The sequence below is a fragment of the Ruegeria sp. BJ5 genome (genome assembly GCF_056537865.1).
In genome coordinates, this window is sequence record NZ_JBQFSH010000005.1 from 274,022 (window position 1) to 330,146 (window position 56,125).

General features: G+C 62.0%; 55 protein-coding genes (2 of these 55 cut by a window edge). 21 read left to right on the forward strand and 34 right to left on the reverse strand.

Annotated features, from left to right (window positions below; all coding sequences use genetic code 11):
- The 10 genes from ACR0NY_RS16885 to ACR0NY_RS16930 form a co-directional block, all read right to left on the reverse strand.
- Positions 1-396, reverse strand: the 5' portion of a protein-coding gene (locus ACR0NY_RS16885) for an ABC transporter permease (protein WP_170342161.1). It extends 699 nt beyond the left edge of the window; the window shows 396 of its 1,095 coding nt (coding positions 1-396); it begins with the start codon at positions 394-396; the stop codon falls past the left edge of the window.
- Between the two features lies 1 nt (position 397).
- Positions 398-1,927 (reverse strand): ABC transporter ATP-binding protein, encoded by a 1,530-nt coding sequence (locus tag ACR0NY_RS16890; protein WP_093963455.1) that lies wholly within the window; start codon positions 1,925-1,927, stop codon positions 398-400.
- Between the two features lie 112 nt (positions 1,928-2,039).
- Entirely contained in the window at positions 2,040-3,038 is a 999-nt protein-coding gene (locus tag ACR0NY_RS16895) for a BMP family lipoprotein (protein WP_093963454.1), read from the reverse strand.
- Positions 3,039-3,197: 159 nt separating this feature from the next.
- Positions 3,198-3,611 (reverse strand): ribosomal protein S18-alanine N-acetyltransferase, encoded by a 414-nt coding sequence (gene rimI / locus ACR0NY_RS16900; RefSeq protein ID WP_170342159.1) that lies wholly within the window; start codon positions 3,609-3,611, stop codon positions 3,198-3,200.
- Complete coding sequence (tsaB, locus tag ACR0NY_RS16905; RefSeq protein WP_170369749.1) at positions 3,608-4,198, reverse strand: tRNA (adenosine(37)-N6)-threonylcarbamoyltransferase complex dimerization subunit type 1 TsaB; 591 nt, start codon at positions 4,196-4,198, stop codon at positions 3,608-3,610. Before tsaB ends, rimI begins: the two co-directional genes overlap by 4 nt.
- Positions 4,188-4,751: a NifU family protein gene (locus ACR0NY_RS16910; protein ID WP_093963451.1), complete on the reverse strand. Its 564-nt coding sequence runs from the start codon at positions 4,749-4,751 to the stop codon at positions 4,188-4,190. The genes tsaB and ACR0NY_RS16910 overlap by 11 nt, the downstream gene beginning before the upstream one ends.
- A 68-nt stretch (positions 4,752-4,819) precedes the next feature.
- A complete protein-coding gene (locus tag ACR0NY_RS16915; RefSeq protein WP_170342155.1) occupies positions 4,820-5,413 on the reverse strand; it encodes a 2-hydroxychromene-2-carboxylate isomerase in 594 nt (197 codons plus the stop codon).
- A complete protein-coding gene (locus ACR0NY_RS16920; RefSeq protein ID WP_170342153.1) occupies positions 5,413-5,868 on the reverse strand; it encodes a universal stress protein in 456 nt (151 codons plus the stop codon). Before ACR0NY_RS16920 ends, ACR0NY_RS16915 begins: the two co-directional genes overlap by 1 nt.
- 75 nt (positions 5,869-5,943) lie before the next feature.
- Positions 5,944-6,807: a branched-chain amino acid aminotransferase gene (locus tag ACR0NY_RS16925; protein WP_170369747.1), complete on the reverse strand. Its 864-nt coding sequence runs from the start codon at positions 6,805-6,807 to the stop codon at positions 5,944-5,946.
- A gap of 58 nt (positions 6,808-6,865) precedes the next feature.
- A complete protein-coding gene (locus tag ACR0NY_RS16930) occupies positions 6,866-7,327 on the reverse strand; it encodes an Lrp/AsnC family transcriptional regulator (protein ID WP_170369745.1) in 462 nt (153 codons plus the stop codon).
- Between the two features lie 129 nt (positions 7,328-7,456).
- Here ACR0NY_RS16930 and ACR0NY_RS16935 point away from each other — a divergent pair, with 129 nt between their 5' ends.
- Positions 7,457-8,506, forward strand: a complete 1,050-nt coding sequence (locus ACR0NY_RS16935) for a Glu/Leu/Phe/Val family dehydrogenase (RefSeq protein WP_170369743.1) — start codon at positions 7,457-7,459, stop codon at positions 8,504-8,506.
- Positions 8,507-8,564: 58 nt separating this feature from the next.
- On the opposite strand, the gene trpS is transcribed toward ACR0NY_RS16935, so the two are convergent.
- Positions 8,565-9,593 (reverse strand): tryptophan--tRNA ligase, encoded by a 1,029-nt coding sequence (trpS, locus tag ACR0NY_RS16940; RefSeq protein ID WP_170369741.1) that lies wholly within the window; start codon positions 9,591-9,593, stop codon positions 8,565-8,567.
- Between the two features lie 86 nt (positions 9,594-9,679).
- Between trpS and ACR0NY_RS16945 the strand changes: the two genes are divergently transcribed.
- Positions 9,680-10,366 (forward strand): rhomboid family intramembrane serine protease, encoded by a 687-nt coding sequence (locus ACR0NY_RS16945; RefSeq protein WP_170342144.1) that lies wholly within the window; start codon positions 9,680-9,682, stop codon positions 10,364-10,366.
- 5 nt (positions 10,367-10,371) lie between these two features.
- On the opposite strand, the gene murJ is transcribed toward ACR0NY_RS16945, so the two are convergent.
- Genes murJ through ACR0NY_RS16960 form a run of 3 tightly spaced genes read right to left on the reverse strand, consistent with a single transcriptional unit; the run spans position 10,372 to position 15,849 of the window.
- Positions 10,372-11,913 carry a murein biosynthesis integral membrane protein MurJ gene (murJ, locus tag ACR0NY_RS16950; RefSeq protein WP_170369739.1) on the reverse strand — a complete coding sequence of 514 codons (1,542 nt, stop codon included), beginning with the start codon at positions 11,911-11,913 and terminating at the stop codon, positions 10,372-10,374.
- A complete protein-coding gene (locus ACR0NY_RS16955) occupies positions 11,910-14,729 on the reverse strand; it encodes a [protein-PII] uridylyltransferase (RefSeq protein ID WP_170369738.1) in 2,820 nt (939 codons plus the stop codon). Before ACR0NY_RS16955 ends, murJ begins: the two co-directional genes overlap by 4 nt.
- On the reverse strand, positions 14,689-15,849 hold the full coding sequence (locus tag ACR0NY_RS16960; RefSeq protein ID WP_093963441.1) for a penicillin-binding protein activator: 1,161 nt from the start codon (positions 15,847-15,849) through the stop codon (positions 14,689-14,691). Before ACR0NY_RS16960 ends, ACR0NY_RS16955 begins: the two co-directional genes overlap by 41 nt.
- Before the next feature lie 88 nt (positions 15,850-15,937).
- Between ACR0NY_RS16960 and rsmI the strand changes: the two genes are divergently transcribed.
- The 3 genes from rsmI (at position 15,938) to gshB (ending at position 18,162) form a co-directional block, all read left to right on the forward strand.
- On the forward strand, positions 15,938-16,795 hold the full coding sequence (rsmI, locus tag ACR0NY_RS16965) for a 16S rRNA (cytidine(1402)-2'-O)-methyltransferase (RefSeq protein WP_170369736.1): 858 nt from the start codon (positions 15,938-15,940) through the stop codon (positions 16,793-16,795).
- Position 16,796: 1 nt separating this feature from the next.
- Positions 16,797-17,168: a YraN family protein gene (locus ACR0NY_RS16970; protein ID WP_170369734.1), complete on the forward strand. Its 372-nt coding sequence runs from the start codon at positions 16,797-16,799 to the stop codon at positions 17,166-17,168.
- 61 nt (positions 17,169-17,229) lie between these two features.
- Positions 17,230-18,162 (forward strand): glutathione synthase, encoded by a 933-nt coding sequence (gene gshB / locus ACR0NY_RS16975; RefSeq protein WP_170343293.1) that lies wholly within the window; start codon positions 17,230-17,232, stop codon positions 18,160-18,162.
- Here gshB and ACR0NY_RS16980 read toward each other — a convergent pair.
- The 4 genes from ACR0NY_RS16980 to cobU form a co-directional block, all read right to left on the reverse strand.
- Positions 18,159-19,673, reverse strand: a complete 1,515-nt coding sequence (locus tag ACR0NY_RS16980; protein ID WP_170369732.1) for a YifB family Mg chelatase-like AAA ATPase — start codon at positions 19,671-19,673, stop codon at positions 18,159-18,161. The genes gshB and ACR0NY_RS16980 overlap by 4 nt on opposite strands.
- A gap of 64 nt (positions 19,674-19,737) precedes the next feature.
- Positions 19,738-20,616, reverse strand: coding sequence for a glutathione S-transferase (locus ACR0NY_RS16985; protein ID WP_170369730.1), 879 nt, complete (start codon positions 20,614-20,616; stop codon positions 19,738-19,740).
- A gap of 58 nt (positions 20,617-20,674) precedes the next feature.
- Positions 20,675-21,253, reverse strand: a complete 579-nt coding sequence (locus ACR0NY_RS16990; protein WP_170369728.1) for a histidine phosphatase family protein — start codon at positions 21,251-21,253, stop codon at positions 20,675-20,677.
- Positions 21,250-21,771, reverse strand: a complete 522-nt coding sequence (gene cobU / locus ACR0NY_RS16995; RefSeq protein WP_170369726.1) for a bifunctional adenosylcobinamide kinase/adenosylcobinamide-phosphate guanylyltransferase — start codon at positions 21,769-21,771, stop codon at positions 21,250-21,252. The genes ACR0NY_RS16990 and cobU overlap by 4 nt, the downstream gene beginning before the upstream one ends.
- Before the next feature lie 101 nt (positions 21,772-21,872).
- On the opposite strand from cobU, the gene ACR0NY_RS17000 reads away from it, so the two are divergent.
- From ACR0NY_RS17000 to ACR0NY_RS17025, 6 genes are all read left to right on the forward strand, one after another.
- Positions 21,873-22,751 carry an RNA polymerase factor sigma-32 gene (locus ACR0NY_RS17000; RefSeq protein WP_093963433.1) on the forward strand — a complete coding sequence of 293 codons (879 nt, stop codon included), beginning with the start codon at positions 21,873-21,875 and terminating at the stop codon, positions 22,749-22,751.
- Positions 22,748-23,572 carry a ChaN family lipoprotein gene (locus ACR0NY_RS17005; protein WP_170369724.1) on the forward strand — a complete coding sequence of 275 codons (825 nt, stop codon included), beginning with the start codon at positions 22,748-22,750 and terminating at the stop codon, positions 23,570-23,572. The genes ACR0NY_RS17000 and ACR0NY_RS17005 overlap by 4 nt, the downstream gene beginning before the upstream one ends.
- 64 nt (positions 23,573-23,636) lie before the next feature.
- Positions 23,637-24,833, forward strand: a complete 1,197-nt coding sequence (coaBC, locus tag ACR0NY_RS17010; protein ID WP_170342599.1) for a bifunctional phosphopantothenoylcysteine decarboxylase/phosphopantothenate--cysteine ligase CoaBC — start codon at positions 23,637-23,639, stop codon at positions 24,831-24,833.
- Positions 24,834-24,872: 39 nt separating this feature from the next.
- Entirely contained in the window at positions 24,873-25,328 is a 456-nt protein-coding gene (gene dut / locus ACR0NY_RS17015; protein ID WP_170342597.1) for a dUTP diphosphatase, read from the forward strand.
- The gene (locus ACR0NY_RS17020; protein WP_170369722.1) at positions 25,328-26,374 is read left to right on the forward strand and encodes a HesA/MoeB/ThiF family protein; all 1,047 of its coding nucleotides are present in this window, start codon (positions 25,328-25,330) and stop codon (positions 26,372-26,374) included. Before dut ends, ACR0NY_RS17020 begins: the two co-directional genes overlap by 1 nt.
- Positions 26,375-26,433: 59 nt before the next feature.
- Entirely contained in the window at positions 26,434-28,449 is a 2,016-nt protein-coding gene (locus tag ACR0NY_RS17025; RefSeq protein ID WP_170369720.1) for a M3 family metallopeptidase, read from the forward strand.
- 36 nt (positions 28,450-28,485) lie between these two features.
- Here ACR0NY_RS17025 and ACR0NY_RS17030 read toward each other — a convergent pair whose 3' ends face one another.
- The 6 genes from ACR0NY_RS17030 to ACR0NY_RS17055 all read right to left on the reverse strand — a co-directional run bounded on the left by ACR0NY_RS17030 (position 28,486) and on the right by ACR0NY_RS17055 (position 35,052).
- On the reverse strand, positions 28,486-29,418 hold the full coding sequence (locus ACR0NY_RS17030) for a 2-hydroxyacid dehydrogenase (RefSeq protein ID WP_170369718.1): 933 nt from the start codon (positions 29,416-29,418) through the stop codon (positions 28,486-28,488).
- A 15-nt stretch (positions 29,419-29,433) separates the two neighbouring features.
- Positions 29,434-30,573, reverse strand: coding sequence for a rod shape-determining protein RodA (gene rodA / locus ACR0NY_RS17035; RefSeq protein ID WP_170342118.1), 1,140 nt, complete (start codon positions 30,571-30,573; stop codon positions 29,434-29,436).
- Positions 30,570-32,516 carry a penicillin-binding protein 2 gene (gene mrdA / locus ACR0NY_RS17040; RefSeq protein ID WP_170369717.1) on the reverse strand — a complete coding sequence of 649 codons (1,947 nt, stop codon included), beginning with the start codon at positions 32,514-32,516 and terminating at the stop codon, positions 30,570-30,572. The genes rodA and mrdA overlap by 4 nt, the downstream gene beginning before the upstream one ends.
- The gene (locus ACR0NY_RS17045; RefSeq protein WP_170369715.1) at positions 32,513-33,049 is read right to left on the reverse strand and encodes a rod shape-determining protein MreD; all 537 of its coding nucleotides are present in this window, start codon (positions 33,047-33,049) and stop codon (positions 32,513-32,515) included. Before ACR0NY_RS17045 ends, mrdA begins: the two co-directional genes overlap by 4 nt.
- Positions 33,042-33,944 (reverse strand): rod shape-determining protein MreC, encoded by a 903-nt coding sequence (gene mreC / locus ACR0NY_RS17050; protein WP_170369713.1) that lies wholly within the window; start codon positions 33,942-33,944, stop codon positions 33,042-33,044. Before mreC ends, ACR0NY_RS17045 begins: the two co-directional genes overlap by 8 nt.
- A gap of 61 nt (positions 33,945-34,005) precedes the next feature.
- The gene (locus ACR0NY_RS17055; protein WP_093963423.1) at positions 34,006-35,052 is read right to left on the reverse strand and encodes a rod shape-determining protein; all 1,047 of its coding nucleotides are present in this window, start codon (positions 35,050-35,052) and stop codon (positions 34,006-34,008) included.
- A gap of 156 nt (positions 35,053-35,208) precedes the next feature.
- On the opposite strand from ACR0NY_RS17055, the gene ACR0NY_RS17060 reads away from it, so the two are divergent.
- On the forward strand, positions 35,209-35,994 hold the full coding sequence (locus ACR0NY_RS17060) for a 23S rRNA (adenine(2030)-N(6))-methyltransferase RlmJ (protein ID WP_170369711.1): 786 nt from the start codon (positions 35,209-35,211) through the stop codon (positions 35,992-35,994).
- A 169-nt stretch (positions 35,995-36,163) separates the two neighbouring features.
- Here ACR0NY_RS17060 and ACR0NY_RS17065 read toward each other — a convergent pair whose 3' ends face one another.
- Complete coding sequence (locus ACR0NY_RS17065; protein ID WP_170342111.1) at positions 36,164-37,735, reverse strand: 2-isopropylmalate synthase; 1,572 nt, start codon at positions 37,733-37,735, stop codon at positions 36,164-36,166.
- 287 nt (positions 37,736-38,022) lie between these two features.
- Between ACR0NY_RS17065 and ACR0NY_RS17070 the strand changes: the two genes are divergently transcribed.
- Positions 38,023-38,688 carry an SDR family NAD(P)-dependent oxidoreductase gene (locus ACR0NY_RS17070; RefSeq protein WP_170369709.1) on the forward strand — a complete coding sequence of 222 codons (666 nt, stop codon included), beginning with the start codon at positions 38,023-38,025 and terminating at the stop codon, positions 38,686-38,688.
- A gap of 4 nt (positions 38,689-38,692) precedes the next feature.
- Here ACR0NY_RS17070 and ACR0NY_RS17075 read toward each other — a convergent pair whose 3' ends face one another.
- The gene (locus tag ACR0NY_RS17075) at positions 38,693-40,165 is read right to left on the reverse strand and encodes an MORN repeat-containing protein (protein ID WP_170342107.1); all 1,473 of its coding nucleotides are present in this window, start codon (positions 40,163-40,165) and stop codon (positions 38,693-38,695) included.
- A gap of 156 nt (positions 40,166-40,321) precedes the next feature.
- Here ACR0NY_RS17075 and ACR0NY_RS17080 point away from each other — a divergent pair, with 156 nt between their 5' ends.
- The 3 genes from ACR0NY_RS17080 (at position 40,322) to ACR0NY_RS17090 (ending at position 44,032) form a co-directional block, all read left to right on the forward strand.
- Entirely contained in the window at positions 40,322-41,980 is a 1,659-nt protein-coding gene (locus tag ACR0NY_RS17080; RefSeq protein WP_170369707.1) for an NAD+ synthase, read from the forward strand.
- Positions 41,981-42,280: 300 nt separating this feature from the next.
- Complete coding sequence (locus tag ACR0NY_RS17085; protein ID WP_170369705.1) at positions 42,281-42,556, forward strand: hypothetical protein; 276 nt, start codon at positions 42,281-42,283, stop codon at positions 42,554-42,556.
- A 144-nt stretch (positions 42,557-42,700) separates the two neighbouring features.
- The gene (locus ACR0NY_RS17090; protein ID WP_170369703.1) at positions 42,701-44,032 is read left to right on the forward strand and encodes an NAD(P)/FAD-dependent oxidoreductase; all 1,332 of its coding nucleotides are present in this window, start codon (positions 42,701-42,703) and stop codon (positions 44,030-44,032) included.
- Here ACR0NY_RS17090 and ACR0NY_RS17095 read toward each other — a convergent pair whose 3' ends face one another.
- Positions 44,033-44,965 (reverse strand): MBL fold metallo-hydrolase, encoded by a 933-nt coding sequence (locus tag ACR0NY_RS17095; RefSeq protein ID WP_170369701.1) that lies wholly within the window; start codon positions 44,963-44,965, stop codon positions 44,033-44,035.
- 116 nt (positions 44,966-45,081) lie between these two features.
- Here ACR0NY_RS17095 and ACR0NY_RS17100 point away from each other — a divergent pair, with 116 nt between their 5' ends.
- Together ACR0NY_RS17100 and gltX are read left to right on the forward strand one after the other, a co-directional pair.
- The gene (locus ACR0NY_RS17100) at positions 45,082-45,516 is read left to right on the forward strand and encodes a DUF1801 domain-containing protein (protein WP_170369699.1); all 435 of its coding nucleotides are present in this window, start codon (positions 45,082-45,084) and stop codon (positions 45,514-45,516) included.
- A 74-nt stretch (positions 45,517-45,590) separates the two neighbouring features.
- Positions 45,591-46,916, forward strand: coding sequence for a glutamate--tRNA ligase (gene gltX / locus ACR0NY_RS17105; protein ID WP_170369697.1), 1,326 nt, complete (start codon positions 45,591-45,593; stop codon positions 46,914-46,916).
- A 71-nt stretch (positions 46,917-46,987) separates the two neighbouring features.
- Here gltX and ACR0NY_RS17110 read toward each other — a convergent pair whose 3' ends face one another.
- Positions 46,988-47,557 carry a gamma-glutamylcyclotransferase family protein gene (locus ACR0NY_RS17110; RefSeq protein WP_170360229.1) on the reverse strand — a complete coding sequence of 190 codons (570 nt, stop codon included), beginning with the start codon at positions 47,555-47,557 and terminating at the stop codon, positions 46,988-46,990.
- Positions 47,558-47,653: 96 nt separating this feature from the next.
- On the opposite strand from ACR0NY_RS17110, the gene ACR0NY_RS17115 reads away from it, so the two are divergent.
- The gene (locus ACR0NY_RS17115) at positions 47,654-48,100 is read left to right on the forward strand and encodes an RrF2 family transcriptional regulator (protein ID WP_093963764.1); all 447 of its coding nucleotides are present in this window, start codon (positions 47,654-47,656) and stop codon (positions 48,098-48,100) included.
- 2 nt (positions 48,101-48,102) lie between these two features.
- Here the strand turns inward: ACR0NY_RS17115 and ACR0NY_RS17120 are convergent, their stop codons facing one another.
- The gene (locus ACR0NY_RS17120; RefSeq protein ID WP_170369695.1) at positions 48,103-50,628 is read right to left on the reverse strand and encodes an ABC transporter permease; all 2,526 of its coding nucleotides are present in this window, start codon (positions 50,626-50,628) and stop codon (positions 48,103-48,105) included.
- Positions 50,625-51,320, reverse strand: a complete 696-nt coding sequence (locus ACR0NY_RS17125; RefSeq protein ID WP_170369693.1) for an ABC transporter ATP-binding protein — start codon at positions 51,318-51,320, stop codon at positions 50,625-50,627. The genes ACR0NY_RS17120 and ACR0NY_RS17125 overlap by 4 nt, the downstream gene beginning before the upstream one ends.
- 49 nt (positions 51,321-51,369) lie before the next feature.
- Between ACR0NY_RS17125 and ACR0NY_RS17130 the strand changes: the two genes are divergently transcribed.
- Complete coding sequence (locus ACR0NY_RS17130; RefSeq protein WP_254432978.1) at positions 51,370-52,011, forward strand: arylesterase; 642 nt, start codon at positions 51,370-51,372, stop codon at positions 52,009-52,011.
- A gap of 3 nt (positions 52,012-52,014) precedes the next feature.
- Positions 52,015-52,629: an SOS response-associated peptidase gene (locus ACR0NY_RS17135; RefSeq protein WP_170342086.1), complete on the forward strand. Its 615-nt coding sequence runs from the start codon at positions 52,015-52,017 to the stop codon at positions 52,627-52,629.
- 8 nt (positions 52,630-52,637) lie between these two features.
- On the opposite strand, the gene ACR0NY_RS17140 is transcribed toward ACR0NY_RS17135, so the two are convergent.
- From ACR0NY_RS17140 to ettA, 4 genes are all read right to left on the reverse strand, one after another.
- Positions 52,638-53,198, reverse strand: coding sequence for a L,D-transpeptidase (locus tag ACR0NY_RS17140; RefSeq protein ID WP_170342085.1), 561 nt, complete (start codon positions 53,196-53,198; stop codon positions 52,638-52,640).
- Between the two features lie 190 nt (positions 53,199-53,388).
- A complete protein-coding gene (locus ACR0NY_RS17145; RefSeq protein ID WP_093963409.1) occupies positions 53,389-53,595 on the reverse strand; it encodes a cold-shock protein in 207 nt (68 codons plus the stop codon).
- Positions 53,596-54,015: 420 nt separating this feature from the next.
- Positions 54,016-54,381, reverse strand: a complete 366-nt coding sequence (locus tag ACR0NY_RS17150; RefSeq protein WP_170369689.1) for a hypothetical protein — start codon at positions 54,379-54,381, stop codon at positions 54,016-54,018.
- Between the two features lie 84 nt (positions 54,382-54,465).
- Positions 54,466-56,125, reverse strand: partial view of an energy-dependent translational throttle protein EttA gene (ettA, locus tag ACR0NY_RS17155; protein WP_170369687.1) — the 3' portion only. The gene runs 8 nt beyond the window's last position; only the last 1,660 of its 1,668 coding nucleotides appear in the window; its start codon lies off the right edge, out of view; it ends in the stop codon at positions 54,466-54,468.

Consider the following 56,125-nt stretch of genomic DNA (forward strand, 5'->3'; position numbering starts at 1 on the left):
TAGATAGGCCGGTATCGCAGCCCAAGCCGCGCCGAACAGCATGCCGGCGGCCATCGCAGCCAGCAGAGCGATGCTCCAATGCGGCCACGGCACATAGAGGCACACCATGGCTACGCCCAGTCCGCCCAACATGGCCTGACCCTCGCCACCTATGTTGAACAAACGCGCGTGAAAGGCCACTGCAACCGCAAGACCGGTGAACATGAAGTTGGTGGCATAATACAGGGTATAACCCCAGCCATAGGTCGACCCCAGCGCGCCGGTGACCATCAGGTTCACCGCCTCGACCGGGTTTTCGCCAATGGCCAGAATGACCAGTGTCGACAGGATTGCGGCCAGGATCAGACTGATGAGCGGGATCAGAATGACGTCGGCCCATTTGGGCATCTTATCCATGTTACGCGGCCTCCCCCGCAACACCGGCCATCAACAGGCCCAGTTCTTTTTCATCCGTTTCATGGGGCAGACGCTCGCCCATGATATGTCCGTCGAACATCACTGCAATCCGGTCGGACAGAGAGAAGATCTCTTCCAACTCGACCGAGACCAGCAGGATCGCCTTGCCCTGATCGCGCAGGGCGACGATCTGCTTGTGAATGAACTCGATCGCGCCGATGTCCACGCCGCGGGTCGGCTGGCCCACCAACAGCAAATCGGGGTTCCGCTCGATTTCGCGTGCAACCACGATCTTCTGCTGGTTTCCACCCGAAAAGTTCTTGGCCGACAGCCAGCCATTAGGCGGACGCACGTCGAATTTCTCGATCTTGCGTTCTGTGTCGGCGCGCAGTGCGGCGTTGTTCATGAAAATCCCGCGCTGATAGGCGGGGTCGCGGTGATAGCCGAAGGCCACGTTTTCCCAGGCGTGGAAGTCCATGATCAGACCTTCGCGTTGCCGGTCTTCGGGCACATGGGCGATGCCTTGGGCGCGCCGGGCCTGACCGTCGGCCTCGGGTCCGCTGAGCGCCAGAGGCGTACCATTCAGTTTGATCACGCCTGATCCCGGGCGCATCCCGCCCAACACTTCGAGCAGCTCGGACTGCCCGTTGCCGGCGACGCCTGCGATGCCCACGATCTCGCCCGCGCGGACGGTCAGGTCGATACCTTTGACGCGCTCGACGCCCGCCGAATCCGTCACCCGCAGGTTCTCGATTTCCAATATGGGCTTGCCGGGTTTGGCCGGCACCTTGTCGACGCGCAACAGAACCTTGCGCCCGACCATCAGCTCGGCCAACTCCTCGGGGTTGGTCTCGGCGGTCTTGACCGTGGCAGTCATCTGGCCGCGGCGCATCACCGACACGGTGTCGGTGGCTTCCATGATCTCGCGCAGCTTGTGGGTGATCAGGATGATGGTCTTCCCTTCGGCGCGCAGCCGGTCGAGGATGCGGAACAGCTGGTCGGCCTCGGCCGGGGTCAGCACCCCGGTGGGTTCGTCCAAAATCAGTATCTCCGCCTTGCGATACAGCGCCTTGAGGATTTCGACCCGCTGCTGCATTCCCACGCCGATCTCGTCGATGCGCTTGTCGGGGTCCACGAACAGCTCGTATTCTTCCTCGAGCTCTTTCAGCTCTTTCCGAGCCTTGGCCAGCGAGGGGGCCAGCAGCCCGCCATCTTCCGCGCCCAGAACGATGTTTTCCAGAACGGTGAAATTCTCGACCAACTTGAAATGCTGAAAGACCATGCCGATGCCCGCGGCGATCGCGGCCTGGCTGTCGGGGATGTCGGTCTTTTTACCGTTGATCCAGATTTCACCTTTGTCGGCCTTGTAGAAGCCGTACAGAATGCTCATCAGCGTGGACTTGCCCGCACCGTTTTCACCGATGATCCCGTGGATCGTGCCAGGGGCGACGCTGATCGAGATGTCCTTGTTCGCTTGGACTGGCCCAAAGGCTTTGGAAATCCCTTTGAGCTCGATGGCGGGGACTGTCATGTCTTGTCCTCGATTGCCGTAGAAGCTGCGCTGATTTCGCAATCATTCGGTCGTGGCGAAACAGCGGCATGAGTGGATGCGGGACGGGAGGTTTCCCCCGCCCCGCGCGATATCAGAACTGCAGTGCCGGGCAGCTGTCGTTCTCGTAGTAGCTGACGACGGTGACATTGCCGTCGATGATGTCGCGGCGCGCCTTTTCGACGGCGGCTTTCATCTCGTCGCTTACCAGCGAGGCGTTGTTTTCATCCATGGCAACGCCGACACCGTCCTGTGCCAGACCCATGGTGAACTTGCCGGTCTCGACATCTTCGCCTGCTTTCATGGCGTCATAAACGGCCACATCCACGCGCTTGAGCATCGAGGTCAGGACCTTGCCCGGGTGCAGGTGGTTCTGGTTGCTGTCCACGCCGATCGACAGGATGCCTTCGTCGGCCGCGGTCTGCAGAACACCGACGCCGGTACCGCCTGCGGCGGCGTAGATCACGTCAGCGCCTTGGCTGATCTGAGCTTTGGTCAGCTCAGAGCCCTTCACCGGGTCGTTCCATGCGGCCGGGGTGGTGCCGGTCATGTTGGCGACGACGTTGATGTCAGGGTTTACGGCCTTTGCGCCCTGGGCGTAGCCGCAACCAAAGTGCCGGATCAGCGGAATGTCCATGCCGCCGATGAAGCCGACGGTACCCGACTTGGATGCCATCGCGGCCATCATGCCGACCAGGTACGAGCCTTCATGCTCGGCGAACGAGACCTGGCGGATGTTCGGCGCGTCCAGCCAGCTGACGTCGACGGCGACGAACTTGGTGTCGGGATAGTCAGGTGCGACGGCGGCCAGCGGATCAGCCATGGCAAAGCCCATGGTGATGATCGGGTTTGCACCGGCTTCAGCGAAACGACGCAGGGCTTGTTCGCGCTGCGCTTCCGACTGCAGCTCGATTTCGCGATAAGACTTGCCGGTCTGGTCGGCCCAGCGCTTGGCGCCGTTATGGGCTGCTTCGTTGAACGATTTGTCGAACTTGCCGCCCAGATCAAAGATGATCGCTGGTTCGGCCAGCGCCGCTCCTGCGGTCAGTGCAAACGCGGCGGCCGCGCCCATCAAGGATTTCATCAGGGTCATCATATACTCCCGTTGTTTTTTATGGCTTCGGGGCAGGGACTTTTGCCCAGCCCCGCTCAGAGCGAGCAGAACTGCTGTGATAGCGGCAATTAAGGCCGTCTGAAACAGCCATGGTCAACCGCTTTTTGACCATTTGGTCTCAGAAATGCCCGGCTTTCGTCAGGGTAGCGCGCGCTCCATCAAGATTGCATCTACTTTGTCAGCCTTGCCGCGCCGGTAATATCCCGGCCGAAGACCGCAGCGCGCATAGCCGCAACTTTGGTAGAGTGCAATGGCGGCCGCGTTGTCCGATGCCACCTCAAGAAACGCCCGGCGCGCACCCAGATCGCGAGCCCGGTCGTGCCATGCCTGCATGCAGACGCGGCCAAGACCCTGCCGCTGGTGATCGGGGTGCGTCGCGATGGTCAGCAGCTCGGCCTCGTCGCCGATGACTTGGATCAGGGCAAATGCTGTTTTGTTTCCAACGACATGGGTGAAGCGGTTGGCAAGAAGCTCAGCAAATTCATCGGCGGTCCATGGGCGGGACTGGGTGAAAGCCGCGCCGTGGGTCTCGGCCATTTCCTGTGGGGTCATGGGTCCAGCAAAGGCGGCGGCGTATCGCGCGACGGGGCGGCGTCTGCTGCACGAACGTACAGGGGGGCAGGGGGATCTGACACAAGGTCAACACGTCCAGAAGCAATCCGGGCGATGGCCCGGACGACTGCATTCGCATCGTCGCACAAAAACAGGGCGCCAAGTGATTCTGCCTCTTCCTGCGTCATCAGTTGCGGCGTCCCGTCGGGCGCTTGCACATAAACTTGGTCGCGGGGGGCTGGAATGGCTGGGATCCGCCCTTCGGGTGCCAAGGCCGCCAAGGCTTCAAGGCCCGAAACGCCGATTGCCGGCTTGTTCAATCCAAGCGCCAGCCCTCGGGCGGCAGAGACCGAGATGCGAATTCCTGTGAAATTGCCCGGACCCGTCCCGACACCGATCGCGTCGATATCCGCCCAAGAAACCCCGCCTTCTGCCAGGATGTCCTGAAGCAGAGGCATCAGGCGTTCTGCCTGGCCTCGGGTCATGGTTTCGGCGCGGCTCAAGACGATGTCTGGCCCGCGCAGCAAAGCGGCCGCGCAATGCGCGGCCGATGTGTCAAATGCCAGAATTGTCTGATCAGACGGCAACAGGGCGAACCTCGGTCACCTCGGGGATGTAATGACGCAGCAGGTTCTCGATCCCCATCTTCAGGGTCAGCGTCGAGGACGGGCAGCCTGCGCAGGCCCCTTGCATATGCAGGTAGACGACGCCGCGGTCAAAGCCGTGGAAGGTGATGTCACCGCCGTCCTGCGCCACGGCGGGGCGCACGCGGCTGTCCAGCAATTCCTTGATCTGGTTTACGATTTCCGAGTCCTCACCCGAATGTTCAGCATGGCCGGACGCGGTTTCCACCCCGGCTCCCATCACCGGCTGGCCGGATTGGTAGTGCTCCATCACGGCGCCCAGGATGGCGGGTTTGATGTGGTCCCACTGCACGCCGTCGTCTTTGGTGACGGTCACGAAGTCATTGCCGAAGAAAACTCCGGTCACACCGCTGACCGCAAAGATGCGCTGCGCCAGCGGCGAGTTCTGCGCGGCTTCGGCAGTCGGGAAATCCGCTGTACCGGCCTCGAGCACGGTCTGACCGGGCAGGAATTTCAGCGTGGCCGGGTTGGGCGTGGATTCGGTCTGGATGAACATGGCGCGCTCCGTATCAGTTGGCTCTGATATGCGCGTCAGTGGCCGGGAAGTCAAGATTTGGAACGGTTCTAAATAGCTGCGGCCTGTCGGATTGCCATGTCCAGCCGGTCATCGCCCCAATAAAGCTCCTCATCCACGACAAAACTGGGGGCGCCGAAGATCCCCAGCGATTTGGCGCGGGCAACCTGTTCAAACAGAGAACTCTTGATGTCAGCGTCCGCGGTCCGGTCGATCATGTCCTCGGGGAGGCCGGCGGCGGACAGGGCGCTGCGAAGAACAGGCTCTTCGGAAATGTTCAGGCCTTGGCCAAACTGCGCGGCGAAAACGGCGCGGGAAAACGCAGCGCGCGCTTCACCCTGAGGGATGGCGAGCGCAAGGCGTGCGGCCTTCAGGCCGTTTTGCGGAAACTCGGCAGGTCGGGTCAGGGGCAGGTCACGCTGCCGGCAAAGCCGTTCCATGTCGCGCCACATGTACAGCCCCTTGGCCGGATAGATGTTGAACGGCGAGGTTATCCACCCCTGCTCGGCAAAAATGGGACCCAGAAGGAATGGCTGCCAGTCCACCTGCACGCCGCAGGCTGCCGCGTCCCGTTCGACCCGCATGGCGCTGAGGTAGGAATAGGTCGAGGCGAAATCGAACCAGAAGTGCAGGGTGGCGGGCATCAGGTGATCTCTTCGAGCTTCTCCTTGCTCAGGTCGCCCGGAACGATGGTGATCGGAATCGGCAAGCTGCCGGAATTCCGCGTCAACTGAGTGACCAGTGGACCCGGGCCCTTCTTGTCGGTACCCGCACCCAGAACAAGGACGCCGATCTCGGGATCCGAGCGGACATGCTCGATGATCTGCGGAACGGGCTCACCCTCGCGGATCGCCAGTTCCGGCTCGATCCCCTGCTTGTCGCGCATCCACTTTGCAAATACCTCGAAATGCGCATGGATACGCTCGCGGGCTTCTTCCCGCATCACTTCGGCCACGCCGATCCAGTGATTGAACTCGTCCGGAGGAATGACCGAGAGGATGGTCACCCCCCCGCCCGTATGCGCAGCACGCATCGCGGCGAAACGCATGGCGTTCAGGCACTCGCGGCTATCGTCAAGAACTACAAGGAACTTGCGCATGAATGTCCTCTCCGGTTTTCGGGATCATGCCCGAGCATTCGGTGTCTGGCAACTCGGGCCGCGACGGGCCTTCGCTTATTGGTTGCTGGCCGCCCAGTCCCAGTAGAGCGCGCGCGTGCGGCGCGTGATAGGGCCAATCTGATATTGCGTGTCGTCCAGTGCGGTCACGGGCGTGACCTTGTTCATGTTGCCGGACATGAACACTTCGTCGGCGTCGTGGAAATCGTCGAAGGTCAGAACAGTTTCGTGAACCGTCACACCGTCGCGCCGCAGATTGTCGATGTGCCGCGCACGGGTGATGCCTGCAAGGAAGGTGCCGTTCGGTGCCGGAGTAAACACCTCACCATCCTTGGCCATGAAGATGTTGGCCGTTGCGGTTTCTGCCACGTTGCCCATGGCATCGGTCACCAATGCGTTTGAGAACCCCTTGGATCGTGCTTCCGCCAGCATTCGGGCGTTGTTTGGATAAAGGCACCCGGCCTTGGCGTTGACAACCGCGCTTTCCAGAACCGGGCGGCGGAAGCGGGTGGTCGTCAGCGTGACCGAGGCCGCCTCGGGCGCCATCGGGATTTCTTCGAGGCAGATGGCAAAGCCTGTGCTGTCACCCTGCGGCACGATCGCCGTCGCGTCTCCGTCGATCCCCCAGTACATCGGGCGAATGTAGACGGCGGCCTCGGTCGGGTAAGCTTCAAGACCTTCGCTGATCAGTTCGACCATCTGTTCGGTGGTCACGGTCGGAGTGAGCATCAGCGCCTCGGCCGAGCGGTTCACCCGGTCGCAATGCGCGGCCAGATCGGGCGCCATTCCGTCAAAATAGCGCGCGCCGTCAAACACCGATGATCCCAGCCAGGCCCCGTGGTCAGCGGCCCGCATGATCGGGGCATCGCTATCGTGCCATTTGCCATCGAAATAAGTGCGGATATTCTTGCCGACTGCCATTTTCCCCTCCGTCAATTCCGCCGAACCGTAGGAGCGCGCGCGCCTGAGGTCCAGCAGATTATCCCGTCGCCATAGGCAACACGTCGCGCTTGACCATTGCGCGCAGGGCGAAGTTGGAGCGCAGGTTGCGGATGCTGGGAATCTGCATCAGCCGGTTTTCCAGAAACGCGTCAAAGGCGGTCAGGTCACGCGCCACGACACGCAGCAGGATGTCGCGCGAGCCGGTCATTAGGTAACACTCCATCACCTCATCGCATCGCAGGATGGCGCGTTCGAAGGCGTCGATGGCGTTGCGGTCCTGTTTCTCAAGTTCGACAGACACGAAAATCGTGACGCCAAAGCCCAGCTTCTCGGGGTCGACCTGCGCCGAATACCCGGTGATCACCCTGTCGCGACGCAGTCGGTCCAGGCGTCGCGCGCAGGGTGTGGGCGACAGGCCCACCTTTTCGGCCAAGTCCAGAACGGTCATGCGCCCGTCCTGCTGCAAAGCGCGCACGATCTTACGGTCGATCTGGTCCATGGAGAAAATCCCTAAAATAGCCGGCTCAGATTATTATTATCGCCAAGAAGAATGAGTTGGCCAGCACGTATTGGCGAAAATCGCTCGGTCAGATGTGGCAGACTTGATCTGTCATTCCGGAGGAGCAAAATGGAAATAACCACGATTGACGCGCCAGATCACGAGCGTGTGGTCGAATTCAAAGACGCCGCCAGCGGGCTTTCGGGCTTTGTGGCGATCCACTCCACGCAATTGGGGCCGGCAGCGGGTGGCGTGCGGATGCGCACCTATGGCCACCCGTCCGAGGCGCTGGACGATGCGCTGCGCCTGTCGCGGGGCATGACCTACAAGAACGCCGCGGCCGATCTGCCGCTGGGCGGGGGCAAGGCCGTGATCATCGGCGACCCGAGCGCGGACAAGACGCCCCGGTTGCTGCAGGCCTTTGGCTGCGTGGTCCAAAGCCTTGGCGGCCAATACTGGACGGCCGAGGACATGGGGATGACCCCGGCCGACATGGCCCAGATCGGCACCGAAACCGAATATGTCGCCGGTCTGCCCGATGGCCCGTTCGCCAGCGGCGACCCGTCGCCCATCACCGCCCGCGGGATCTTCAACGCCATCCGCGTCACTGCGCGGCATCGCTTCGGGTCCGCGGACCTGTGCGGCAAGACCGTTTCGGTGCAGGGGCTGGGCCATGTGGGCGAACATCTGTGCGCGCTGCTGAATGACGCCGGGGCGAAACTGGTGATCACCGACATCGATACGGGCCAGACCGCCCGGCTGGCGGACCGGTTCGCGGCGCAGGCCGTCGCTCCCGATGCGATCTATGCGGCCGAGGCGGATATTTTCGCGCCCTGCGCGATCGGCGGCATTCTGAACGAAACCAGCATTCCGTTGCTGAAGGTCGGCGCGGTGGCCGGTGGAGCCAACAACCAGTTGGCGACCGATGCCGACGCGCGGCGCCTGCATGACCGCGGTATCCTCTACGCCCCGGATTTCGTGGCCAATGGCGGCGGGATCGTGAACGTCGCGACTGAGATCCTGAAGATCAAGGACCGCGAGGCCTGGGTCGGTCAGCGGCTCGAGGCGCTGGAGCGGACGATGGACCGCATCCTAACCCGCGCCAAGGTGGATGGCGTCAGCCCTCATGCGGTGGCCGAATCCATCGTCGAGGAAAAACTGCACCCGCAGGCCGCCTGACCTTCAACGAAAAACGCCGCCCCGGATAAGGGGCGGCGCTGCAGTTTCTGTCTGGGTCTCAGGCGCGGCCGGCGCCCACCATCCCCACGATCTCGTAGGTGCGGCTGAGGATCGGAGCCGCGATCTCCCGTGCCCGTTCCGCGCCACGGTCCAGGATCCTATCGATCTCGGCCTGATCGCCCATCAGCCGCGCCATCTCGGTCGAGATCGGCGACAGCCTTGCAACCGCCAGATCGGCCAGCATCGGCTTGAATTCACCGAACTGCTTGCCACCGACCTCGGCCAGAACCTGCGCGACCGTCTGATCGCTGAGCGCGGCATAGATGTTGACCAGGTTGCGCGCCTCGGGGCGGCCTTCCAGCCCGTCCACCTCCGAGGGCAGGGCATCGGGGTCGGTCTTTGCCTTGCGGATCTTCTTGGAGATGGTGTCGGCATCGTCGGTCATGTTGATCCGGCTCATGTCGGACGGGTCCGACTTGGACATCTTCCTGGCCCCGTCGCGCAGGCTCATCACGCGCGTCGCCGCGCCCTCGATCACCGGCTCGGTGATCGGGAAGAAATCGACGCCATAGTCGTGGTTGAACTTGGTGGCGATGTCGCGGGTCAACTCAAGATGCTGTTTCTGGTCGTCGCCCACCGGCACATGGGTCGCGTGATAGACCAGAATGTCGGCGGCCATCAGCGAGGGATAGGCGAACAGGCCCAGTGAGGCGTTCTGCTGGTTCTTGCCGGCCTTGTCCTTCCACTGGGTCATGCGCTGCATCCAGCCCATGCGCGCGACACAGTTGAAGATCCAGGCCAGTTGCGCGTGCTCGGGCACCTGGGACTGGTTGAACAGGATCGACTGTTCCGGGTCGATGCCGGCGGCGATGAAACCTGCGCACAGCTCGCGCGTGGAATGCGCCAGTTCCTTGGGGTCCTGCCAGACGGTGATCGCGTGAAGATCGACCATGCAGTACACGGTCTCCATCTCCGGCCCTTGCATATCCACAAAACGCTTGAGCGCACCAAGGTAGTTGCCAAGATGCAGGTTTCCCGAGGGCTGAATGCCGGAAAACACGCGCGGCGTGAACTTGGTCTCGGTCATGGAAGGGAACTCCCGTCTGGAAAAATAAGCCTCCGTCGCTTACCCATGAGGCAAAGGGACGTCAACAGCCGCGAAAGGCCCGCCCAATGAGCAGCGAGCATTACACACCCCCCGTGAACCCCCTGCCACCCGTGGTGGTGGCGCTGGTCTTGTTCATCATGGGGATCGAACTTGCCTTCACCCTCGGCACGCGCGGCCTGGTCGGCGGACCGGGCGCGGTGGGCTGGCGGCTGGAGGCGATCCAGCGCTATTCCTTTTCGGCCGACATCTTCGACTGGATGGTTATGAACGGGCGTTGGCCGGTCGAGCATGTGATCCGGTTTTTCACCTACCCCTTCGTGTCAGGCAGCTTTACCCAGGCGCTTTTTGTCTGCGTCTTTGTTTTGGCGATGGGCAAGATGGTGGGTGAGGTCTTTGGCGGTTTTGCGATGCTGGTGATCTTTGTGCTGTCCGGCGTGGGCGGGGCGCTGGCCTATGCGGTGCTGCTGGACCCGCGCTATCCGCTGGTCGGGGGCTTCCCGCCGGTCTACGGCCTGATCGGCGCGTTCACCTGGCTGCTATGGCGCAGGCTGTCGCTGGTCGGAGAGAACCAGGCGCGGGCGTTCCAGTTGATCGCGGTGCTGATGGGTATCCAACTGTTGTTCGGGCTGATCTTCGGCGGCACCTCGGATTGGGTGGCCGATCTGGGTGGGTTCGCGACCGGGTTCGGGCTGTCGTTTTTCGTGGCGCCGGGCGGATGGGCGCGGCTGGTGGGGCGTATTCGGCGGGACTGAGGTGGTCAGGACCTTCGCAGGGCGGACCGGAACTCGGACAGGCGGAATGCGCCCAGCAGGTGGCCCAGAAGGAAGTAAGATACCGCGGCGACCACGATCAGGCCCAGCAAGGCCAGATAGCGCCAGCCCGGAACCTCGAACGTCCAACCGAACAGCTGCATCGCCGCGATCAGCAACACGCCCATTCCTATTGAGGCGGCCAATATCCTGGGCGCGCGGCGCTTGAAACGGTCGTCGAAACGGGCTTCGTCGCCCATGCGCCGGGCGCCCAGTGCCAATTGCGCCACCATGCCCCACCCGGCGGCCGAGGCCGCGATGGCCGGGGCGATCCAGCCGACGATCGGGTACAGCCCAAAGGCCAGAACAGCGTTGATGACCATCGCCACCACGGCATACCGGAAGGGCGAGCGGGTATCCTCACGCGCGAAGAACAGCGGTTGCAGCAGCTTTTGCAGCATGAAAGCCGGCAGTCCGATGCCATAGACCGCCACGGCCAGAGCGGTGGCAGCCGTGTCTTCGGGTGTGAACTGTCCACGCTCGAACAGGACCGAGACCAGTGGCGCGGGGATAAGCACGAAGGCCACGGTTGCCGGAATAGTCAGCAGTAGGGTGAACTCTCCGGCGCGGGAAAAGGCGTTGCGCGCGCCATCGCCGTCCCCCGCGCGCAGGCGGCGCGACAGGTCGGGCAACAGCACGATGCCAACGGCGATGCCGACCACGCCCAGCGGCAGCTGATACAGCCGGTCGGCGGCAAAGAGCCAGCTGATGGCCTTTTCGGTCTTTGACGCGACCAGTTGCCCAACAACGAGATTGACCTGCGTCACACCCATGGCAAGTGCCGCCGGTACCGCGATCCGAACCATGTTGCGCATTTCAGGGCTGAGCTTCGGCCGGCCGAACCGGATGCGAATTCCGGCGCGTTCGGTGGCGACCCAAACCAGCGCCAGTTGAGCGACCCCGGCAATGGGTATGACGGCGATGAGCCAACGGATGACCTCGCCACCGGTTGCCGCGCCTACGATCAGTGCCGTGCAGGCGAAGATGTTCAGCAGGACCGGCGCCGCCGCCGCGGCGGCAAAGCGGCCTGTGGCATTGAGAACCCCGGAAAACAGCGCGGCCAGGGACATGAACAGAATGTAGGGAAAGACGACATATCCGTAGTCGACCGCCAGATCGAAACGTTCGTCGCCATAAAACCCCTCGGCAGTCAGCCAGACCAGCCCCGGCATGAAGACCATGGCCAGCCCGACCAGCGCCAGAACGGCCGCCGCCAGCAGGTTGAACGCGTCCTGCGCAAACCCCTGCGCGTCTTCGCCCCCTTCCAACCGTTTCGAGAACATCGGAACGAAGGCCGCATTGAAAGCGCCCTCGGCGAAGAACCGGCGGAACATGTTGGGCAGGCGGAAGGCTGCGACAAAAGCATCCATGACCGGCCCCGGCCCGATATAGGCTGTCAGCAGAATTTCCCGCAGAAAGCCTAGAATACGGCTGGCAAGGGTCCAGAACCCGACCGTGAACAGGCCCGAGAACAGGCGGATCTGCTTCATGAGGCCGCCCGCTCGGCGCCTTCGGTGATCGCGGTGCGCAGCTTGGCTTCCAGCGTTCTCTGCTTGGCCTCCGAGTGGTATTTGAGCCCGAACATGTCCTTGACGTAGAACGTATCCACCACCTGCTCGCCATAGGTCGCGATCACGGCATTGGCGATATAGACATTGGCGGCGGCAAGGGTCCGGGCCAGATCATAGAGCAGGCCCGGCCGGTCGCGGGTATCGACTTCGATGATCGTGTAGATCTCGGACCCTTCATTGTCGAAGGTGATGTGCGTCGGGACGTTGAAGGCCTTTTCCCGCTTCTTGATCTTGTCGCGGGACCTGAGCGCCTCGCGGGCCACCACTTCGCCCTTGAGGGTGCGGTGGATCATCTGGGTCAGGCGCGGCAGACGCGACAACTCGAACGGGTGTCCGTCAGCGTCCTGAATCCAGAACGCGTCAGTCACGTAGCCGTCCTTGGTGGTATAGCTGCGGGCATCGACCACGTTTGCGCCCACGAGCGCCAGCGCGCCGGCGATGCGCGCAAAGATACCTGGGTGGTCGGCCATCGCGAAGCAGGCGCGGGTGGCGTCGCGATCCTCGTCTGGTTGCAGGCGGATCTCCATCGCGCCGGGGTCACCGTCGGCTTCCAGTGCGCGCAACATCTCAGCGAATTCGACTTGGGTCGAGAGGTTAAGCCCCTGCCAATACGGATCATAGTGCCGCCCGGTTTCCGTCTTGAGATCGGCCTTGGACCAGGCAGACAACGCGTCACGCAGCGCTTTCTTGGCCTCGGCGCCACGATTGGCACGGTTGAGGTCCTCCATGCCGGTTTCCAGCGCGCGCTTGGTTTCCGCGTGCAAGGCCCGTAGCAGGGTGGCCTTCCAGTTGTTCCAGGTGTTCGGCCCAACGCCGCGGATGTCGCAGACTGTCAGGACAGTCAGCAGATCCAGCCGTTTGACGGTCTGAACCGCCTTGGCAAAGTCGCGCACCGTGCGTGGGTCCGAGATGTCGCGCTTCTGTGCCATGTCCGACATCAGCAGGTGATAGCGCACCAGCCATTCGACGGTTTCGCACTCTTTCTTGTTCAGCCCCAGCCGAGGCGCGACCGTCCGTGCGATCTTGGCCCCCAGTATCGAGTGATCCTCGGGGCGGCCCTTGGCGATGTCGTGCAACAGCAAAGCGACGTAAAGCACACGCCGGTTCACTCCGCCCTCGAGGATCGACGAAGCCAGCGGCAGCGCTTCGACAAGTTCGCCCCGTTCGATCTGCGCCAGGTTGATGATGCACTGGATCGTGTGCTCGTCCACCGTGTAGCTGTGGTACATGTTGAACTGCATCATCGCCACGATGGGCTCGAATTCGGGGATGAAGGCCGACAGAACGCCCAACTCGTTCATGCGGCGCAGCGCGCGTTCGGGATTGCCGTGTTTCAGCATCAGATCCAGAAAGATGCGCCTCGCCTCTTTGTCGTTGCGCATTTCGTCATCGATCAGGTGCAGGTTGGCCGTGACCAGCCGCATCGCATCGGGATGGATCAGCATACCCGTGCGCAGGCCTTCCTCGAACAGACGCAGTAGATTCAGCTTGTCGCACAGAAAGCTTTTGGGGTCGGCCACATCCAGCCGGCCATGAACAACCCTGTAGCCCGCCTTGACCCGTGGCTTGCGGCTGAAGATGCGTTCCAGCAACGGCGCGTTTTTCATATGTGCCGCTTCAAGCTTGGTCAGGAAGATCCGTGTCAGCTCGCCCACTTGAGTGGCTTCTCGGAAATAGCGCTGCATGAAGATTTCGACGGCCCGGCGGCCTGCTCGGTCTTCGTATCCCATGCGGTCGGCCACCTCGACCTGCAGATCAAAGGTCAGCTGTTCGGTTGCGCGCCGTGTCACCAGATGAAGATGCGAACGTACGGCCCAAAGGAAGTCTTCGGCCTGCACGAACGTGTTGAATTCGTCCTGGGTGAAAAGCCCCAGCGGGACAAGTTCAGCCACGTCGTGAACGCCGTAGATGTATTTGGCGATCCAATACAGCGACTGCAGGTCGCGAAGGCCGCCCTTGCCCTCTTTCACGTTCGGTTCGACCATGTAACGCTCGCCCTGCTTATGGTGGCGTTCGTCGCGTTCATGCAGTTTGGCTTCGATGAACTCGCGTTCGGTTCCTTTGAACAGCTCGGATTTCAGCCGGTTTTCCAGCTCATCGGCCAGGTCCCGATCACCGGCCAGATAGCGCTGTTCCAGCATCGCTGTCCGGATCGTAAAATCCTCGTCTCCCAGACGCAGGCAATCACGGATCGTGCGCGAGGAATGCCCGACTTTCAGCCGCAGATCCCAGAGAATGTACAGCATCGACTCGATCACGCTCTCGGCCCAGGCTGTGATCTTGTAGGGAGTCAGAAACAGCAGATCGACATCCGAAAACGGCGCCATCTCGCCGCGCCCATAGCCGCCCACCGCCAAAACCGCCATCTTCTCGCCCTGGGTCGGGTTGGCCAATGGATGCAGATGCTGTCCGGCCACAGTCATCGCGGCGCAGACCAGCCCATCGGTCAGATAGGTGTAGGACCGCGTTAACGGCCGGGCGTCGAAGGGCCGGGCGGCGAACGCCTCCTCGATGGCCTGACGCCCAGATTTCTGAGCATCCCGCAGAATCCGGACGGCCTCGTTTCGGGCTGCGGCCGTTTCCGGAATGTCTTTCAGGGCCTTCGACAGCAGCGCGTTGACCTTTTCGCCATCGAAGATTTCGCTGGCGTCGCAGATCAATGCGCCAGCCGGCGCGGGGATCGTCACAAGCTGATCAGAAACCGGCGCCAGAGAAGCTTTGCGGGGCAGGGTCAATCACAACTACCTGTTTGTTCTGGATCGTGGCCACGGCCAGACCTCGTTCATTCGTACCGTTCGGGCGCAGACGGAAAATTCCGCCAACACCTTGGAACCCGGCATTCTGGGTCAGGGCCGCAGCGGAAAGGGCATTGGACTTGCCTTGGCTGGCCAGAGCGCCGATGGCAGCGATGCCGTCATAGGCCAGGCCGCTGATCGGATGCGGTGCCTCGCCATAGGTCGCGTTGTAGCGCACGCGATAGGCCTGGGCCTTGGCGGGGTCGGGCAAGGCAAACCACCCGCCCTGCACGCCCGGTAGTTCCAGCGTCTGGGCCGGAATATCCCAGCGGGTCAGGCCAATATATTGCACGGTTGCCGGAGAGACACCGGTCTCGGGCAGCAACTGGCTGAAGAGCGGCAGCGCACCGGCGGTCGTGGCGGTCAAAAAGAGTGAATCCGCCCCCGTCGAGTCCACAGTTGCCTTGATTGCAGGGATGGCGTCGATCACACCCTGCTGAGATCGATCAAAACCGACCACACCCGCATTCGCCACTCGGCTGTTGCCAAGGGCGTTCGAGATTGCCGCCTGGCCCAATTGGCCTGCCGCATCATTGCTGTGCACGATGACTGTGCTTTTCTTTCCCTGTTTGCCGGCGTAGCTGACAAGCCGGTTGGCCGTGTTGTCGAAGGTCGGGCCAAGGACAAACACGTTTCCGCCGGCAATGCTTGTATTGTTCGAGAAGGACAGAACGTTCACGTTCTTGCTCAGAACCGCAAGGCCCGCAGCATTTGCAGCCTGCGCGTAGACCGGCCCCAGAATGACCTTTGCGCCGTCGGCAACGGCCTGCTGCGCAACTGCGGCTGCCGTGTTCGGATTGCCGGCAGTGTCATAGACGCGAAGATCGATCTTGACGTTGTTCAGATCGGCCATGGCCAGCCGGGCAGCGTTCTCAAGGCTTTGCGCCAACGCGGCGTCGCCCGATTTGGGCACCAGCAGGGCTACGGGGATCGGCTCTGATGTATCTATCGACGGTCCGCGCCCGGTGGCGCCGGGTTCGCAGGCGGCCAAAAATGCCGCCGCGGTCAGGCCGATGGCGATTTTCGCCAGTTTGCGAACGGGCTTGCAAACGGTAAACATCTAAATGAAAACTCCCTGATCCGGCGGCAAAGAACGCTGCTGTTCTATCACGCCGCGATAATAAACGTCACGCTGCGAGGGTCCAGCTTTGAATTTCCAAAAGGTAAGATTGGCTGGGGGGCTGTACTTTGTTGCCACTCCGATCGGAACGGCGCGCGACATTACGCTCAGGGCGCTGGACGTTCTGGCCTCGGCGGATGTGATCGCGGCGGAAGATACACGCAGCCTGCGCAGACTGATGGAGATTCACGGTGTACCCCTCGAAGGGCGGCGCATCCAGGCCTATCACGACCACAGCGGCACGGCTGCGCGTGAAAAACTGATTGCCGAACTGTCAAGGGGCAAGTCCGTGGCCTACGCGTCCGAGGCCGGCATGCCCCTGATCGCCGATCCGGGATACGACCTGGGCAAACAGGCGGCCGAGGCCGGGTTCACCGTGACCTGCGCGCCCGGTGCGTCAGCCGTGGTGACGGCGCTGACCCTGGCGGGCCTTCCGACGGACGCCTTCTTTTTCGCCGGCTTCCTGCCGAATGCGTCAGGCGCCCGCCGAGCTCGAATCGAGGCCCTGCGGGATGTTCCCGGGACGCTGGTGTTCTACGAATCCCCCAAGCGTTTGGGGGCATGCCTGTCGGATCTGGCGCAGGTTCTGGGTGACGAGCGACAGGCCGCGATCTGTCGTGAACTGACCAAGAAGTTCGAGGAAGTCCGGCGGGGTAGCCTGGCAGAGCTGTCCGAGCAGTATCGAGATGCCGCCGTGAAGGGCGAGATCGTCTTGCTGGTGGACCGGGCCCATTCACAAGCCGTTAACGATTCAGATGTAGAAGAGGCGTTGCGTCAGGCTCTGGAAACGCACTCGGTGCGGGATGCGGCAGATCTGGTGTCCAGGATGTATGATTTGCCAAGGCGGCCGATTTATCAGAAGGCCTTGCAACTGGGAAAGGGATGACATGGCGCGACGGTCGGTCCAAGGCTCGGTTTCCTATCACGCCGGGCAGGCGGCCGAGCACAGCGTCGCTGCCGATTACGAAAGCCGAGGGTTCAAGGTCTGTCAAAGGCGTTGGCGCGGCGCGGGGGGCGAGATCGACCTGATCGTCCGGGATGCGCAGGGCCTTGTGTTCATCGAGGTCAAGAAAAGCCAAAGCTTTGACACCGCCGCCGCGCGGATCAGCAAACGGCAGATCGACCGGATATGCGCCTCGGCGGCGCAGTATTTGGCGCAGGAACCGGGCGGGCAGCTGACCAATGTTCGGTTCGATGCGGCGCTGGTGGATGCAACAGGCGCAGTGCAAATCGTCGAAAACGCCTTTGGGCAGGACTGATCGCCATTGAACACCCGTCCCCGCTGGGCCATGTATCTGGCGTGACTACGAGGGACACGCCATGAAAATCGCCTTTCAGATGGACCCGATCGGGGCCGTGGACATCAATGCCGACAGCTCGTTCCGGCTGGCCGAAGAAGCCCAGGCCCGTGGGCACCAGCTGTTTTACTACGGACCTGATCAACTGGCCTATCAAGAGGGGCGCATCACCGCCCGCGGTCACGACATGACGGTGCAGCGGGTTGCGGACCAGCCGGCGGTTCTGGGGCCTGAGCGCGAGGTTGATCTGGCGGATTTCGATGTCGTCTGGCTGCGGCAGGACCCGCCGTTTGATATGCACTATATCACGTCCACGCACCTGCTGGATCGGTTGCGTGGGCAGGCTCTTGTGGTGAATGATCCGTTCTGGGTGCGCAACTATCCGGAAAAACTGCTGGTTCTGGATTTTCCCGACCTGACGCCGCCCACCACGATCGCCCGCGATCTGCAGACCATCAAGGCGTTCAAGGAAAAGCACGGCGACATCATCCTCAAGCCGCTCTATGGCAATGGCGGGGCCGGCGTGTTCCGGCTGGACGCCGATGACCGCAACCTGACTTCGTTGCATGAGTTGTTCACCGGTTTCTCGCGAGAGCCGCTGATCGTTCAGAAATTCCTGCCGGATGTGCGCAACGGCGACAAGCGGGTGATCCTGGTCGATGGCGAACCGGTCGGCGCGATCAACCGCGTTCCGGCCGAGGGTGAGACCCGGTCGAACATGCATGTGGGCGGCCGCCCCGAAAAGATCGGGCTGACCGACCGCGATCTTGAGATCTGCGCGGCCATCGGTCCGCTGCTGAGGGAAAAGGGCCAAATCTTTGTGGGTATCGACGTGATCGGCGACTATCTGACCGAAATCAACGTGACCTCGCCCACCGGAATCCAGGAATTGGAGCGGTTCAACGGCACAAATATTGCCGAAAAGATCTGGCAGGCGATCGAGGCCAAGGTCTAAGCCGCAACCCGCGCGCTGATCCTGTAGCTCAGCGCCTCGGCCACATGCGGGCGGCGCACATCGGGCGCGCCCTCGAGATCGGCAATGGTGCGGGCCACGCGCAGGATGCGGTGGTAAGCCCGTGCCGACAGGCCGAACCGCTCGGCCGCCTTGACCAGCAGGTCCTTGCCCTCCGCGTCTGGTGCGGCGACCTCCTCCAGCAGATTGCCTTCGATATCGGCGTTCTGGCGAATCCCGGGCGTGTCCTGAAAACGCCGGGCCTGAACAACGCGCGCCTGCTGCACCCGCGCGGCGACGGTGGCCGAGCTGTCTCCGGATGGCGGCAGGTCAAGGTCGGTAAAGCCCACGGGCGGCACTTCGATCCGCAGGTCGAACCGGTCCATCAGCGGCCCCGAGATGCGGCCCAGATAGTCCTCGCCGCAGACGGGTGCGCGCGAGCAGGCGCGTGACGGATCGCTGAGATATCCGCATTTGCACGGGTTCGCCGCCGCCACCAGCATGAACCGGCAGGGGTATTTCACATGGGCGTTGGCGCGGGCGACCATGACTTCGCCGGTCTCGATGGGCTGGCGCAGGGTTTCCAGAACCGTGCGTGGAAATTCGGGGAATTCGTCCATGAACAGGACGCCATTGTGGGCCAGGGAAATCTCGCCGGGTTTCGCGCCTTTTCCGCCGCCCACGATCGCCGCCATCGACGCCGTATGATGCGGTTCGCGGAACGGGCGGGTCCGGCTGATGCCGCCTTCGTCCAGCATGCCGCACAGCGATTGGATCATCGAGGTCTCGAGCGCTTCGGTGGGCGTCAGCGGCGGCAGAATGCCGGGCAAGCGGGCGGCGAGCATGGATTTGCCCGATCCCGGCGTGCCGATCATGATCATGTGGTGACAGCCGGCCGCTGCGATTTCCAGTGCGCGTTTTGCCCGTTCCTGCCCTTTGACGTCGCGCAGGTCGCGGGTCGAGGGTTCCAACCTGACCTCGCCGGGCTGGGCGACCGGCAGGGCCGACTGGCCGGTAAAATGGCGCACGACGTCGGCCAGGGACGCGGCTCCGATCACTTGGGTCGCGTCGACCCAGGCCGCCTCGGCACCTGACGCGCGCGGACACAGCAGCGTGCGGCCCTCGGCCGCGGCGGTCATCGCGGCGGGCAGTGCGCCGGCCACGGGTACCAATGAGCCGTCCAGCGAAAGCTCGCCCAGAGCCATGGTGCCTTCTGCGGCGTCGGCGGGCAGGATGTCGATGGCACAGAGCAGGGCCAGCGCGATCGGCAGGTCGAAATGGCTGCCTTCCTTGGGCAGGTCAGCGGGCGACAGGTTGATCGTGATGCGTTTGGAGGGCAGCGCGATGGCCATTGCGCTAAGCGCGCTGCGCACGCGTTCGCGGGCCTCGGACACGGCCTTGTCCGGCAGACCGACGATTGAAAAGGCGGGCAGCCCGGGGGAGACGGCGCATTGCACCTCGACCGGGCGGGCCTCGACCCCCTGAAAGGCAACGGTATGAGCGCGGGCGACCATGGCGATCCTGTTCGTGGTTAACAGGGCCTTGCTGCCATGGCGCCGGTTTAGGAATGGTTAACGATCACACCGCTTGCCGGATCATTTGCGTGAATTTCGGCCACGCTCCGGGGTCGGCCACGGTTTTGTCGCGGCAGAAGGTGTTGCAGAAGCCCCATCGTTTGCCATCCAACTCCAGAAAAGCGGTCACCGGCTTGCCGGAATAGGGGCAGAGGTCATTGACCGAAGGCCCCGCCTCAACTGCGCGGGCTGTCGAGGCCCCGCCGATCGGCCATGGCTCGGCGTCGAGCGGCTGGTCATAGGGGAACGAGTCGTAGTCGACCGTCAGACCCATCGCGCGCCATTGCCGAACCGCCGGGTCCGACAACAATTCCATGCAGTAGTCGTGGTTCTGCACGGACACGGGCAGACCGTAGCCGATGATCCGGGCCGCGACCGGCGTATAGAACACATCGGCCAGGGAATAGCTGCCGAACAATGGGCCGGACGTCGTGCCCGAGGTCTTGCGCGCATGCGCCCACAGGGTCTCGATCCGGGTCAGATCGGCGCGGGTTTCGCCGGACGGCTCGAACCCTTTCCAGCGGTGCTTGAGTTGCATGGGGCAGGCAGACCGCAGCGCCTGGAACCCGGCGACCATCTCGGCACACAGCCAACGGGCGGTTGCGCGGGCGGCAGCGTCTTGCGGCCACAGCCCGGCATCGGGGTGGCGTTCGGCGAGCGTCTCGGCCATGGCGAGGCTTTCGCCGACCACCGTGCCGTCGGGCAGGCGCAGCGCAGGGACCAGACGGGCCGGGGCCAGCGGCTGCATATCCCGGGCCATCGTGCCCGAATACAGGCCGATCATGTGGGTCGTGTGGGGCAGACCGGATTTTTCCAGCATCAGCCAGCCGCGCATGGACCAGCTTGAAAACAGGCGGTCCCCGATGAAAAGGTCATATGTCATGGCCCGAGGATGGTCGAACGCCCGATATCAGTAAAACGCTGAATTGTGCGCGCCGTGTTCACGGAAGATGATTGATCCGGCCAGCCGACCAGGTTTTGCCGTCAAAGGCCAACTCGGTCACCGAGAGGTTGTCGATGCGATGGGCGAAGGTCTGTTGCGCGTCTAGGTCAAGAGCGCGCTGTACCTGAGTCAGGATCACGCCGAAATGGGCCACGATGACCAGATCGGCGCCTGTATGCAAACCGATCAACCCGTCGATCGCCGTGTCGACCCGGGCGCGGACCGCGTTCCAGCTTTCGCCGTTGGGCGGGCGTACGTCGCCGGGGCTGTCCCAATAGGCAAAGGCCAGTTCGGGGTCTTCGGCCTCGATCTCGGCGAATGCGCGCATTTCCCAGGTGCCGAAATGGATCTCGCGCAGGTCGGGATGGTGCGGCAGCCGGCGGCGCGTGCCCTGAATGGCCGTGGCCGTATCCGCGGCGCGCGACAGGTCCGACGAAATGACCAGCGCATCCCGCGGCAGGTGGGCGTGCAGGCGCGCGAGGGCCGCGTGGTCGCTCAGGTCGGCGGGAATATCGGACCAGCCCACCATCGTCTTGGCATGGGTCGGGCCGTGGCGGACAAGATGCAGCCGGGTCACGGCAACTGACCTTTCAAAACCTGCGGTAGTCCCGCGATGACCTGAACCACAAGGTCGGCTTGGGCGGCGAGGGCGATGTTCAACCGCCCCTGCGCCTCGCGGAATTTGCGGGCCAGCGCATTGTCGGGAACGATACCGTGCCCCACCTCGTTCGAGACGATCACGATCTGCGCGGGGCAGGCCCGTAGCGCGGCCAAAAGGGCGGCCTGTTCCTGTTCAAGATCGCTGTCGGCCAGCAGGTGATTGCTGAGCCACATCGTTGCGCAATCGATCAGACAGACCTGATCCGGGCTCATCCCCGCCAGCGCCGGGCGCAGGTCCATCGGGGCTTCGATCGTGGCCCAGCCGTCGCCTCTTTGGTCCACATGGCGCCTGATTTTTAGGCGCATCTCATCATCAAACACTTGTGATGTTGCCAAGTATATGCGGGTTTTTTCTGTTGAAACAACGATTTGCTCGGCAAATGCAGATTTTCCCGATGCCGCGCCACCCAGGACAAAGGTTAAATCGGGATGCATTTTTTACTACCTTTACAGTGATCCACCCGGTGCGCCCTTGCGTATCGACCATACGTCGGCAAGGCAAGACCGGCGGCGCCTACGACAGATGGGAGAGCTGCATGGCACTGGATAACCCGAACGACTTCTCGATGTCCCGGCAGGCTATGAAAGCCGAATTGCTGGATGCGGAAACCGAATTGCGCCTGGCGTATGCTTGGCGCGACGAACGCGACGAACAGGCCCTTCACCGGTTGATAACGGCTTATATGCGGCTGGCAATTTCAATGGCGGCCAAGTTCAAACGCTATGGCGCGCCGATGAATGACCTGATCCAAGAGGCCGGGCTGGGCCTGATGAAGGCCGCTGACAAGTTCGACCCGGATCGCGGGGTCCGCTTTTCGACCTATGCGGTGTGGTGGATCAAGGCCAGCATTCAGGACTACGTGATGCGCAACTGGTCGATGGTACGGACCGGTTCCACATCGTCCCAGAAATCCCTTTTCTTCAACATGCGTCGCGTTCAGGCCCGGCTGGAGCGCGAAGCCGCGACCGATGGCGTAGAATTGGACCGTCATCAGCTGCACCAGATGATCGCGGCCGAGATCGGTGTTCCGCTGCGCGATGTGGAAATGATGCACGGCCGGCTGGCCGGCTCAGACTTTTCCCTGAACGCCGTTCAATCGGCTGACGAGGATGGTCGCGAGTGGATCGACGCGTTGGAGGATGATCGCGAGCAGGCTGCTGAAACTGTAGAGAACAGCCACGATACCCGCCAATTGCGGGAATGGTTGATCACGGCGATGCAGGCGCTCAACGATCGGGAGCGGTTCATTGTGCGCGAGCGCAAGCTGCGCGAGCCGGCGCGCACATTGGAAAGCCTGGGTCAGGAACTGGGTTTGTCCAAGGAACGCGTGCGACAGCTTGAGGCAGCGGCGTTCGTGAAGATGCGCAAGAACCTTGAAGCTCAATCGCGCGAGGTGCAACACTTCTTCGCATGAGACATCTTGCGATTCTGACGGCGGCCGTGCTGTCGCTGACTCTTTTGACCCGGCCAGTTCTGGCCGGGGACCTTATCCCCGACGATATTTTGGCACAGATGAAGGATGCCGATGTCGTGATCCTTGGCGAAGTTCACGACAACCCGCTGCATCACTTGGTCCAGACCGAAGCGATTGCGGACATCGACCCGTCTGCGATGGTCTGGGAAATGGTGACCGAGGAAGGGGCTCAGAGACTGGCGCAGACTGCCGCCTCGAATCCCGAGGAGCTGTCACGCATCCTGAGATGGGCCGAAACGGGATGGCCTCCGCTCAGCATGTATTACCCTGTTTTCCAAGCATCAGAGGCTCCGGTATACGGAGCGATGGTGCCGCGCGCGGCTGCGCGGGCGGCGATGGAACGCGGTGCCGCAACGACTCTGGGCGCGGATGCGGCGCGGTACGGGTTGAACATTCCGTTGGCTCCCGAGGATCAAGCGGCGCGCGAGGCCGAGCAATTGGCAGCGCATTGCAACGCACTTCCCGCCGAGGCCTTGCCGCAACTGGTGGCGATCCAGCGTCTGCGCGATGCTGTTCTGACCCGGGCCATTCTGCGTGCAATTGATGAAACCGGCGGTCCGGTGGCGGTGATTACCGGAAACGGGCATGCGCGCAAGGATCAGGGCATTCCGACCTTTCTGTCGCGCCTGCGTCCGGGCCTGAAGGTCTTTGTTCTCGGTCAGGCCGAAGACGGTGTCGTGACCGGTGAATTTGACGCGGTGATTGACAGCCCCGCGGCCGAACGCGAAGACCCTTGCAAGGCCTTCAAGTCCCAGAATTAAGCGCTGGAACTCGGCGCATGGGTTGCATAGTGTCGAGGCCGAGCACGACCGGGAAGGGCTGAACATGCTGGCATCCAAACGGATCCTCCTGATCCTTGGCGGTGGGATCGCGGCCTACAAATCGCTGGATCTGATCCGAAGGTTGAAGGAGCGCGGGGCGGCAGTGACCCCGGTCCTGACCCGCGCTGCCGAAGAATTCGTGACCCCTTTGTCCGTGTCTGCACTTGCCGGTGAAAAAGCTTATCGTGATCTGTTCGACCTGACGGACGAGGCCGAGATGGGACATATCCAGCTGTCACGTTCGGCTGATCTGATCGTCGTGGCCCCGGCGACTGCGGATTTGATGGGAAAGATGGCCGGGGGTCTGGCCAATGATCTGGCATCGACCCTGTTGATGGCCACGGATACCCCTGTTTTATGTGCGCCGGCGATGAACGTGCGGATGTGGAACCATCCGGCAACTCGCCGGAACCACAAGCAGTTGATCGCGGACGGCGTCCGGTTTGTCGGACCCAATGACGGTGACATGGCTTGTGGCGAGTTCGGCCCCGGCCGCATGTCAGAACCTCTCGAAATCGTGGCGGCGGTCGAGTCTGCCTTGTCGGATGGCCCACTGAAGGGTAAGCGGATTCTCGTGACGTCGGGGCCGACGCATGAGCCGATTGATCCGGTTCGGTACATCGCAAACCGATCCTCGGGGGCGCAGGGGACGGCGATTGCCAACGCTTTGGCGGCCCTGGGGGCCGAAGTCGTTTTCGTAACCGGCCCCGCGGATGTGCCACCACCCCAGGGCGTCCAGGTTGTGCAGGTTGAGACTGCGCAACAAATGTCGGATGCGGTGGACGCGGCTCTGCCGGTGGATGCGGGCGTGTTTGCCGCAGCCGTGGCCGATTGGCGGGTAGACGGGGCATCAGACCGCAAGTTGAAGAAAAGCCGCGACGGAATGCCTGCACTGCAATTTGCCGAAAACCCGGACATCCTCAAACGGATTTCGCATCTGGAGACCGGCCGACCTAGCTTGGTCGTGGGTTTCGCCGCCGAGACGGATGATGTGATCGCCCACGCAACCGCCAAGCGGGCGCGCAAAGGGTGCGATTGGATTCTGGCCAATGATGTCAGTCCGGTGACCGGCATCATGGGTGGGGCCGAAAATGCGGTCGTGCTGATATCGGATGCGGGTGCCGAGGAGTGGCCGCGCATGGGCAAGGACGCAGTGGCCGTACGGCTGGCGGAAAAGATCGCGGCCGCGCTGGCGCTGTGATGCGGTTGTTTGACAGAAGATGAAGGTTGGGATGCGCTGATGGTGGCAATCCGGGTGATCCGAGAAGACGGGGCCGATCCGGCCATTGCATTGCCGTCCTATGAAACGGCCGGGGCAGCCGGCGCGGATGTGCGGGCCAACCTGCCTGATCGAGGATCGATCACCCTTCAACCCGGTGAGCGCGCCTTGGTTCCGACCGGCCTGCGGGTAGAGATTCCGGATGGATATGAGATCCAGGTGCGTCCGCGCTCGGGACTTGCGTTGAAACACGGGATCACGCTGCCGAACGCACCGGGCACGATCGACAGCGACTATCGCGGTCCCTTGGGGGTGATCGTGCTGAATGCGGGTCAGGAAGCCTTTGAAATCGGACATGGCGACAGAATTGCGCAGCTTGTCGTGGCCCCGGTGATCCAGGCGCGGTTCGAGATGGCGGACAGCCTGCAGGAATCGCAGCGCGGTTCCGGTGGGTTCGGATCCACGGGGCGCGCCTGATGGTTCTGGTACTGGCACTGGCAGCGGGGCTGTGGGGGCTTGGCTACCTCGCTGGTGCCTCGCGTACTGCCCGTTGGGTGTCGGTTCTGGTTTTGCTGGCAGGGGTGGTTCTGTCTCATCTGGTTTTGCCCGACGGGAACCCACTGCGCGAGGCCACAGGCGGCTCGGCCGCGATGTGGCTGATCCTGGGTGGTTTCGTTTTGCTGGCCATGGGTTATGGCGCTGTGGTGAAAGCCCTGCGGCGCCGGGCCAATCCATCGTCGGATGTTCGTCCGAACAGCCCATCTGACCAGTTCAGAAAAGCCGAACTGGAGCGCTATGCCCGTCACATCGTCCTGCGCGAGCTTGGTGGACCCGGGCAAAAACGGATGAAGGCCGCTCGTGTATTGGTGATCGGGGCAGGTGGATTGGGCGCACCGGCGCTGCAGTACCTTGCAGCCGCCGGTGTGGGCACGATTGGCGTCATTGACGATGACGTCGTCGAGAATGCCAATCTGCAGCGGCAGGTCATCCATCGGGATGCAGACATCGGTATGCCCAAAGTCTTTTCTGCGCAGCAAGCAATGGAGGCGCAGAACCCCAATGTCATCGTTCGCCCCTATCACCGCCGCCTGACGGACGACATCGCGGCCGACCTGTTCGCGGATTATGACCTGATCCTCGACGGTACCGACAATTTCGAAACCCGGTATCTGGCCAACCGCACCGCGGTGGCTTTGGGCAAGCCCCTGATCTCAGGCGCGCTGTCCCAATGGGAAGGCCAACTGAGCGTGTTTGACCCCGGCAGGAACGCGCCCTGCTACCAATGCATTTTTCCCGAAGCGCCTGCTCCGGGGCTGGCGCCCTCATGTGCCGAGGCTGGGGTGCTCGGGCCACTGCCGGGCGTGGTGGGGGCGATGATGGCGGTCGAGGCGGTCAAGGTAGTCACGGGTGCAGGTCAGGCCTTGCGTGGCGAGATGCTGATCTATGACGCGCTTTATGGCGAAAGCCGCAAGATCACCCTGTCCCGGCGGGACGATTGCCCTGTTTGCGGGCAACCCGTTTGATCGCGGCCACTGGACGATCTTGCCTAGCATTCCTAGCTTGACGCTTGAAGGAGACCCCAATGACCAATCCGATCCTGTCCAACTGGACGACCCCGTTCGAAATCGCGCCCTTTTCCGAAATCTCGGATGACGATTTTGCCCCCGCACTGGAAGCTGCTCTGCAGGCCCATGCCGACGAGATCAACACCATCGCGACGAATACCCAGCCCGCGAGTTTTGCCAACACGATCGAAGCGCTGGAGGCGGCGGGCGAGGCCTTGAACAAGGTCCTGTCGGTTTTCTTCACGGTCGCTGGCGCAGACAGCAACCCTGAGCGCGAAGCGTTGCAACGGGAATTTTCGCCCAAGCTTGCAGCCCATTTTGCTGCGATTTCCTCGAACAAGGCGCTGTTCCAGCGTGTGGACGACCTTTGGGCGAAACGAGATACGCTGGATTTGACCGAGGAACAGGATCGGGTTTTGATGCTCACCCATCGCGGGTTCGTCCGCTCGGGTGCAGCGCTGCACGGGGCAGAGGATGCCCGGATGCAGGAGATCAAGGCGCGTCTGGCGTCATTGGGCACCGCGTTCACGCAAAACCTGCTGGCGGACGAGCGTGGCTGGTTCATGGAGCTGACCGAAGATGATCTGGCGGGACTGCCGGGTTTCGTTGTCGATGCGGCTCACGCGGCCGGTCGGGAAAAAGGGGCCAAGGGGCCGGTTGTCACGCTGTCGCGGTCTCTGATCGTGCCGTTCCTGCAGTTCTCGCCACGTCGTGACCTGCGGGAAAAGGCTTACCGTGCCTGGGCGTCACGCGGGGCAAACGGAGGCGAGACCGACAACCGAGCGATTGCCGCCGAAATCCTTCAGCTACGCGAGGAACGGGCCAAACTGCTGGGCTATGACAGCTTTGCGGCCTTCAAGCTCGAGACCGAGATGGCCCGAACCCCCGAACGGGTGCGCGACTTGCTGATGCAGGTCTGGGCACCCGCCAAGGCCCGGGCCGAGGCCGACGCGGAGATCCTGACGCGGATGATGCAGGAGGACGGCGCCAACGGTCCGCTCGAACCTTGGGACTGGCGGTACTATGCCGCAAAACGGCGCAAGGCCGAGCATAATCTGGATGAGGCAGAACTCAAACCCTACCTGCAGCTGGAGCGCATGATCGAGGCTGCCTTTACCTGCGCCAACCGCTTGTTCGGGTTGGAGTTCGCGCCGTTGGACGTGCCGCTGTACCATCCGGATTGCCGAGCCTGGGAGGTGACCCGGCGTGGCAAACACGTTGCCGTATTCATCGGAGACTATTTTGCGCGTGGATCGAAACGGTCGGGTGCGTGGTGCAGCGCGATGCGGGCGCAGGCCAAGTTTCCCAAGGTCCAGACGCCAATCGTCATCAATGTTTGCAACTTCGCCAAGGGCGATCCGGCGCTGCTGTCATATGACGACGCACGGACCCTGTTTCATGAATTCGGGCACGCACTGCACCAGATGCTGTCGGATGTGACCTATGACAGCATCTCGGGGACCAGCGTTGCGCGGGATTTCGTGGAGCTGCCTAGCCAACTGTATGAGCATTGGCTGGAAGTACCGGAGGTTCTGGCCGAGTTCGCAACTCATGCCGAAACCGGAGCTCCGATGCCTCCGCAACTGCTGGACAAAGTTCTGGGTGCCGCCAATTTCGATCAGGGTTTTCAGACGGTCGAATACGTCGCCTCGGCACTGGTCGACCTGGCCTTCCACGACGGTCCGGCCCCGGCTGACCCCATGGCGAAGCAGGCTGAGGTTCTGGCCGAGATCGGGATGCCGCATGCCATTGGTATGCGCCACGCAACGCCGCATTTCGCCCATGTATTTGCGGGTGATGGCTACAGCTCGGGTTACTACAGTTACATGTGGTCCGAAGTGATGGATGCCGACGCATTTGCTGCCTTCGAAGAGGCAGGAGGCGCGTTTGATCCCGAGCGGGCGCAGGCTCTGGAGGACAACATTCTGTCCAAAGGAGGCTCGAAGGAGGCCGAAGATCTCTATCTGGCGTTCCGGGGCCGGTTGCCGGGTGTCGAAGCCCTGCTGAAAGGTCGGGGACTGGTGGACGCATAGCGCTCGGCAAGACGGGGGCGGCGGTCCCCGATGGCCCTAGTACCCGAGTGCGCGGTCGACGAGATGCAGCAGCGGCCGTCCGGATTCGCTGCGTTGGATGTTTTCGCAGATCACCTGCGCAGCCGTTTCGGGCCGGGTTTCCGACGCGATATGCGGCGTGACGGTCACATTTGGATGCGCCCAGTACGGATGATCGGGGGGCAGCGGCTCGGCGCGGAACACATCCAGCGTGGCATGCCCCACTTGGCCGGTGTTCAGTGCCCGCAACAGCGCTTCGTCGTCAATCAGTGGGCCGCGGCCGGGGTTCAGAATGCGCGCACCTTTTGGCAGAAGTGCCAGAGTGTCCGCGTTCAGAGTGTTTTCCGTGGCTGCCGTTTCAGGCAGCAGCAGGACGAGTAACTCAGCCTGGCTCAAGGCCACGCGCAGCCCGTCCGGTCCGTGCAGGCACGTGACACCAGACACGTCCTTGGCCAAACGGCTCCACCCTGTCACGTTGAAGTTTAACGCGGCCAGCGCCTGTGCCGCAGCCTGACCCAGGGCGCCAAGTCCCAGAACGCAGACCGATCGCTGTGTGGCGAGCGGAGGCGGATCCGGGGCCCATACCCCATCCTGGACCGTGATGTGTTGATCCATGCCCAGATGGTAGCGCAGAACGTGCCCCACGACCCATTCGGTCATGCCCTGGGTCAGACCGTGATCGACCATCCGGGCCAGCGGCACGGTCAGCGTGTCGTTCGAGGCTATCTTTTCGACACCGGCCCATAGGCTGAGCACGGCCTTTGCGCGCGTGAAGGGCGTGAAATCAAGCAGCCCGCCATTGGGTGCATAGACGATGTAATCCACCTGATCGGGCGGCAGGTCGGTGGCGATAGTGGCTTTGATCCCTGCATCGGCCAGCCCGGTGTTCAGCAAGGGCTCGTAAACCGGCCAAAGTGCCGGGCGAGCGGAAAACAGGACGTTCACGGACATGGTCGGCCTTTCGGATCAACGAGGACGGTGAATATGAGCGCTTTGCACGATGCCGAAGGCGGCCATCAGAACCAACATGGCCGAGCCCCCATAGCTGACCATCGGCAACGGAACACCGACCACCGGCGCCAGCCCCATGACCATCGACATATTGACGGCGAAGAACAGGAAGAAGTTCAGCGAAATGCCCAGTGTCACCAACGATGAGTACCTGTCCTTGGTCGACAGCGCCGTGACGAGGCAGAAGATCAGGATCAGTCCGTAAAGCAGCAACAAGGTTGTGCCCCCGACAAAACCGAACTCTTCGGCCAGCGTCGTGAAGATGAAGTCGGTGTGCTTTTCGGGCAGGAAGTTCAGGCGCGACTGGGTGCCTTGCATGAAGCCTCGACCGTTCCAGCCGCCGGATCCCAAGGCAATCTTGGACTGGGTGATGTGATACCCCGCGCCCAGCGGATCGGTCGAGGGGTCAAGGAATGTGTCGATGCGCCGGAATTGATAGTCCTTTAGCAATTGCCAATCGGTGCCACGGCTTTTGAACACCGTTGAAATCAAGCCGACACCCGCCGCGATGACCGCTGCGAAATAGGCCCAATGCACGCCCGCCAGAAACATCAGGCCTCCTCCGGCCGCCAACAGCAGGATTGCAGTTCCCAGGTCGGGCTGGCGCAGCACCATGAAGGTCGGGATCAGGATCAGGACAACCGGGATCAAGACCCAAACCGGGCGCGAGGTTTTGTAAGAGGGAAGCCAATCGTAGTAGGCCGCCAGCAACATGACCAAAGTCACCTTTGCCAGTTCGGAGGGCTGCAGGCGCATGAAGCCCAGGTCGATCCAGCGTTGCGCGCCCATCCCGATGGTGCCGAACAGTTCGACGAACAGCAGAAGCCCCAAAGATACAAGATAGGCGACGACGGACATGTTGCGCCAGAACCAGATCGGAACCAACGCGACGATGAACATGACCGTCAGGCCCAGGCCAAACCGTTCCATCTGCGGTTCCGCCCACGGCGACCACGAGCCGCCGGCCACCGAATACAGCATCAGAAAACCGGCACTTGCGACGCTGATCAGCAAAAGCGTCAGCGGCCAGTTCATGTACAGAACCTTGCGGATCCCCGTCGGCGTGGTCTTGACCGCATATTCAAGATAGCTCATGCGCGGTCCTTTTCGTCAGGGCGCGCTTTCGGGCGGCGATCGCCTTCCAGACGTTTCTGCTGTTCCTTGATGCGGTCGCGGTCGGCCACGGGATATGCTTCCAGCGGCGGGGTGCCGTTGTACAGAGCCTGCAGCATCACGTCCCGTGCCACGGGGGCTGCAGCCTTCGAACCGCCGCCGCCATGTTCGACCACGACGGCCACCGCATATTTCGGATTGTCGTAAGGGGCAAAGCTGACATAAAGCGCGTGGTCCCGCCGTTCCCAGGGCAGGTCTTCGTTGCGGATGACCCCGGCGGCCCGTTCGGCCTTGGTGATGTTGCGCACCTGGCTGGTGCCCGTCTTGCCGGCCATCCGGAATTCGTCTGCGATGATCCGGCTGCGATAAGCGGTTCCGCGACGGTCGTTCGAGACCTTGTACATCGCCTTGCGCACCTGATCCAAGTTGGCCGGATTGACGTCCAGCGGCTCGCCCGCGCCCGAAGGCTGTTCGACCCCGTCGACACTGCGGATCAGACGCGGTGTCACCGATCGGCCGGTCGCGATGCGCGCAGTCATGACGGCCAGTTGCATCGGCGAGGCCAACATGAAGCCCTGCCCAATCGAGGCATTTGCCGTGTCGCCGACCAGCCAGTCCTGTCCGTGGGTGGTCTGTTTCCATTCCTGGTTCGGCGCCAGGCCGGCCGCCACGGCAGACATCGGCAGGTCGTGTTTGATGCCCAAACCGAACTTGCGCGCCATGTCCGAAATCTTGTCGATCCCGACCCGCAGGGCCACGTCGTAATAGTAGACGTCGCAACTGCGCTTCAACGAGGTCTCCAGATCGACCATCCCGTGTCCACCGCGCTTCCAGCAGTGGAACCGCCGGCTGCCCACCTTCAGGTAGCCGGGACAATAGACGGTGTTGCCCGGACCGACGACACCGGCCTCGAGCGCGGCCAGCGCGGTGATCATCTTGAAGGTCGAACCGGGCGGGTAGGTGCCCTGAACCGTCTTGTTGGCCAGCGGGCGGTGATTGTTCTGGGTCAGGGCTTGGTAATCCGCCACCGAGATTCCGCGCACGAACAGGTTGGGGTCGAAGCTGGGGGTCGAACTGATGGCCCGCAGATCGCCCGTCTCACAGTCGATCACGACAACGGCGGCGCTTTCGCCGGCCAGCCGGGCTTGCGCATATTCCTGCAGGTCGGCGTCGATGGTCAATTGCAGGTCAGCGCCGGGCTGGCCTTCGCGGCGGTCAAGTTCCCGCATCACCCGGCCAGTCGCGTTGACCTCGACCCGCTTGGCGCCCGCCTTGCCGCGCAGCAGGTCTTCCTTCTTGGCCTCAAGCCCGACCTTGCCGATCTGAAAGCGCGGGATCATCAGAACCGGCTCGGGGTCTTCCATCTTGCTCAGGTCGTAGTCGCTGACAGGTCCGACATAGCCGACCACATGGGCGAAATCCTCGTAGCGGGGATATTGACGGGTCAATCCGACCTCGGGCGTGACGCCGGGAAGGGCGGGGGTATTGATAGCCACCTTCGAGATATCTTCCCAGGTGACCTGGTCGGCCAGCGTAACGGGCAGAAACGGCGCCGTGCGTTTCATCTCGGCTTTGGCCCGCTCAATCTCGTCTTCGTTCAGCGGGATCAGCTGTGACAGTTTGGCAATGACCTTGTCGACGTCGCCCGCATCCTCGCGCACGATCACGATGCGGTAGGACGGCGCATTCTGCCCGATGATCTGACCATTGCGGTCATAGATGCGCCCACGGGTCGGCGGAATGAGCCGGATGTTGATGCGGTTTTCTTCGGCCAACAGGCGGTATTGGTCGGCCTGATCGACCTGCATGTAACGCATGCGGGCCGCCAGGCCGCCGACAAATGCGAATTGCATACCCCCCAGCACCAGCGCGCGCCGGGTCAGCCTTTTGTATGCGGCACCTTGTGTTTTGGGTGTGCGTTTCATGAGCGTGTTCCCACAGTGGCAACATCTACCGCAGATGGCCTGCGGACGCCAAATATGGTTTGGCTGAATGCAACGACAAGCGGGTAGGCGAGGACCGTGAAGATCACTTGGACAAACACCGGGCCAATGCTGGCCTGACTGACGGACAGCAGGGCCAGAACCGTCCGGTTGAAGGTAAAGATCGCCGCGATGACGACGCCCACCGTCGTCCACTCGCCCACGAAGCCGACGTCGCGCATTCCGGGGCCTGCCGAGCGCAGATAGGCAGAACCGATGACGACGGATGCCGCCAGCAGCCCGGGCGGCCGTTGCAGCAGCAGGTCGGCCATCAGCATGACCGCAGCGATGCTGAGTGTCGGTACATATTCGGGCCGCCTGAGGACCCATGCAAAGGTCAGGCAGATCAGCAAGTCAGGAAAGGGCAGACGACCCGGTTGCGTGTTCAGAGGCAACAGGTGAAAGAACATCACCGTCAGAGCGAGGAACAGGTACAGGCCCCTCATCAGCCACAGACGTGACGTGGCACTATCCATCGGCGGCCTCCTCGGTCGGGAGAAGAGCCTCGGGGCGCGGAGGTCCGACGATGCCGCCCGGGTCTCGGATCGGGGCGGCCGAGTGGTAGCGCAGGACGCGCAGGAATTCCAAACGCTCGAAATCCGCGGACAGTCGGACGCGCAGACGCCCCCCCGGATCGGCGGCGATCTGGCCGATCAGAAGGCCCGCAGGAAATACGCCGCCATCGCCTGAGGTCACCACACGGTCGCCGGGCCGCACCAGTTCGCGGCTTTCCAGAAACTCGACGGCTGGGGCAGGGGTATTGTCACCGGTAATCAACGCGGTCTGGCCCGAGGGCTGGATGGTGGCGGGAATCGCGCTTGAGGCGTCGGTCAACAGGATGACCCGCGCGGTATCCGGACCAACGCCAGATATCCGGCCCACCAGCCCGATGCCGTCCATGGCGGCCCATCCGTCGACGATCCCGTCGCGCTCGCCGACATTCAGCAAAACAGATTGCCGAAACGGCGAGCCGCTGTCGGCCATGACGACCCCGGTTATATAAGTCAGACGGGGATCCAACCGAACATTGTTCAGGTCCAGAAGCCGCGCGTTTTCCTGCTCCAGCTGCAGGGCCGCCTCTTTCCAGGCGCGCATGCGGCGCAGTTCACTGCGCAGTTCCTGGTTCTGCTCGCTCAGCCTTTGGTAGCTTTGGAAATCCCGCACGAGGTTTATCGTGGCCGTGACCGGAACCATCGCCCATTCCATCGAGGGCACAACGGCATCCACCACTTGGGCCCGGAACCTTTCGACCCGCGGGCTGTCGATGCGCCAAACCAGGAATATGCCCAGCAGGCACAGAACAACGATCCCCATGAACAAGCGGCGCAGGGGGGTGGTATAGTCGTCGCGCTGTGCCCGGTCTTTTGCCACAGGACTCCTTCCCGTGCTGCTCGTGCCCGATCTTGAACCCTCAGATCAGAGGGTGCGCGCCTTAGCTTTCGTAGTCAATCGCGTGGCGCAGCTGTTTTTCGTATTCCAGTGCCTTGCCAGTGCCCAAAGCCACACAATTCAGGCTTTCGTCGGCAATCGACACGGCCAATCCGGTCTGTTCGCGCAGGGCCAGGTCCAGATCACCCAGCAGCGCGCCGCCACCGGTCAGCATCACCCCCCGGTCCACAATGTCCGCGGCCAGATCCGGCGGGGTGGTTTCCAGTGCGGTCATCACCGCCTCGCAGATCTGCTGGACGGGTTCCGACAGAGCTTCGGCCACCTGGGCCTGGCTGATCTCGATTTCTTTGGGGACACCGTTCAGAAGGTCGCGCCCGCGGATGTGCATTGACTGCCCGCGCCCGTCATCGGGCATCCGGGCGGTGCCGATCGTGGTCTTGATCCGCTCGGCGGTGGATTCCCCGACCAGCAGGTTTTGCTGACGGCGCAGGTACGAGATGATCGCCTCGTCCATGCGGTCGCCACCCACGCGGACCGAGCGGGCATAGACGATGTCGCCCAGTGACAGAACGGCCACCTCGGTGGTGCCGCCGCCGATATCCACGACCATGTTGCCTGTCGGGTCGGTGATGGGCATCCCAGCGCCGATGGCGGCGGCAATCGGCTCGGCGATCAGGCCAGCACGGCGTGCCCCGGCGGACAGAACCGACTGGCGGATCGCGCGTTTCTCAACCGGCGTTGCACCATGCGGTACGCAGACGATGATCTTGGGCTTCGAGAAGGTCGAGCGCTTGTGCACCTTGCGGATGAAGTGCTTGATCATTTCCTCCGCGGTGTCGAAATCGGCGATCACGCCCTCGCGCATGGGGCGGATGGCCTCGATCGAGCCGGGGGTGCGGCCCAGCATCAGCTTGGCGTCCTCGCCCACGGCCAGAACCTTCTTGACGCCGTCCTTGACATGGTAGGCTACAACCGAGGGTTCAGACAGGATCACGCCGCGCCCCTTGACGTAGACCAGCGTGTTGGCCGTCCCGAGGTCGATGGCCATATCCGCTGTGAACAGGCCGCCCAAACTGTCAAAGATGCCCATATTCCCCTGATCCTGTCTGTCAGATGTTTTCTACTGCCCGCGACTCGACGGTTCCGGGACGGATGACTTATAGGGTGCCATGACGCCCGGTTAAAGGCCTGATTCCGCGTAAATCAGCACCTTTCCGCCTCTTTGACAGGGACTTTAGAAGGCAACATGCTCTCATATCAACACATTTACCACGCGGGAAATCTGGCGGACGTGCAAAAGCACGCTTTGCTGGCATGGATGCTGGACTACATGACCCGCAAGGACAAGCCGATCAGCTATCTCGAGACCCATTCGGGGCGTGGTCTGTACCACCTCGATGCGGCCGAGGCCGTGCAGACCGGCGAGGCGGCGGCAGGGATCGGACGCGCGCTGAGCAACGGGTGGTTTGCCGACGATCACCCGCTGGCTCGCGCGTTGCGCTCGGTGCAGGCGCAGTTTGGCGAAACGGCGTACCCGGGCTCGCCGCTGATTGCGGCAAGCCTGCTGCGTCCGCAGGACAGTCTGCATTTCGCCGAGCTTCATCCGCAGGAATACGCGGCGTTGAAAAAAGCGCTGACCGGGCGTGGGGCCAGGACCTACAGGCAGGACGGGTTCGAACTCGCCCAGTCTGTCCTGCCGCCCACACCTCGGCGCGGGATGATGCTGATTGACCCCAGCTACGAGGTAAAGGCGGATTATGGCCGCCTGCCGGGGCTGATCGCCAAGTTGCACCGCAAGTGGAACGTGGGTCTCATTGCCCTGTGGTACCCGATCCTGACGGACGATCGGCACGTTTCGATGGTGTCGGCACTGAAGGGCTTGGACCTGCCCAAAACGTTTGTGCACGAAGTTCGGTTTCCGCCTGCGCGTGAGGGTCATCGGATGATCGGTTCGGGTATGTTCCTGGTCAACGCGCCCTTCGGGATCGAAGACGAGGCGGCGCGCCTTTCCGACCTGTTCGCAAAGATCTGACGGCGCTTCAGGGGGCGAAGGCCTCCCGCCCCGTTTGACAGCATCCGAGATGCCGCCAAACGTGTTGGGTCCGGCACCGCGCCTTGGCGCGGTGCCGGGCCCAAGTCCATCAGGCTGCGCGGCGAAGCCGGGCTGCCGCGGGCGCGGGAGCCTTGCCTTCCAATTCAGATCAGGTCAGATCCTTGTAGCTGATCTCGCGCGCATCCGCGCCGGGGCCGGCCTTTTCGCGGCGCATGATCAAACGGTTCAGTGCGCTGATATAGGCCTTGGCCGACGCCACCACGGTATCCGTGTTCGCGGATTGGCCCGTGGCGATCATGCCGTCTTCCTCCAGGCGGACAGAAACCGTGGCCTGTGCGTCGGTGCCTTCGGTCACGGCATGCACCTGATACAGCTGCAGATGCGCCTTGTTCGGGTAGATGGCCCGGATCGCCTTGAAGGTGGCGTCGACCGGTCCGTCGCCGTGCTCGGTGGCGATCACATCCTTGCCGTCGACCTCCAGTTCGACCGTCGCTTCGGCCTGACCGCCGGTGCCGCAGGTGACTTTCATCGAGACCAGTTGCAGGTGGTCGTTAGCCTCATCATCTGCACTCATCAACGCGATCAGGTCGTCGTCGAACACCTCTTTCTTGCGGTCGGCCAGATCCTTGAACCGCACGAAGATGTCCTTGAGCTGGTTGTCTCCGATCTCGTAGCCCAGCGTTTCCAGCTTGTCGCGCAGCGCGGCCCGGCCGGAATGCTTGCCCAACGGAAGCGAGGTGCCCGAAAGGCCGATATCCTCAGGGCGCATGATCTCGAAATTCTCGCGGTTCTTCAGCATGCCATCCTGATGGATGCCGCTTTCATGCGCGAAGGCGTTCTTGCCGACGATCGCCTTGTTGAACTGCACCGGAAAGCCCGAAACCGTCGCCACCCGACGCGAGATGTGCATGATCTTGGTGGTGTCGATGCCCGTCTTCCACGGCATGATGTCATTGCGGGTGCGCAGGGCCATCACGACCTCTTCCAGCGCGGTATTGCCCGCGCGTTCGCCCAGTCCGTTGATCGTGCATTCGATCTGCCGGGCCCCGCCTGCAACGGCGGCCAGTGAGTTGGCGGTCGCCATGCCAAGGTCGTTGTGGCAATGGGTGGCGAAAATCACTTCGTCTGCGCCCGGAACGGTTTCGATCAGTCGTTTGATCAGGTCCGCGCTTTCAATCGGGGCGGTGTAGCCTACCGTATCAGGTATGTTGATCGTGGTCGCGCCCGCCTTGATCGCAATCTCGATCACGCGGCACAGATAGTCCCATTCGGTCCGGGTCGCGTCCATCGGCGACCATTGCACATCTTCGCACAGATTGCGGGCGTGGCTGACGGTCTCGTGGATCTTTTCGGCCATCTCGTCCTGCGTCAGGTTCGGAATCGCCCGGTGCAGCGGCGAGGTGCCGATGAAGGTGTGGATCCGGTTCTTTTCGGCGTGTTTCACCGCTTCCCAGCAGCGGTCGATATCGGCGAAATTCGCACGAGCCAGGCCGCAGATGCGGGCGTTCTTGGCGCGCTGCGCGATTTCCGAAACGGCCTTGAAATCACCCTCGGAGGCGATCGGAAAGCCGGCCTCGATGATGTCGACGCCCATGTCATCCAGAAGCTCGGCGATTTCCAGCTTTTCGTCATGGGTCATTGTTGCGCCGGGGCTTTGCTCGCCGTCGCGCAAAGTGGTGTCAAAGATCAAGACGCGGTCTTGGTCGGTCACGTTGGTCATGGGAGTCACTTTCTTGTCTGTCCTAAAGCCATTGGCGCGCAGGCGTCCTCCTCTGAGCGGGCGCGCCGGATGGCACGCTCAGAGGCGGATTAGGATCAGTAGGCCACGCAGAGCAGCGCCGGCGGACGCGGCGAAAGCAAAAGGGATATCTGCGCGGTTGATCATGGGTCCGAGGTTATACACCCCGAACCGGGAATGAAAAGAAGGAAAATGCGCGGCCGTCCGATTTCGCGAAAGGATTGGAAACGGGGATTGATTGCGTGGGCAACTCCGCTAGCTGGAGGGCGATGAGAAACGCATTGGTCATAGGTGCGAGCGGCGGGATCGGCCGGGCCGTCTGCAATGAACTGCTGTCGCGGTCGGTTCACGTGGTTGGTCTGTCGCGGTCGGGAAACGGGCTGGATCTGATGCAGCCGGAACTGGCCGATGAGATGCTGGGCCGGATCGAAGGACCGTTCGACCTTGTTCTGGTCGCGTCCGGCGCGCTGGAGATCGACGGGGCGGAACCGGAAAAGACCATTCGGGCGGTTTCGGCCAAGGCCATGATGGATCAGTTCGCCTTGAACGCGGTGGGACCGGCCCTGGTGCTGAAACACGCGCATCGCCTGTTGCCGCGCAACGGGCGGTCGGTTTTTGCCGTGCTGTCTGCGCGTGTGGGTTCGATCGGGGACAATCGTCTGGGCGGTTGGGTCAGCTATCGCGCGGCCAAGGCGGCGGTGAACCAGATCGTGCATACGGCCGCAATCGAACTGGCCCGAACCCACAAGGATGCGATCTGCGTCGCCCTGCACCCCGGAACGGTCAAGACCCCGTTCACGCAGAAATACCTGGGCCGCCATCCCGCGGTCGAGCCGAGTGACGCCGCCCAAAGCCTTCTGCAGGTTGTGGATGGTCTGACGGCTGATCAGACCGGCCAGTTTTTCGACTGGGCCGGTCAACCGGTTCCCTGGTAGCGGGCTATCCGTCCGATGGGGTGACTTCCGGGGCCTGTTCGGCCTCCGGCGCCTGCGGCTCGTTGCCCGATGGTTGCGCCGCGCCTGCTTCCGACAGAGCGCCGTTTTCCCAGGTGCCGCTTTCCTCTTCGCCATTGGCATAGCGCATAGTTCCAGAGCCCTGGCGTTTGCCGTTCACGAAGTTGCCTTCATAGACATCGCCATTTGCATATGTCGCGACACCCGAGCCGGTGATTTTGCCCTCGGTCCACTGGCCGGAATACTTGAAGCCATTTGCCATCACGACCTCGCCCTGGCCATGGCGCTGACCGTTCTGGAAATCACCGGTATAGACCGTCCCATCCGCGTAGGTGGCGGTACCCTTGCCTTGACGCACGCCGTCTACCCACTCGCCATCGTAGCGAGAGCCGTCGGCCCGGGTCAGAACGCCGGTGCCATGCGTTCGAGCATTCTTGAACTGTCCTTTGTAGATCGTGCCATTTGTGTAGGTCGCGGTGCCCTGACCTTCGATCACCCCCGCAACCCAGTCGCCGTCATAGGACGAGCCGTCGGGATAGGTGATCCGGCCTTTGCCATCGGCGAGGTCCGCCTTGAAGTCACCGACATAGACCGAGCCGTCGGGATAGGTCAGTTCGCCCAACCCTTCGATCTGACCGTTTTTCCAGTCTCCGGTGTACACATAGCCGTCGGTGCCAGTGAACGTACCCTTGCCGTGTCGGCGGTCGTCAACGAAATCGCCTTCGTAGGTATCGCCGTTCGCGTAGGTCGCCTTTCCCTTGCCCTGCCGGCGCCCGTCCACCAAGGCGCCTTCGTAAACGTCACCGTTGGCCTGTTTCAGTACGCCGGTTCCGGTGATCCGGTCCTCGGTCCATTCGCCGGAATAGATCATGCCGTCGGGCAAGGTCAGCGATCCGTTGCCCTGACGCTGGCCAGCAACGATGTCGCCTTCGTATACCGCGCCGTCCGCATAGGTGATCTTGGCCTTGCCCTGGCGAACGCCGTCCACCCAGTCGCCATCATAGACATAGCCGCCGGGGTCGGTCATGACGCCTTTGCCGTCATGCTGGGCGTTCTTGAAGCCACCTTCGTAGCGCATTCCGTTTGCGTATTGCGCGATGCCGGTTCCGTTTATCGCGCCGTCGGTCCAGTCGCCCTCATAGGTGCCGCCGTCGGCAAAGGTGATCTTACCCTTGCCGTGCGGGCGACCTTTGACGAAATCGCCCTCGTAGACCGACCCATTGGCGTAACGTGCCACGCCCTTGCCCTGAATTTCTCCTTCGACCCACTCGCCGGTGTATTCAAAGCCGTCTGGCAGGCGATAGGTGCCGGTTCCGTGACGCAGCCCGTTTTCAAAGGTGCCTTCGTAGACCCCGCCCACATCGTCATCCGCGGTGATGATCTGGCCCTGCTGCGCGGACGCGCTCTGTGCGGCGATGCCCATTGCGGCAACGGCAATCGTTGTACGAAAAGCGTTCATGGTAGTCCCTGCCTGCCCGATTGTCCCGTGGTGCATTGGTTCGTGCAAAACTATGACACTGATGAAGGTCGGGCAACGGGTTTTGCCGCATTGGCCTTTCACTTGCGGCCTGATCTGCTAAATGCCTTTTCAGGTGACGAGGGCAAGAGGGCAAAGATGGCCGACCATTTCCGCATCACGCTGGCGCAGCTGAACCCGACGGTGGGCGACATTGCAGGCAACGCCAAAAAAGCCCGTTCCGCATGGGAGCAGGGCCGCGCAGCGGGGGCCGATCTGGTGGCTCTGCCAGAGATGTTCGTCACCGGTTACAACACTCAGGACCTGGTTCTGAAGCCGTCGTTTCACAAGGCTGCCATGGCGGCTGTGCAGCAGTTGGCGGAATCCTGCGCGGATGGTCCGGCGATGGCCATCGGTGGGCCTTGGGTCGAGGGTGGCAACCTCTACAACGCCTATCTGATCCTCAGCCGGGGGCGGATCGTCAGCAAGGTGTTGAAACACCATTTGCCCAACGAGACTGTGTTCGACGAGGTTCGGTTGTTCGACGCCGGGCCGTTGGGTGGCCCCTATGCGGTGGGCAACACCCGCATCGGCAGTCCGATCTGCGAGGATGGCTGGCACGAGGATGTCGCCGAGACGCTGCAGGAGACGGGCGCCGAGTTTCTTCTGATCCCCAACGGATCACCCTATTTTCGCGACAAGCACGATGTGCGCCTGAACCAGATGGTGGCCCGTGTGGTCGAAACCGGGCTGCCGGTGATTTACCTCAACATGGTGGGCGGTCAGGACGATCAGGTTTTCGATGGTGGGACATTTGGCCTGAATCCCGGCGGCGAACTGGCCTTTCGAATGCCGGTCTTCGACGAGGCGGTGATGCAGATCGATCTGCGGCGCGGTGATGAAGGATGGGCTATCGTCCCCGCCGAAATCGCCGAGCATCCTGACGCGTGGGAGCAGGACTATCGCGCCATGGTGCAGGCGCTGCGCGACTATATGGGCAAGACCGGGTTTTCCAAAGCATTGCTGGGACTGTCCGGAGGGGTCGATTCCGCGCTTGTTGCGGCCATCGCGGTTGACGCTCTCGGGGCCGAAAATGTGCGTTGCGTGATGCTGCCGTCGGAATACACCAGCGCCGAGTCGCTGGAGGATGCCGAAGCCGTCGCCAAGGCGCTGGGTGTGCGATACGACTATGTTCCGATCAGCCAGTCCCGCGCCGCCGTCACCGAGACCCTGGCGCCGCTGTTTGATGGTCTTCAGGCCGACATTACCGAGGAGAACATCCAGTCCCGTCTGCGCGGTCTGCTGTTGATGGCGATGTCCAACAAGTTTGGCGAGATGCTGCTGACCACCGGCAACAAATCCGAAGTGGCGGTCGGGTATGCCACGATCTATGGCGACATGAATGGCGGCTACAACCCGATCAAGGATCTGTACAAGACCCGGGTGGTCGAAACCTGCCGCTGGCGCAATGCCAATCACCGCGACTGGATGAAAGGACCGGCCGGCGAGGTCATTCGCCCCTCGGTCATCGACAAACCACCCAGTGCCGAGCTGCGCGAGGATCAGAAGGACAGCGACAGCCTTCCCGATTACCCGGTCCTGGACGGCATTCTCGTCATCTTGGTTGATCAGGATGGCTCGATCGCGGATTGTGTTGCAGCCGGGTACGACGAGGCTGATGCCCGCCGGGTCGAGCACCTTATCTATATCAGCGAATACAAACGCTTTCAGTCCGCGCCGGGCACGCGCCTGACACCTCGGGCCTTCTGGTTGGACCGGCGCTATCCGATCGTGAATCGTTGGCGCGATCCGAGCTGACGGAAACTGCGGCTGAGCGCCCCGTGCCCGGGTCCGGGTGTTTGTTTACAAATGGGCGGCAATGAGGGGGGTCTCATGCTAACTGTTCTGCAGGTGGGGCGGAATTGCTGACAGCGCTTGGCCGCATCCTTGTTTTTTGGACATTTTTTTGCCATAGTTTAGGACCGATCTTGCCACATATTTTGAAAGATCGGCGCGCGGGGGCCGGGCATTGATCTGTCGGCCGAAGCGCAGTTGAAGACCAAGTTTTCTGGTGACGCATCCATGGTGGGGTGCCGGTTATAAGGTTTAGGTGGTCCGATGGTTGATGGATATGACAAACCGCTGCATGCGCCGTTGAGGTACAAGACAATGGAGACACCGGCGCGCGAATTGGATGAGGCGCGTCTGGAAGCGGCAATCGCCGGTGTGTTGGCCGAGGCTGACGCAGAGAGCGAGGAGCCGTCCGAGGAGTTCTCAGCCAAACACCCGGAATTGCCCGAGCTTCAATCCGAAGAGACCGAGTCAGAGACCCAAAACTCGGGTGTCGCAGCTTTGTTGCGTCAGAAATGGGCCGAGTTCTCGGGCGCGGCCTGAACCGCGTGCCGGTCTAGTTCCATTGTGGCGTTTGCATCGACGCCACACAACCGAACAAAGTGATGCTTTTTCCGTTATTCAGGATTGCCGGATGACGTTTGCCAAGGCTCGATGAAGCTCGTGTCTGACTAGCAAGTTCCGTTGATGCCCGGCCCCAAGCCCAACCCTGTTGAATCCGATCTTTGCCTGCCCAAATCCGTTGACGTTCTGATCGTCGGCGGAGGGATTATCGGTGTCTCAACTGCGCTGGAACTGGCGGAACGTGGCAATTCCGTCCTCTTGTGTGAAAAGGGCCAGATCGGCGCCGAACAGAGTTCCAGGAACTGGGGCTGGGTTCGTCTGGGGCTGCGCGACCCGCGCGAAATACCGTTGATGACCGAGTCGCTCAGGATCTGGCAATCGCTTGATGAGCGGATCGGGCGCAAATCCGGCTATGTGCAATCCGGCATTCTGTTCGGTGCGCGGACCGACCGGTCCGCAGCTGATATGGAGCGCTGGTTGCGAAACCTCGAGGGCTACCAGACCGGAGCGCGCATGGTTTCCGGATCCGAGTTGGAACAGAACATGCCCGGCCTCCAGACCAAGTTGAAGGCCGCGCTTTTCACGCCGCAGGACGGACGGGCCGAGCCGCAATGGGTTGCTCCGGCGTTGGCCGAGGCGGCGCGTGACCAAGGCGCGGTCATCATGACAAATTGCGCGGTACGCTGCCTAGACCTGCAAGCTGGTCGCGTTGCCGGGGTTTACACGGAACGGGGGCGGGTCGCTTGCGATCAAGTGGTTCTGGCCGGGGGGGCTTGGTCTCGGTTGTTTGCCGGTAACGAAGGAATTGCCCTGCCACAGCTGAAGGTGCTGAACACGGTTCTGCGGACCTCGCCTGTGGAACCGGGTCCGGAAACAGCTCTGTGGTCGGATGATTTTGCCATTCGCAAACGCGCCGACGGCGGGTACACGATCGCCTCGGGCCATGAAAACACAGTAGATATCGTGCCTGACAGTTTTCGGTTGGCCGCGAAATTCCTGCCGGCATTCGCGCAGGAATGGAAATCGCTCAGATTCCGCCTGTCGCACCGCTGGACCATTGAGGCGCGTCAGCGCCGGTCATGGGCGCCCACCGACGTAACCCCGTTCGAACTCTGTCGGACACTGGACCCCGAGCCGTCGCAGAAGGCGCTCCGCAAGTCATGGGCCAAGGCCCGTCAGGCGCTTCCGGCACTGGTTGGTGCCGAAATCGTGCAGAGCTGGGGCGGGATGATCGATGTGACCCCGGATGCAATCCCGGTCATCTCGAAAGTGCAGGAAATCCCGGGACTGGTGATTGCAACCGGGTTTTCGGGACATGGATTTGGCATAGGCCCCGGTGCCGGCCGCCTGGTGGCCGATCTGGTGACGAACACATCGCCTTGTGTGGACCCGGCCGCCTTTCGACTGTCGCGGTTTTCGGACGGTACGAAAGTACGGCCGGACCCGGGGTATTGATCAGCCCATCATCTGATAGCTGACAGGTATAAAACGGAAGCCTTCGCCACGCGGCTCGACATAGCCGGCGGCCGGGAAAGGCATGTGGTACCCGATCATCGGGACCTTGTCCGCGGCAAGCATACCCAACACGTTCCGACGGGATGCGGTGGCCGCTGCTTTGTCCATGTCAAACCGGACTTCCCATTCCGGATGCGCGAAGGACCAGACATAGTGATTGGCAAGATCGGCGGTCAGGATCAGCCGCTGACCGTTGCTTTCGAGATGATAGACCATGTGTCCGGGTGTATGCCCGAAGGCCGCCATGGCGGTCACGCCGGATGCGACCTCGCCACCGTCTTCGATGAACGACATCTTTTCAGCCATCGGGGTGACCTTGGCTGCCACAAGGTCGCCGACGCGGTTGCCGGCCTCCTGTGCTGACCAGAAATCATACTCGGCCGCGGCGGTCACATAGCGTGCGTTCGGAAAGGTCGCAGCATCGTTGGTCGTCATGCCGCCAATGTGGTCGGGGTGCATGTGGGTCAGGACGACAACGTTGATCGCCTCGGGGCCAACGCCCGCATCGGCCAGAGCCATTTGAATACCGCCTTGGCCCAATCCCGTGTCAAACAGGATCAACTCGGATCCGGTATTGACGAGCGTTGGCGTGAAGAAGAACTGGGCAATGTCGGGCGAGATGAAATTGTCGGCCGATACCTTGGCAAACTCCTCGTCTGACGCGCCACCGCCGAAAATCTCCTGAGCGCCGTCTCGCGGCAGGCTGCCATCCAGCAGGGTCGTGACCGTGAAATCGCCCAGTTGAAAGCTGCGGGCGACGGTCGAGTTGGCCTTGGTTTCGGCCCCGGCAGCCAGTGACTGTGTCGCGATAGATGCAAAAGGTAACGCAGCGGCCGTGCCCAAAGCGGCCCGGCGGGTCAGTTTCATGGTCATTTCAAAGTCTCCCTGTCAGATTACGTGCGACGAATTAGAACGCTTTCGGATAATTGCCACTTTTCAACTCTACCATATGGGCTGCGCGTTGGCCGATCGCATGTTAAATCTTGTTCATGTCCCGCTCAGGAAACAAAACCGTTCCGACGGATCAAAGCGTCCACGAATTCTTGGCGGCGATCCTGCCGGCCGCGCGCGCTACGGAGGCGCGGAGGCTGAACACCCTGTTTGAAACCGTCACCGGGTTTCGGCCAGTCATGTGGGGGCCATCCATCGTTGGATACGGGCGGTATGACTACCGCTACAAGTCCGGGCGGGAAGGCACGTTTCTTGCCACCAGGTTTTCCCCACGCAAGGCCGCGTTTTCGATCTATATCATGCCGGGCTACTCCGATTTCGGCAGTATTCTGGCGCGCTTGGGCAAGCACAAGACCGGCAAGTCATGTCTGTACGTGAACAAGCTGTCGGACATTGACGAGGACGTGTTGGCCGAATTGATCCGCGCAGGGTTGGATGACCTGTCATCACGTTGGCCGATCAAGTCCGAGTAAACGGCAAGCATTCGCACCGCCTTCTGGACAAAAACGCGCTCATGTGACATGAGCCGCGCCAACAGGAGACATCCATGACAACCACCCGTTTCGCCCCTTCGCCCACCGGTTATATTCATGTGGGCAACCTGCGCACCGCGCTGATGAACTATCTGATCGCCCGCAAGGCCGGCGGCACGTTCATCCTGCGTATCGACGACACCGACCCCGAACGGTCGAAGGAAGAATATGTTGATGCGATCAAGCAGGATCTCGAGTGGCTGGGTCTGCACTGGGACCGGGTGGAGCGGCAGTCGGACCGGCTGGACCGCTATGCGGAAGCCGCCGGCAAGCTGCGCGAGATCGGCAGGTTCTACGAAGCCTTTGAGACCCCGACCGAGCTGGACCTCAAGCGCAAGAAGCAGCTGAACATGGGCAAGCCGCCGGTTTATGATCGGGCCGCCCTGAACCTGTCGGAGGCCGAGAAAGAGGCGCTGCGAGCCGAACGTGGCAACGGTGTATGGCGGTTCAAGCTGGATCATGAGCGCATCGAGTGGACGGACGGCATTCTGGGTGACGTGTCCATCGACGCGGCCTCGGTGTCGGATCCGGTGCTGATCCGCGGCGACGGGCAGGTCCTATATACGCTGGCCTCGGTCGTGGACGACACCGAGATGGGCGTGACCGACGTGGTGCGCGGCGCCGACCACGTGACCAACACAGCGACCCAGATTCAGATCATCAAGGCGCTGGGCGGAACCGTCCCGCGTTTTGCCCATCACTCGTTGCTGACCGGCCCGCAGGGTGAGGCGCTGTCCAAGCGTCTTGGCACGCTGGCGCTGCGCGATCTGCGCGAGCAGGGCGTGCAGCCGATGGCGCTGTTGAGCCTGATGGCGCGGTTGGGCTCGTCCGACCCGGTGGAACTGCGCAGCGACATGGCCGAGTTGATCGAAGGTTTCGACGTCACCCGGTTCGGGTCGGCGCCGACCAAGTTCGACGTGCAGGACCTGTTTCCGCTGACGGCCCGATATCTGCAGACGCTGCCGCTCGAGAAGGTTTCCGACGCGGTGGCCGCGGCCGGTGTACCCGATGAACTGGCCGAGCCGTTCTGGATGATGGCGCGCGAGAACATCACCACGCTGAACGACCTGAAGGGCTGGTGGGAACTGTGCCGCGATGGGGCCGAGCCGCTGATCGACGACGAAGACCGCGAATTCGTCGCGCAGGCGATGGAACTGCTGCCCGAGGGGCCGTTTGACGGCGAGACCTGGGGCAAGTGGACGGCGGTCGTGAAAGAGGCGACCGGCCGCAAGGGCAAGGGCCTGTTCATGCCGTTGCGCAAGGCGCTGACCGGGATGGAGCGTGGCCCCGAGATGGCGACCTTTCTGCCGTTGCTGCAGGTCGTGCGGGCGCGAAAATAAGACACCACGGGGCGGTGTCGCCTTTGATCTGAACAAGAACCAGAGGCGGGTGCTGCAGGCGCCCGCCTTCTTCACGCGGTTTGAACGATCCGGGCCGAAACCCGGGACAGGTGCTCATCGACCAAGGCTGTTTCGTCGGGGTGAAGCTGTTGGTGGCGCGGATAACGCGGCGCGTTCCGGTCATTCAGGATCGGCGCGTCCCACCCGTCGGTCGTGGCGAAGAAACGCTCGACACCCGGCAAGCCGAATGCGCGCAAATACCCCTGCACCACAACGTCTATATAGCTGAGCAAAACCGGGTGGCTGTGCGTCGGGTCCTTGCGGTGCTGTTCCGGAACCGCATAGACCGCAATCTCGACCTCTTTCTTCAGAGGATGAGTTATGGCGTGGGTGGCGGGGATCCGATCATAGGCCCACTCCCGTTCATCCAGTGCCGCCCAGTCGTTTTTGGGGACATGTGCGATCATGCCGTCGATCTCGCAGGCGGGATCCGGCACCGCGGTCAAGAAGGCGACCGGGCGCAGATCGGTATGCCGCCACGCCCGGCGCCAGCCCTTGAGTCGCGCCGGGCGCGGGTCGGGAAAGTCATGCGTGGCAAGGTTTACGAGGCTGCCATAGCCAAAGAAATAGGGCTCTGCCATGTCGCGTGCTGTCCTTCTTGACGATTGATGTATGTCAAACCGTTTTTTTGCGGTCTGTGCAATAAGGCTGCATCTTGAAATTCGGGGGAGGATCTGATGCGGATCACCAAACGAACAAATATCGCCGTGCGGCTGTTGATGTATTGCGCTGCACATCCGGATCGGCTCGTGACGAAATCCGAGATTGCGGATGTCTGCAACATCTCGGAAAACCATCTGGCGCAAGTCATCAACCAGCTGGGTCAGCTGGGGTATCTGAGCACGCAGCGCGGTCGCAACGGTGGAATGACTCTGGGGCGGCCGGCGGACCAGATCCGGATCGGATCCGTCTTTCGCCATGTCGAGGGCAGTTTGCCGATCGCCGAGTGTTTTGCGGATGCCGACAACACCTGTCCGTTGACCGATGCCTGCCGCCTGCGTCTGGCGCTGCAGGACGCGGCCGAGGTCTTCTTTGCGTCGCTGGATGAAATATCGCTGGATGCTTTGGTTTGCGACAACGATCCACTGCTGAAAATTCTGCAACCCGTTACCTGCGCGCGTTGAATTCAGTCGCTGGCCCGCAGGACGCGGGCCGGGCTGACGGATAGGGGGCGGAGGGCGAAGAATAGCCCCGCCAGCAGCGTGACGGCCAGCCCGGCAGCGACGATACCCAATGCCGAAGGCCATATCACCGCAAAGCTGGTATCGAAAATGAATGTGGCCACAGCCCAGCCGCCAAGGATGCCGGCCAGCAGCGCCACGCAGCCGGCGGCCGCACCCAGAAGCGCCGAGCGCAAGCCAAAGCTGAGAAGTATCCGTCGGCGATCTGCGCCGATCGTCTTGAGGATCGCAGCCTCGTAGCGGCGCGCGGGCTCTCCCGCAGCAGCAGCGCCGATCAGAACCAGAAAACCGGTCAGCAAAGACACACCGGCGCCGTAGGAGGTGGCCGAGGCCAAACCGGCAAGCAGGCCCGAGACACGGTCGATCGCGTCCCGAACCCGGATCGCGGTGATGTTGGGGAACTGGGTCGCAAGGTCTTGAAGGATGGCTGCCTCGGCCTCTTCCTCGGCGTAGACCGTTGCAATGAAACTATGAGGGGCGCCGGCCAGCGCGGACGGATTCATCGACATGATAAATCCCATCCCCGCGTTCGAGAAATCCACTTCGCGCAGCGATGTTACGGTCGCGGTGATATCACGCCCGAGAATATTCACCGTCAGTTCGTCACCAAGCTTGAGACCCATTTCCTCGGCCTCTTCCGCGGCAAAGCTGATCTGGGGCGGGCCTGAATAGTCCTCTGGCCACCATTCCCCGGCGGTGATGCGGGCGTTTTGTGGCGCGTTGTCCGAATAGGTCACGCCGCGATCGCCTTCCAGGACCCAATGATCGCCTGCGACCTGATGTGCTGGTTGGCCGTTGATCTGCGAGATGATTCCGCGCAGCATTGGTGCGCTTTCTACACGTGTGACACCGGGGTCGTTTTCAAGCCGGCTGCTGAAGCCGGGCATCTGGTCTTTTTGGATGTCCACGAAAAAGTAAGACGGCGCCACGTCCGGCAGGTTACCGGAAATTGCATTGCGCAGAGTGCCGTCGATCTGTCCGACCGCAGCCAGAACCGACAGCCCCAATCCCAGAGACAGGACCACCGATGCGGCCCCTTCGCGGGGGTCGGAAATTGCCGCGAGTGCCCAACGCAACGCCGGGCGGCCACGGGCGCGTGTTGCGGCCCTTTTTGCGACATAGCGGATGCCATGGGCCGACAGCGCCAACAGCACCAATGCGCCGACAAATCCCCCTCCGGTCCAGAGGGTCAGCCACGGGGAGCCGCTGAACCAAGCTGCGGTGGCGATCAGTGTCGCCAGAGCCAGGCCCGTCGCCAACAGGTAAGCGGCGCGGGGCAACCTGCGGGCACTGCTCAGCGCATCGCGGAACAGGGTCGCTGCCCGGACGTCCTCTGCCCGGGCAAGGGGCCACAGAGTGAACAGCATGGCGGTCAGCAGGCCATACAATGCCGCCTCGAACAGCGGTTGCGGGTAGACAGAAAAAACGGCCGGTACGGGAAGCCGGCTTTCAATCAGGGGTGCCAGGAGAATCGGGGCCAGCCCGCCAAGGGCTACACCAGCGGCGATCCCGACAACCGAAAGGACGCCGATCTGGATCAGATAGGTCTGAAAGATCGTGGCGCGGTTTGCGCCTAAGGTGCGCAGTGTGGCGATGGTTTCGGTCTTTCGCGCGAGATAGGCGCGTACGGCCGCGGACACGCCGATGCCGCCCACAGCCAGACCCGAGAGACCCACCAGCACCAGGAACGCGCCGAGGCGCGAGACGAATTCGGCAATTCCGGGTGCGCCGTTGCGCGCATCGGTCCAGCGCAGCCCTGAGCCTTGCAGAACGCTCTCGGCCTGTTGCGAGAGTTCTGCGAGGTCGGCTCCGACCGGCAGGTCCATACGGTATTTGGTCGAAAACAGCGTGCCGGGCTGCAATAGGCCCGAGTCTTTCAGATCGGCTGTGCGAACCAATGTGCGCGGGCCCAAGGTGAACCCATCTCCGGCCGCGTCGGGTTCGGATATCAGGGCGGCGGACAGCACAAAGTCCTGCGTGCCCAGTGCAAGACTGTCGCCGATGTCCAGCCCCAGACGCTCGATCAGAACCGGGTCCATCACTGCCCCGGGAAGAGTGGCATTTCCGTCCAACGCCTCGGACAGCGAGATTTCGGGGTCCAGTTGGACGGCACCGATCAGAGGATAGGCCTCATCGATGGCCTTGACCTGAGTAAGTCCGCGTTGCGGTGCGTCGCTGCGGGTCACGGCCATCGAGCGGAAATCGACGACTTCGGACACGCGATCGGCGTTTTGCTCCATCCACGCGGTTTCTGCTTCGTCCGCAAAGCGATAGGTCAGCTCGATCTGGGCATCGCCGCCCAGCAAGGCCGCCCCCTCCTGTGCAAGGCCGGTCATGATTGCTTGCCGCACCGATCCAACCGCAGCAATGGCGGCAACCCCCAGGGTCAGGCAGGCCAGAAAAACCCGAAAACCGCGTAAGCCGCCTCTGAGTTCACGTCGGGCCAGGCGCGTCGCCAGGCGCAAGCTCATTCCGCTGCCTCTTGGCTGGCCTCTTCGGTGATGCGGCCGTCGCGCAATCGAACAACCCGGTCGCATCTGCGGGCCAGCGAGTGGCTGTGTGTGACCAGAACCAGCGTTGCCCCGTGCCGGTCACGCAGGCCGAACAGCAAATCAACGATGGCCGCGCCATTCGTCTCATCCAGATTGCCGGTGGGTTCGTCCGCCAACAGGATCCGAGGCCTCGGGGCCGAAGCGCGGGCCAGCGCGACCCGCTGTTGTTCGCCGCCCGACAGTTGTGCCGGGTAGTGATCGCGCCGATGCGAAAGCCCCACCGCCGCCAATTCGGCCTCGGCCCGCTCGAAGGCATCGCGGTGACCGGCCAGTTCCAGCGGGGTGGCCACGTTTTCAAGCGCCGTCATGGTTGGGATCAGATGGAAATTCTGGAAAACGACGCCCATCGCGTCGCGCCGAAACCGGGCAAGCGCATCCTCACTCATCGAAGTCAGGTCTTGTCCCAATGCAGTGATGCGACCCGCGGTCGTCTGCTCCAGTCCGCCCATTAGCATCAACAGCGAGGATTTGCCCGAACCTGACGGACCGACGAGGCCCAGCGTCTCTCCCTCTTTCACGGTCAGATTGATGTCCCGCAAGATTTCGACGGGTCCGGCATTGCCATCCAGCGACAAAGCGGCATTTTGGAGTGTCAGAACGGGTTCAGTCATTAGTCTTTCCGAAAGGGGCAGTCATTTGGGATATGGAGCGGTCAGGAACTTGCGCAAGGCTCTGGCGGCGGGGCTGTTGTCGCTCTGCGGCATTGCTGCCACAGCCGAGCCGTTGGTCCTGGCCGCTCTCGGAGACTCGCTGACTCAAGGCTACGGCCTTGTTGAGGAAGACGGGTTCGTCCCTCAACTAACCCGGTGGCTGGATGCGCAAGGCGTCGAAGTGAAGATAATCAACGCCGGTGTTTCCGGGGACACAACGGCCGGCGGTGCGGCGCGTGTGGGCTGGACCCTGACACCAGAGGTGGACGGGATGATCGTGGCGCTGGGCGGAAACGACGTTCTTCGTGGGATCGATCCGGCCGTTTCGAAGTCGAACCTGGAAAAAATTCTGACCGAGGCGCGAACAGCCAAGGTTCCGGTTCTGCTGATCGGCATGCAAGCCCCGGGCAATTATGGCGCGGACTACAAACAAGCGTTTGATGCGATGTATCCGGATCTGGCCACCCAGTTCGGCACGCTCTATGCCTCCAGCTTTTTTTCCGGGTTGCAGGCGGATGGCGACCCCGGAGCCGTGCAGACCTTCATGCAACCAGACGGGATCCACCCCAATGCGCGCGGCGTTGCGCTGATCGTGGATGATCTGGGACCTGCTGTCCTTGATCTGATCGCTGCCGCAAAACAGCGGCAGTAAACCGTGCCCGGGCGTTTCTTTCTGACGCGGCCGTTCTCCCAGATTTCCGAATTCCTAGGTCGAGAAACTGCTTGGCCGGATGAACAGCCGCGCCAGAACATACAGCCCGGTCAGGAAGTGATCGTTCTGACCGCTGAAGGCACGAGGCGCATGCGGTGGGGCATGATTCCCGTAGGGCGCGTCAATGCCCGGGGGCGACCGGTCATGGAAACGATCATCAATGCGCGGTCGGAAACGGTTTTTGACAAATCTGCTTTTCAAGGTGTCGGTCGCGCGGTTGTTCCGGTTGATGGCTGGTACGAGTGGACCGGCGAAAAGCGCTGCAAAACCGCGTGGCGGATTGAAACCGCCGATGGAACCCCCCTGTTGTTTGCCGCGATTACGGACAGGTGGACTGCACCCGGTGGTCAGCATGTCGATCAGTTCGCCGCAGTGACCTGCGAACCGAACGATGATCTGCGGCCGATCCACCACCGTATGGGTGTCCTGTTGCGGCCCGAAGACGTCCGGACCTGGCTGAACGGATCAGACAAGCAAGCAGCAAGCCTTTGTGTACCGTGGCCAAACGGACGGCTGAAGATTGAAAAAGCCGAAGGGGTGGATTGGTCGGGGCCTTGACCGCTGTCTTAGACGACGGTGACGACCGTTCCGATCGGGACGCGGTTGTACAGGTCGATCACGTGCTCATTCAGCATTCTGATGCACCCGTTCGACACGGCTCGTCCAATGGTCTGCGGCTGGGTCGTTCCATGGATGCGGAAATACGTGTCGACGCCATTCTGAAACAGATACAGGGCACGGGCGCCAAGCGGGTTGTCTCCTCCACCGGGCTGGACATAGTCATTGTCCTTGAATTTGGCATAGGCAATAGGGTCCCGCTCGATCATCTCTTCGGTGGGGCGCCAGGTGGGCCATTCCTTTTTCACGTCGATCGTCGCAGTTCCGGTAAATTCCAGCCCGGCCTTGCCGACGCCACAGCCATAACGGATGGCTTTGCGAGGCTCGGTCACGAAATACAGGTAGAACGAACGTGGCGCGACCAACAATTGCCCGGGCAAAAACTGCTTCTTGATCCGAACGATTTGCGGAGTCGGGTCGTACTCGACCGGCTTCTTCTTCGCGTGGGCCGTGCCAGGCACGGCACTGATAGCGGCGGCAGAGATCAGAAAATTGCGGCGTGAGAACATGGCAATACTCGGCTAATCAACAAAGAAAACAGGATAGCAGTCTGTTCAGAATAGCCGATCGGGTCAATTCCCGCGCGGGTTTCACCGGAAAGTGATGTTGTTTTCCTGCCCCACCGGGTCTGGAAAGCGCGATCGGAAATCGGGCAAAAAAATGGGGGCGACGGCCATCCGTCGCCCCCAGAGACCTGGTTTAGGCCAGTTCGATGTTGTCGGCGCTTTCGCGACCGTCGCGACCAGCGCGCAGTTCATAGGTGACTTTCTGGTTGTCGGCCAGACCAGTCAAGCCCGAACGTTCGACGGACGAAATGTGCACGAACACGTCTTTGCCGCCCTCTTCGGGTGCGATGAAGCCGAAACCTTTGGTGGTGTTGAACCATTTTACGGTGCCTGCGGGCATATCCGTATCTCCTGTTTGAGTGCTGCCCACGGAATTGCGGCAGCCCGGCGTCGTTGTCTGGATCGATAGACTGAACGCCGAAAACGGAGACAGTAGGTCGAAGTAGAATAACGTAAGCTCTTTGCATATGGCACTGAGAGGGCCATATGGCAAGGGTCAGTTGGGCAGAATGTGTTGTGCTTTCAGGGGCCAGCGGGCGTTTTGAACATAAATCCGCCGAACTGAATTCGAATCCGCTACGGACTTTTCGGTGTCAGATTATCGCGTCCCATCCGGGCAGAACGGACACGAATCCATTAGCGGATCGGCCAAGAAATAGGATCGGTCACCTGTCTGATAGTCGACTCCAGTCAATGTCATTCGGACGCCCGAGAGCCCGTATCGGCACAAGCAATCAGCCAGATGCCGGGATGTCGTTTTCTAGATTCGTGCAGAGATGATGTTGAACATCGCGAATGCAGCGACCCACAGGAACACGGTAAAAATCAAGGTCGCAAGTGCCAGGAGAAGCATGCGAAAAAGGTTGCGATTTGGAGTGGTTTTGAGTGCCCCTGGTGCAGGTGAATCGTACCCCCAATCAATCTTAAAAAAATAGCTGTTAGCCCCGTAATCCGTCAGAAGCAGACGAAGACGGGTGAGCGGTGCGCCGCTTACCCTCAATAGATACTCGGTATACTCTTTCTTGAAGTTGAAGAATGGAAACACAGACGCCAAGATCAGCGAAGACACCCACGCCGAAATGCTTGCGAGCACAAAGAAGCCAAGCAACGGTAGCGCTTCCGCCATACCGTTCTCCAACTGTCCATCATCCCGGTGATAGTATGGGCTGATTTCTGCCCACACTATCCATCCGGAGATGTATCAGGGGTGTTATCGCGCAAATTTCTTGTGCTTCAACCGCTTGGGCTCCAGCGCGTCCGGTCCAAGGCGGCGCTTCTTGTCTTCTTCGTAGTCCTCGAAGTTGCCCTCGAACCATTCCACATGCGCATCGCCCTCGAAGGCCAGGATGTGCGTACAGATCCGGTCGAGGAAGAAACGGTCGTGCGAGATGACCACGGCGCAGCCGGCGAAATCGACCAGCGCGTCTTCCAGCGCGCGCAGGGTTTCGACGTCTAGGTCGTTGGTCGGTTCGTCCAGCAGCAGGACGTTTCCGCCCTCTTTTAGCAGACGGGCCATGTGGACGCGGTTGCGCTCACCCCCTGACAGCAGCGAGACCTTTTTCTGCTGGTCGCCGCCCTTGAAGTTGAAGGACGAGCAATAGGCGCGGGAATTGACCTGCGCGTCACCCAGTTGGATGATTTCGGCACCGCCGGTGATCGCCTCCCACACGGTGTCGTTGTCGTTGAGATCGTCGCGCGACTGATCGACATAGGACAGTTCTACCGTGTCGCCGTATTCGATGGTGCCTGCATCGGGCTTTTCCTGGCCGGTCAGCATCTTGAACAGGGTCGATTTACCGGCGCCGTTGGGGCCGATGACACCGACGATGCCGCCCGGCGGCAGGCTGAAGGACAGGTTCTCGATCAGTTGCTTGTCGCCCATATGCTTGGCCAGACCGTTGACTTCGATCACCTTGCTGCCCAGGCGCGGGCCGTTGGGGATGACGATCTGGGCGCGGGCCAGCTTTTCGCGCTCGGACTGTTCGGCCAACTCGTTGTAGGCGTTGATGCGGGCCTTGGATTTGGCCTGACGCGCCTTTTGCCCCTGACGCATCCATTCCAGTTCGCGCTGCAGGGTCTTCTGCTTGGACTTGTCCTCGCGGGCTTCCTGCTCAAGCCGCTTGGCTTTCTGCTCCAGCCACGAGGAATAGTTGCCCTCGTACGGGATGCCACGGCCGCGGTCCAACTCGAGGATCCAGCCGGTGATGTCATCCAGGAAGTAGCGGTCGTGCGTGACGATCAGGATCGTGCCCTTGTAGTCGATCAGGTGCTGTTGCAGCCAGGCGATGGTCTCGGCGTCCAGATGGTTGGTCGGTTCGTCCAAGAGCAGCATGTCGGGCGCTTCCAGCAGCAGCTTGCAGAGCGCCACGCGGCGTTTCTCGCCGCCCGAGAGGTTGGCGATGTTGGCATCGTCCGGCGGGCAGCGCAGCGCCTCCATCGAAACGTCGATCTGACTGTCGAGGTCCCACAGGTTTTCCGCGTCGATCGCGTCCTGCAGGGCGGTCATCTCTTCCATCAACGCGTCCGAGTAGTTCTCGGCAATCTCCATCGCGATTTCGTTGAAGCGGTCGACCTTGGCCTTTTTTTCGGCCACGCCCAGCATGACGTTTTCGCGGACGGTCAGGGATTCGTCCAACTGAGGTTCTTGTGGCAGATAGCCGACCTTTGCGCCCTCGGCGGCCCACGCCTCGCCGGTGAAATCGGTATCAAGGCCGGCCATGATCTTCATCAGGGTCGACTTACCGGCGCCGTTCACGCCGACGACACCGATCTTTACGCCGGGCAGAAAGCTCAGGTGAATGTTTTCAAAGCACTTCTTGCCACCGGGATAGGTCTTCGAGACACCCTGCATGTGGTAGACATATTGATAG

Coding starts and splice junctions, on each gene's coding strand:
- ACR0NY_RS16890 (WP_093963455.1), bottom strand. CDS start 1,927: ATGACAGTCCCCGCCATCGAGCTCAAAGGGATTTCCAAAGCCTTTGGG.
- ACR0NY_RS16895 (WP_093963454.1), bottom strand. CDS start 3,038: ATGACCCTGATGAAATCCTTGATGGGCGCGGCCGCCGCGTTTGCACTG.
- rimI (WP_170342159.1), bottom strand. CDS start 3,611: ATGACCCCACAGGAAATGGCCGAGACCCACGGCGCGGCTTTCACCCAG.
- ACR0NY_RS16910 (WP_093963451.1), bottom strand. CDS start 4,751: ATGTTCATCCAGACCGAATCCACGCCCAACCCGGCCACGCTGAAATTC.
- ACR0NY_RS16915 (WP_170342155.1), bottom strand. CDS start 5,413: ATGCCCGCCACCCTGCACTTCTGGTTCGATTTCGCCTCGACCTATTCC.
- ACR0NY_RS16920 (WP_170342153.1), bottom strand. CDS start 5,868: ATGCGCAAGTTCCTTGTAGTTCTTGACGATAGCCGCGAGTGCCTGAAC.
- ACR0NY_RS16925 (WP_170369747.1), bottom strand. CDS start 6,807: ATGGCAGTCGGCAAGAATATCCGCACTTATTTCGATGGCAAATGGCAC.
- ACR0NY_RS16930 (WP_170369745.1), bottom strand. CDS start 7,327: ATGGACCAGATCGACCGTAAGATCGTGCGCGCTTTGCAGCAGGACGGG.
- ACR0NY_RS16935 (WP_170369743.1), top strand. CDS start 7,457: ATGGAAATAACCACGATTGACGCGCCAGATCACGAGCGTGTGGTCGAA.
- trpS (WP_170369741.1), bottom strand. CDS start 9,593: ATGACCGAGACCAAGTTCACGCCGCGCGTGTTTTCCGGCATTCAGCCC.
- ACR0NY_RS16945 (WP_170342144.1), top strand. CDS start 9,680: ATGAGCAGCGAGCATTACACACCCCCCGTGAACCCCCTGCCACCCGTG.
- murJ (WP_170369739.1), bottom strand. CDS start 11,913: ATGAAGCAGATCCGCCTGTTCTCGGGCCTGTTCACGGTCGGGTTCTGG.
- ACR0NY_RS16960 (WP_093963441.1), bottom strand. CDS start 15,849: ATGTTTACCGTTTGCAAGCCCGTTCGCAAACTGGCGAAAATCGCCATC.
- ACR0NY_RS16970 (WP_170369734.1), top strand. CDS start 16,797: ATGGCGCGACGGTCGGTCCAAGGCTCGGTTTCCTATCACGCCGGGCAG.
- gshB (WP_170343293.1), top strand. CDS start 17,230: ATGAAAATCGCCTTTCAGATGGACCCGATCGGGGCCGTGGACATCAAT.
- ACR0NY_RS16980 (WP_170369732.1), bottom strand. CDS start 19,673: ATGGTCGCCCGCGCTCATACCGTTGCCTTTCAGGGGGTCGAGGCCCGC.
- ACR0NY_RS16985 (WP_170369730.1), bottom strand. CDS start 20,616: ATGACATATGACCTTTTCATCGGGGACCGCCTGTTTTCAAGCTGGTCC.
- cobU (WP_170369726.1), bottom strand. CDS start 21,771: ATGCATCCCGATTTAACCTTTGTCCTGGGTGGCGCGGCATCGGGAAAA.
- ACR0NY_RS17000 (WP_093963433.1), top strand. CDS start 21,873: ATGGCACTGGATAACCCGAACGACTTCTCGATGTCCCGGCAGGCTATG.
- ACR0NY_RS17005 (WP_170369724.1), top strand. CDS start 22,748: ATGAGACATCTTGCGATTCTGACGGCGGCCGTGCTGTCGCTGACTCTT.
- coaBC (WP_170342599.1), top strand. CDS start 23,637: ATGCTGGCATCCAAACGGATCCTCCTGATCCTTGGCGGTGGGATCGCG.
- dut (WP_170342597.1), top strand. CDS start 24,873: ATGGTGGCAATCCGGGTGATCCGAGAAGACGGGGCCGATCCGGCCATT.
- ACR0NY_RS17020 (WP_170369722.1), top strand. CDS start 25,328: ATGGTTCTGGTACTGGCACTGGCAGCGGGGCTGTGGGGGCTTGGCTAC.
- ACR0NY_RS17025 (WP_170369720.1), top strand. CDS start 26,434: ATGACCAATCCGATCCTGTCCAACTGGACGACCCCGTTCGAAATCGCG.
- ACR0NY_RS17030 (WP_170369718.1), bottom strand. CDS start 29,418: ATGTCCGTGAACGTCCTGTTTTCCGCTCGCCCGGCACTTTGGCCGGTT.
- rodA (WP_170342118.1), bottom strand. CDS start 30,573: ATGAGCTATCTTGAATATGCGGTCAAGACCACGCCGACGGGGATCCGC.
- mrdA (WP_170369717.1), bottom strand. CDS start 32,516: ATGAAACGCACACCCAAAACACAAGGTGCCGCATACAAAAGGCTGACC.
- ACR0NY_RS17045 (WP_170369715.1), bottom strand. CDS start 33,049: ATGGATAGTGCCACGTCACGTCTGTGGCTGATGAGGGGCCTGTACCTG.
- ACR0NY_RS17055 (WP_093963423.1), bottom strand. CDS start 35,052: ATGGGCATCTTTGACAGTTTGGGCGGCCTGTTCACAGCGGATATGGCC.
- ACR0NY_RS17060 (WP_170369711.1), top strand. CDS start 35,209: ATGCTCTCATATCAACACATTTACCACGCGGGAAATCTGGCGGACGTG.
- ACR0NY_RS17065 (WP_170342111.1), bottom strand. CDS start 37,735: ATGACCAACGTGACCGACCAAGACCGCGTCTTGATCTTTGACACCACT.
- ACR0NY_RS17070 (WP_170369709.1), top strand. CDS start 38,023: ATGAGAAACGCATTGGTCATAGGTGCGAGCGGCGGGATCGGCCGGGCC.
- ACR0NY_RS17075 (WP_170342107.1), bottom strand. CDS start 40,165: ATGAACGCTTTTCGTACAACGATTGCCGTTGCCGCAATGGGCATCGCC.
- ACR0NY_RS17080 (WP_170369707.1), top strand. CDS start 40,322: ATGGCCGACCATTTCCGCATCACGCTGGCGCAGCTGAACCCGACGGTG.
- ACR0NY_RS17085 (WP_170369705.1), top strand. CDS start 42,281: ATGGTTGATGGATATGACAAACCGCTGCATGCGCCGTTGAGGTACAAG.
- ACR0NY_RS17090 (WP_170369703.1), top strand. CDS start 42,701: ATGCCCGGCCCCAAGCCCAACCCTGTTGAATCCGATCTTTGCCTGCCC.
- ACR0NY_RS17095 (WP_170369701.1), bottom strand. CDS start 44,965: ATGACCATGAAACTGACCCGCCGGGCCGCTTTGGGCACGGCCGCTGCG.
- ACR0NY_RS17100 (WP_170369699.1), top strand. CDS start 45,082: ATGTCCCGCTCAGGAAACAAAACCGTTCCGACGGATCAAAGCGTCCAC.
- gltX (WP_170369697.1), top strand. CDS start 45,591: ATGACAACCACCCGTTTCGCCCCTTCGCCCACCGGTTATATTCATGTG.
- ACR0NY_RS17110 (WP_170360229.1), bottom strand. CDS start 47,557: ATGGCAGAGCCCTATTTCTTTGGCTATGGCAGCCTCGTAAACCTTGCC.
- ACR0NY_RS17115 (WP_093963764.1), top strand. CDS start 47,654: ATGCGGATCACCAAACGAACAAATATCGCCGTGCGGCTGTTGATGTAT.
- ACR0NY_RS17120 (WP_170369695.1), bottom strand. CDS start 50,628: ATGAGCTTGCGCCTGGCGACGCGCCTGGCCCGACGTGAACTCAGAGGC.
- ACR0NY_RS17125 (WP_170369693.1), bottom strand. CDS start 51,320: ATGACTGAACCCGTTCTGACACTCCAAAATGCCGCTTTGTCGCTGGAT.
- ACR0NY_RS17140 (WP_170342085.1), bottom strand. CDS start 53,198: ATGTTCTCACGCCGCAATTTTCTGATCTCTGCCGCCGCTATCAGTGCC.
- ACR0NY_RS17145 (WP_093963409.1), bottom strand. CDS start 53,595: ATGCCCGCAGGCACCGTAAAATGGTTCAACACCACCAAAGGTTTCGGC.
- ACR0NY_RS17150 (WP_170369689.1), bottom strand. CDS start 54,381: ATGGCGGAAGCGCTACCGTTGCTTGGCTTCTTTGTGCTCGCAAGCATT.